52 protein-coding genes and 2 riboswitches (2 of these 54 cut by a window edge) are annotated in these 57671 nt (G+C 37.3%); of the genes, 39 read left to right on the plus strand and 13 right to left on the minus strand.

Translation table 11 applies throughout. The annotated features are described in order from the left end of the window. A protein-coding gene (locus ACFSUL_RS05040) for an MFS transporter (RefSeq protein ID WP_377933282.1) crosses the window boundary here: on the minus strand, positions 1 to 648 show its 5' portion. The gene continues 540 nt to the left of window position 1, outside the view; only the first 648 of its 1188 coding nucleotides appear in the window; it begins with the start codon at positions 646 to 648; the stop codon falls past the left edge of the window. A 255-nt stretch (positions 649 to 903) separates the two neighbouring features. On the opposite strand from ACFSUL_RS05040, the gene cax reads away from it, so the two are divergent. Together cax and ACFSUL_RS05050 are read left to right on the plus strand one after the other, a co-directional pair. Beyond that, positions 904 to 1956, plus strand: coding sequence for a calcium/proton exchanger (cax, locus tag ACFSUL_RS05045; RefSeq protein ID WP_377933284.1), 1053 nt, complete (start codon positions 904 to 906; stop codon positions 1954 to 1956). Between the two features lie 154 nt (positions 1957 to 2110). Then, positions 2111 to 2923, plus strand: coding sequence for a YfkD famly protein (locus ACFSUL_RS05050; protein WP_377933286.1), 813 nt, complete (start codon positions 2111 to 2113; stop codon positions 2921 to 2923). 42 nt (positions 2924 to 2965) lie between these two features. On the opposite strand, the gene yfkAB is transcribed toward ACFSUL_RS05050, so the two are convergent. After that, on the minus strand, positions 2966 to 4096 hold the full coding sequence (gene yfkAB / locus ACFSUL_RS05055) for a radical SAM/CxCxxxxC motif protein YfkAB (RefSeq protein WP_377933288.1): 1131 nt from the start codon (positions 4094 to 4096) through the stop codon (positions 2966 to 2968). Between the two features lie 109 nt (positions 4097 to 4205). Here yfkAB and ACFSUL_RS05060 point away from each other — a divergent pair, with 109 nt between their 5' ends. From ACFSUL_RS05060 to rlmD (ACFSUL_RS05080), 5 genes are all read left to right on the plus strand, one after another. Further along, complete coding sequence (locus tag ACFSUL_RS05060; RefSeq protein WP_071413430.1) at positions 4206 to 4385, plus strand: SE1561 family protein; 180 nt, start codon at positions 4206 to 4208, stop codon at positions 4383 to 4385. 277 nt (positions 4386 to 4662) lie between these two features. Next, positions 4663 to 6213, plus strand: a complete 1551-nt coding sequence (locus tag ACFSUL_RS05065; protein WP_377933290.1) for a fumarate hydratase — start codon at positions 4663 to 4665, stop codon at positions 6211 to 6213. A 309-nt stretch (positions 6214 to 6522) separates the two neighbouring features. Next, on the plus strand, positions 6523 to 7296 hold the full coding sequence (gene pdaA / locus ACFSUL_RS05070; RefSeq protein WP_377933292.1) for a delta-lactam-biosynthetic de-N-acetylase: 774 nt from the start codon (positions 6523 to 6525) through the stop codon (positions 7294 to 7296). A gap of 137 nt (positions 7297 to 7433) precedes the next feature. Then, the gene (locus tag ACFSUL_RS05075) at positions 7434 to 8300 is read left to right on the plus strand and encodes a DNA-3-methyladenine glycosylase family protein (protein ID WP_377933294.1); all 867 of its coding nucleotides are present in this window, start codon (positions 7434 to 7436) and stop codon (positions 8298 to 8300) included. Positions 8301 to 8316: 16 nt separating this feature from the next. After that, a complete protein-coding gene (rlmD, locus tag ACFSUL_RS05080; RefSeq protein ID WP_377933296.1) occupies positions 8317 to 9708 on the plus strand; it encodes a 23S rRNA (uracil(1939)-C(5))-methyltransferase RlmD in 1392 nt (463 codons plus the stop codon). A gap of 86 nt (positions 9709 to 9794) precedes the next feature. Here rlmD (ACFSUL_RS05080) and ACFSUL_RS05085 read toward each other — a convergent pair whose 3' ends face one another. Next, positions 9795 to 10361: a TetR/AcrR family transcriptional regulator gene (locus ACFSUL_RS05085; protein ID WP_377933396.1), complete on the minus strand. Its 567-nt coding sequence runs from the start codon at positions 10359 to 10361 to the stop codon at positions 9795 to 9797. A 160-nt stretch (positions 10362 to 10521) separates the two neighbouring features. Here ACFSUL_RS05085 and ACFSUL_RS05090 point away from each other — a divergent pair, with 160 nt between their 5' ends. From ACFSUL_RS05090 to ACFSUL_RS05105, 4 genes are all read left to right on the plus strand, one after another. Beyond that, positions 10522 to 12579, plus strand: a complete 2058-nt coding sequence (locus ACFSUL_RS05090; protein ID WP_377933297.1) for an efflux RND transporter permease subunit — start codon at positions 10522 to 10524, stop codon at positions 12577 to 12579. 41 nt (positions 12580 to 12620) lie between these two features. After that, entirely contained in the window at positions 12621 to 14372 is a 1752-nt protein-coding gene (locus ACFSUL_RS05095; RefSeq protein WP_377933299.1) for a YhgE/Pip domain-containing protein, read from the plus strand. A 324-nt stretch (positions 14373 to 14696) separates the two neighbouring features. Continuing rightward, a complete protein-coding gene (locus tag ACFSUL_RS05100; protein ID WP_377933301.1) occupies positions 14697 to 15095 on the plus strand; it encodes a cytidine deaminase in 399 nt (132 codons plus the stop codon). A 505-nt stretch (positions 15096 to 15600) separates the two neighbouring features. Further along, positions 15601 to 15702, plus strand: a riboswitch (SAM riboswitch). A 168-nt stretch (positions 15703 to 15870) separates the two neighbouring features. Then, on the plus strand, positions 15871 to 16974 hold the full coding sequence (locus ACFSUL_RS05105; RefSeq protein ID WP_377933303.1) for a 5-methyltetrahydropteroyltriglutamate--homocysteine S-methyltransferase: 1104 nt from the start codon (positions 15871 to 15873) through the stop codon (positions 16972 to 16974). 130 nt (positions 16975 to 17104) lie between these two features. Here ACFSUL_RS05105 and ACFSUL_RS05110 read toward each other — a convergent pair whose 3' ends face one another. Beyond that, positions 17105 to 20188: an efflux RND transporter permease subunit gene (locus tag ACFSUL_RS05110; protein ID WP_071413440.1), complete on the minus strand. Its 3084-nt coding sequence runs from the start codon at positions 20186 to 20188 to the stop codon at positions 17105 to 17107. A 94-nt stretch (positions 20189 to 20282) separates the two neighbouring features. On the opposite strand from ACFSUL_RS05110, the gene ACFSUL_RS05115 reads away from it, so the two are divergent. The 8 genes from ACFSUL_RS05115 (at position 20283) to rlmD (ACFSUL_RS05150) (ending at position 28832) form a co-directional block, all read left to right on the plus strand. Then, positions 20283 to 21116 (plus strand): TetR/AcrR family transcriptional regulator, encoded by an 834-nt coding sequence (locus tag ACFSUL_RS05115; RefSeq protein WP_377933306.1) that lies wholly within the window; start codon positions 20283 to 20285, stop codon positions 21114 to 21116. 174 nt (positions 21117 to 21290) lie between these two features. Continuing rightward, entirely contained in the window at positions 21291 to 21983 is a 693-nt protein-coding gene (locus tag ACFSUL_RS05120; protein ID WP_377933308.1) for a response regulator transcription factor, read from the plus strand. An 81-nt stretch (positions 21984 to 22064) separates the two neighbouring features. After that, a complete protein-coding gene (locus ACFSUL_RS05125; protein ID WP_377933310.1) occupies positions 22065 to 22988 on the plus strand; it encodes an ATP-binding cassette domain-containing protein in 924 nt (307 codons plus the stop codon). Continuing rightward, positions 22981 to 23748, plus strand: coding sequence for an ABC transporter permease (locus ACFSUL_RS05130; RefSeq protein WP_377933312.1), 768 nt, complete (start codon positions 22981 to 22983; stop codon positions 23746 to 23748). Before ACFSUL_RS05125 ends, ACFSUL_RS05130 begins: the two co-directional genes overlap by 8 nt. A 24-nt stretch (positions 23749 to 23772) precedes the next feature. After that, entirely contained in the window at positions 23773 to 24684 is a 912-nt protein-coding gene (locus ACFSUL_RS05135; protein WP_377933314.1) for a sensor histidine kinase, read from the plus strand. A gap of 21 nt (positions 24685 to 24705) precedes the next feature. Then, positions 24706 to 26148, plus strand: a complete 1443-nt coding sequence (locus ACFSUL_RS05140; protein WP_377933316.1) for a serine hydrolase domain-containing protein — start codon at positions 24706 to 24708, stop codon at positions 26146 to 26148. A 353-nt stretch (positions 26149 to 26501) separates the two neighbouring features. Further along, positions 26502 to 27299 carry a hypothetical protein gene (locus ACFSUL_RS05145; RefSeq protein WP_377933318.1) on the plus strand — a complete coding sequence of 266 codons (798 nt, stop codon included), beginning with the start codon at positions 26502 to 26504 and terminating at the stop codon, positions 27297 to 27299. Between the two features lie 171 nt (positions 27300 to 27470). Continuing rightward, positions 27471 to 28832, plus strand: coding sequence for a 23S rRNA (uracil(1939)-C(5))-methyltransferase RlmD (gene rlmD / locus ACFSUL_RS05150; protein WP_377933398.1), 1362 nt, complete (start codon positions 27471 to 27473; stop codon positions 28830 to 28832). A gap of 235 nt (positions 28833 to 29067) precedes the next feature. Here rlmD (ACFSUL_RS05150) and ACFSUL_RS05155 read toward each other — a convergent pair whose 3' ends face one another. Beyond that, positions 29068 to 30498, minus strand: coding sequence for a hypothetical protein (locus ACFSUL_RS05155; protein WP_377933320.1), 1431 nt, complete (start codon positions 30496 to 30498; stop codon positions 29068 to 29070). A gap of 381 nt (positions 30499 to 30879) precedes the next feature. Here ACFSUL_RS05155 and ACFSUL_RS05160 point away from each other — a divergent pair, with 381 nt between their 5' ends. The 6 genes from ACFSUL_RS05160 (at position 30880) to ACFSUL_RS05185 (ending at position 39942) form a co-directional block, all read left to right on the plus strand. Then, positions 30880 to 32355, plus strand: coding sequence for a protein adenylyltransferase SelO (locus ACFSUL_RS05160; protein ID WP_377933322.1), 1476 nt, complete (start codon positions 30880 to 30882; stop codon positions 32353 to 32355). Positions 32356 to 32796: 441 nt separating this feature from the next. After that, positions 32797 to 32900: riboswitch (purine riboswitch) on the plus strand. 247 nt (positions 32901 to 33147) lie between these two features. After that, positions 33148 to 34029, plus strand: a complete 882-nt coding sequence (locus ACFSUL_RS05165; RefSeq protein ID WP_377933324.1) for a 5'-methylthioadenosine/S-adenosylhomocysteine nucleosidase — start codon at positions 33148 to 33150, stop codon at positions 34027 to 34029. A gap of 418 nt (positions 34030 to 34447) precedes the next feature. Next, positions 34448 to 35719, plus strand: coding sequence for an ammonium transporter (locus ACFSUL_RS05170; protein WP_377933326.1), 1272 nt, complete (start codon positions 34448 to 34450; stop codon positions 35717 to 35719). Position 35720: 1 nt separating this feature from the next. Then, entirely contained in the window at positions 35721 to 36731 is a 1011-nt protein-coding gene (locus ACFSUL_RS05175; RefSeq protein WP_377933328.1) for a DUF294 nucleotidyltransferase-like domain-containing protein, read from the plus strand. Then, positions 36728 to 37462 carry an exonuclease domain-containing protein gene (locus tag ACFSUL_RS05180; RefSeq protein WP_377933330.1) on the plus strand — a complete coding sequence of 245 codons (735 nt, stop codon included), beginning with the start codon at positions 36728 to 36730 and terminating at the stop codon, positions 37460 to 37462. Before ACFSUL_RS05175 ends, ACFSUL_RS05180 begins: the two co-directional genes overlap by 4 nt. Before the next feature lie 89 nt (positions 37463 to 37551). Beyond that, positions 37552 to 39942: a polyprenyl synthetase family protein gene (locus ACFSUL_RS05185; RefSeq protein WP_377933332.1), complete on the plus strand. Its 2391-nt coding sequence runs from the start codon at positions 37552 to 37554 to the stop codon at positions 39940 to 39942. 420 nt (positions 39943 to 40362) lie between these two features. Here ACFSUL_RS05185 and ACFSUL_RS05190 read toward each other — a convergent pair whose 3' ends face one another. Then, a complete protein-coding gene (locus ACFSUL_RS05190) occupies positions 40363 to 40899 on the minus strand; it encodes a ribonuclease H-like YkuK family protein (protein ID WP_071413455.1) in 537 nt (178 codons plus the stop codon). Positions 40900 to 41457: 558 nt separating this feature from the next. Between ACFSUL_RS05190 and ACFSUL_RS05195 the strand changes: the two genes are divergently transcribed. Both ACFSUL_RS05195 and ACFSUL_RS05200 read left to right on the plus strand, forming a co-directional pair. Further along, the gene (locus ACFSUL_RS05195) at positions 41458 to 42528 is read left to right on the plus strand and encodes a branched-chain amino acid aminotransferase (protein WP_377933335.1); all 1071 of its coding nucleotides are present in this window, start codon (positions 41458 to 41460) and stop codon (positions 42526 to 42528) included. A 244-nt stretch (positions 42529 to 42772) separates the two neighbouring features. Further along, a complete protein-coding gene (locus tag ACFSUL_RS05200; RefSeq protein ID WP_377933337.1) occupies positions 42773 to 43630 on the plus strand; it encodes an MBL fold metallo-hydrolase in 858 nt (285 codons plus the stop codon). A 58-nt stretch (positions 43631 to 43688) separates the two neighbouring features. Here the strand turns inward: ACFSUL_RS05200 and ACFSUL_RS05205 are convergent, their stop codons facing one another. Then, entirely contained in the window at positions 43689 to 44912 is a 1224-nt protein-coding gene (locus ACFSUL_RS05205; RefSeq protein ID WP_377933339.1) for a CynX/NimT family MFS transporter, read from the minus strand. Between the two features lie 419 nt (positions 44913 to 45331). Between ACFSUL_RS05205 and ACFSUL_RS05210 the strand changes: the two genes are divergently transcribed. The 3 genes from ACFSUL_RS05210 (at position 45332) to ACFSUL_RS05220 (ending at position 47547) form a co-directional block, all read left to right on the plus strand. After that, entirely contained in the window at positions 45332 to 45784 is a 453-nt protein-coding gene (locus ACFSUL_RS05210) for a DUF2269 family protein (protein WP_377933341.1), read from the plus strand. Between the two features lie 225 nt (positions 45785 to 46009). Continuing rightward, complete coding sequence (locus tag ACFSUL_RS05215) at positions 46010 to 46783, plus strand: 2-keto-4-pentenoate hydratase (protein ID WP_377933343.1); 774 nt, start codon at positions 46010 to 46012, stop codon at positions 46781 to 46783. 257 nt (positions 46784 to 47040) lie between these two features. Then, a complete protein-coding gene (locus tag ACFSUL_RS05220) occupies positions 47041 to 47547 on the plus strand; it encodes a DoxX family membrane protein (protein WP_377933345.1) in 507 nt (168 codons plus the stop codon). 194 nt (positions 47548 to 47741) lie between these two features. On the opposite strand, the gene ACFSUL_RS05225 is transcribed toward ACFSUL_RS05220, so the two are convergent. Next, positions 47742 to 47936 (minus strand): YfhD family protein, encoded by a 195-nt coding sequence (locus tag ACFSUL_RS05225; RefSeq protein WP_071413462.1) that lies wholly within the window; start codon positions 47934 to 47936, stop codon positions 47742 to 47744. 102 nt (positions 47937 to 48038) lie between these two features. Next, on the minus strand, positions 48039 to 48161 hold the full coding sequence (locus tag ACFSUL_RS05230; protein WP_084778644.1) for a YfhE family protein: 123 nt from the start codon (positions 48159 to 48161) through the stop codon (positions 48039 to 48041). A 168-nt stretch (positions 48162 to 48329) separates the two neighbouring features. On the opposite strand from ACFSUL_RS05230, the gene recX reads away from it, so the two are divergent. Continuing rightward, the gene (recX, locus tag ACFSUL_RS05235; RefSeq protein WP_377933348.1) at positions 48330 to 49133 is read left to right on the plus strand and encodes a recombination regulator RecX; all 804 of its coding nucleotides are present in this window, start codon (positions 48330 to 48332) and stop codon (positions 49131 to 49133) included. 24 nt (positions 49134 to 49157) lie between these two features. On the opposite strand, the gene ACFSUL_RS05240 is transcribed toward recX, so the two are convergent. Next, positions 49158 to 49835, minus strand: a complete 678-nt coding sequence (locus tag ACFSUL_RS05240; RefSeq protein WP_377933350.1) for an SDR family NAD(P)-dependent oxidoreductase — start codon at positions 49833 to 49835, stop codon at positions 49158 to 49160. A 77-nt stretch (positions 49836 to 49912) separates the two neighbouring features. On the opposite strand from ACFSUL_RS05240, the gene ACFSUL_RS05245 reads away from it, so the two are divergent. Further along, the gene (locus ACFSUL_RS05245) at positions 49913 to 50239 is read left to right on the plus strand and encodes a YfhH family protein (RefSeq protein WP_377933352.1); all 327 of its coding nucleotides are present in this window, start codon (positions 49913 to 49915) and stop codon (positions 50237 to 50239) included. A 232-nt stretch (positions 50240 to 50471) separates the two neighbouring features. On the opposite strand, the gene ACFSUL_RS05250 is transcribed toward ACFSUL_RS05245, so the two are convergent. Further along, positions 50472 to 50636, minus strand: a complete 165-nt coding sequence (locus ACFSUL_RS05250) for a small, acid-soluble spore protein K (protein ID WP_377933354.1) — start codon at positions 50634 to 50636, stop codon at positions 50472 to 50474. Between the two features lie 149 nt (positions 50637 to 50785). Here ACFSUL_RS05250 and ACFSUL_RS05255 point away from each other — a divergent pair, with 149 nt between their 5' ends. Further along, positions 50786 to 51055 carry a YfhJ family protein gene (locus ACFSUL_RS05255; RefSeq protein ID WP_377933356.1) on the plus strand — a complete coding sequence of 90 codons (270 nt, stop codon included), beginning with the start codon at positions 50786 to 50788 and terminating at the stop codon, positions 51053 to 51055. A 97-nt stretch (positions 51056 to 51152) separates the two neighbouring features. On the opposite strand, the gene ACFSUL_RS05260 is transcribed toward ACFSUL_RS05255, so the two are convergent. Then, positions 51153 to 52133 (minus strand): metal-dependent hydrolase, encoded by a 981-nt coding sequence (locus ACFSUL_RS05260; RefSeq protein ID WP_377933358.1) that lies wholly within the window; start codon positions 52131 to 52133, stop codon positions 51153 to 51155. Positions 52134 to 52489: 356 nt separating this feature from the next. Between ACFSUL_RS05260 and mutY the strand changes: the two genes are divergently transcribed. Next, on the plus strand, positions 52490 to 53593 hold the full coding sequence (mutY, locus tag ACFSUL_RS05265) for an A/G-specific adenine glycosylase (protein WP_377933360.1): 1104 nt from the start codon (positions 52490 to 52492) through the stop codon (positions 53591 to 53593). Between the two features lie 48 nt (positions 53594 to 53641). Here the strand turns inward: mutY and ACFSUL_RS05270 are convergent, their stop codons facing one another. Beyond that, complete coding sequence (locus ACFSUL_RS05270) at positions 53642 to 53866, minus strand: hypothetical protein (RefSeq protein WP_377933362.1); 225 nt, start codon at positions 53864 to 53866, stop codon at positions 53642 to 53644. Positions 53867 to 53974: 108 nt separating this feature from the next. Between ACFSUL_RS05270 and fabL the strand changes: the two genes are divergently transcribed. The 5 genes from fabL to ACFSUL_RS05295 all read left to right on the plus strand — a co-directional run. Next, positions 53975 to 54718 carry an enoyl-[acyl-carrier-protein] reductase FabL gene (gene fabL, locus ACFSUL_RS05275; RefSeq protein ID WP_377933364.1) on the plus strand — a complete coding sequence of 248 codons (744 nt, stop codon included), beginning with the start codon at positions 53975 to 53977 and terminating at the stop codon, positions 54716 to 54718. A 71-nt stretch (positions 54719 to 54789) separates the two neighbouring features. Continuing rightward, positions 54790 to 54996, plus strand: coding sequence for a gamma-type small acid-soluble spore protein (locus ACFSUL_RS05280; protein WP_071413473.1), 207 nt, complete (start codon positions 54790 to 54792; stop codon positions 54994 to 54996). A 357-nt stretch (positions 54997 to 55353) separates the two neighbouring features. Next, positions 55354 to 55605 carry a YgaB family protein gene (locus ACFSUL_RS05285; RefSeq protein ID WP_377933366.1) on the plus strand — a complete coding sequence of 84 codons (252 nt, stop codon included), beginning with the start codon at positions 55354 to 55356 and terminating at the stop codon, positions 55603 to 55605. A 251-nt stretch (positions 55606 to 55856) separates the two neighbouring features. Continuing rightward, entirely contained in the window at positions 55857 to 56387 is a 531-nt protein-coding gene (gene ntdP, locus ACFSUL_RS05290) for a nucleoside tri-diphosphate phosphatase (RefSeq protein ID WP_071413476.1), read from the plus strand. A 419-nt stretch (positions 56388 to 56806) separates the two neighbouring features. After that, on the plus strand, positions 56807 to 57671 hold the beginning of the coding sequence (locus ACFSUL_RS05295) for an ABC transporter ATP-binding protein (protein ID WP_377933368.1). It continues 884 nt past the right edge of the window; the window shows 865 of its 1749 coding nt (coding positions 1–865); the start codon lies at positions 56807 to 56809; the stop codon falls past the right edge of the window.

The raw sequence follows: 57671 nt of genomic DNA on the forward strand, positions 1-57671 counted from the left end.
AAGCGGTGGAAGGAAAGCGACCCATCCATATTTAGTAGCCTTTGAAAAACGTTTCATTGTTTCTTTAAAAGAGTTCATTTCAATATCTTGTTCTGGAAAATCATTACGTAGCACAAACAGAAATAACCACGTAACTAAACAAAGTAATGTGGAAATGATGAACGGCAATGATTCATTTACTTTTACAAGCGGTGTCATTAGTGGACCAACGGCAAATCCAATCCCAAAAAATAATCCGTAAAGAGAAATATTTCTTCCACGTTTACTTTCCGCAGAGAAGGAGGTAATCCATGTTTGGGTTCCAAAGTGCAGGGCATTATCGCCAATTCCAATTACAATTCGAAGGAAAAACCAAAACCAAATGGATTTCCAAAGTGGAAATAATGCAAGGGAAACAATTACTAACAATCCTCCTATTATAATGACTGGCTTATATCCATATTTTCTTAATGGATGTTCCATAAAAGGGGATATTAATAATATTCCTATATATAGGCCTGTAGCGTTTAGTCCATTCATAGTGGAAGATACTCCATCACTCTCAAAGATGACTGCTATTAAGGGAAGGAGCATTCCTTGACTAAAACCAGATATAGCAACAACGCTCACTAATATCCAAAACCTGTATTTTTGATCCTCGTTTTTCATATAACAACCCCAGTTTCTATCGTAAATTACCAAATTTTTTCTACTATTTGATGTTATCGTCATTTAGGGTTATTGGCAAGATGAAAAAGTGATGGAGTAAAACTCGAATTTAATTTTGTTGCTAATGAAACGAAAGAGGAATTGCGGGCTCTGTGCTGTAAAAAACAGTATTTGATTAGAGCGGCTCTTAAAAAAACTTGTAGTTCCTGTGACTTGGTAAGAAGTCTAAAAATATAGAGAAGAGGGAGAAAAGTAATGGGTAAAATATTTTCAATCCTTGTATTTGTGGGTGTTCCATTATCTATTATCGGGACATTACTAAACTGGTCTAGTGTCATTATGTTTGTTGTTTATTGTGTTACTATCATTGCTCTTGCAAGTTTTATGGGGCGTTCAACAGAGAGTTTAGCTATTGTGGCAGGGCCGAGAATCGGAGGATTACTTAATGCTACATTCGGAAATGCTGTAGAATTAATTATTTCGATCTTTGCTTTGCAAGAAGGCCTCATTGAAGTTGTACTTGCGTCATTAACAGGGTCGGTGTTAGGGAATTTACTGTTAGTAGCTGGACTTTCCTTTTTTATTGGCGGTGTGAAATTTAAAAGACAGAAATTTAATGTATTTGATGCTCGTCATAATTCAGGGTTATTAATGTTTGCTGTTATTGTTGCTTTTGTTATTCCAGAAGTATTTGCAACAACAATGGATGAATCAACAACAATATCGTTAAGTGTTGGGGTTTCGATTATTTTAATTGCACTTTACTTAGCGGCATTATTCTTTAAGCTTGTCACACATCGTGGCGTGTACCAACATAATGGCGAAATGGAGCAGGAGCATGAAGAACCGGAATGGAGTAAAGGCAAGGCAATACTCATTTTGGCATTAGCAACAGCAGCCGTTGCTTACGTTTCTGAGAACTTAGTTCACACGTTTGAAGAGGTTGGAGAGACATTTGGGTGGAGCGAGTTATTCATTGGGGTAATTATCGTAGCAATTGTCGGTAATGCAGCAGAGCATGCATCAGCTGTAATCATGGCTTATAAAAATAAAATGGATGTTGCTGTAGAAATTGCAGTCGGTTCGACACTTCAAGTAGCAATGTTTGTTGCACCAATTCTTGTTATCATTTCCTTATTTCTAGGTACGCATATGCCATTAGTATTTACCGTACCTGAGCTTGTCGCTATGGTTTCATCGGTATTATTAATGGTTGTGATTTCAAATGACGGGGAGAGCAACTGGTTTGAAGGCCTGACGCTATTAGCGGCTTACTTTATTATGGCGATTGGTTTTTATCTCTTATAAAAAATTTATCCGTGTATTCTTTGGCAAGGAAAATTGGATACTTCTTTCTTTGAAGAAAGTGTTGATAGATTTATTTTTTATGGATAACTGTAAGCAGTTAGGAAAAAACTAATTAAAAACTAAAAGCATTCTATGGAAAGAAAGGAGCTACCTCATGAAGAAGTATCGGGTTATTTTTATACTGTTATTGTCCTTACTAGTCCTATCTTCTACTATTCAAGCGGAAAATAAAAAGCCATCTCCGTCTGATAAACAAAAAGCAAACATTCCAAATTCTGTGTTAGATATAACAAAAGAAAATACGTATCCTAATCCAACCCAAGACTTACCGTACTTACAGCCTAGTGAGTTAACACAGGAATTGATTGATACATCAAAGGTGGAAATTGAAAATCCAAACCTTATTCGCATGCTGAATGAATCTACTATGAATAAGAGTCCCTTTTCAATTGGAATGCGGGCAACCATTTATTTAGGAGAATGGCCCTTAAACTATTCATCAACGGAAACGGCACCTAATTGGGAGTATCAAAAAATTAATACAAACTACTATGACAACCGTAGTGGTAAGTCAAATTACAAGCTTCACTACGTTCAAGAAGCACAGAAAAAAGTAAATGGAGGATTGACGGCAAAGGTTCCTCACTCGGAAGATGTACAGAAAATGATGCTTCTGAAAGCAATGGAGAAAACCAAGTTACCACTTTCCTTTAAAACAATTATCGGTGCGGGAACGAAAAAAGATCAGGTTTATAATATTGAGCCAAAAAGATTAGGCTATTTATATGCCTATGCACCTGCAGTAAATGAAAAAGGGAAAATTACGTATGGCGAGGTGTACCTTGTAATGAAAGGCTCTAAAAGAACGATTGTTGTTAAAAATGTAACATCACAAGGAATTGGAGCATGGATCCCCGTTCAAGACCATGTTTCATTCGGCTTCGTTGCAAGCGATTCACCAAGGTAAAGAAAAAGGACCACTCTTAATAGAGAGTTGGTCCTTTTTTAGCTAGGGTCTACTTATATTGGCAGTTTTTTTACTAAAATCTGTGTTTTGATAGTACATCGACTTTACTAAAACATTAGGTCCTAAACATTTTGCCATCGGACAATGGCAGTTTAATTCTTTTGCCAACGGTTGTTGAAGCCATTTTTGAAAGGTATCTGGCAAGGAATCTGTTTGAATATTGCCTAGTGGTGGGGTGTCACCAAAATCTGTAACGATTACATCGCCGGTAAAAATATTTACATTTAATCTAGAACGTCCATCGGGATCATTTCGAACTGTTACATTTTTAGCACTATACAATCTCTCCAATAGCTGTAAATCACTTTTATTACTACTACATGGATAAATAGGAAGTGTTCCAAAAAGCATCCATACATCTTCATTTCGAATATCTAGTAATTGGTGAATAGCCGCCTTTGTTTCTTCTAATGACAGTGTTTCTAAGCTTGAAGCAAAATCGCTTGGGTACATAGGATGGACCTCATGGCGTCCACATTTCATTTCCTCTACAATTTGACGGTGGATTTTTTCTATGTATGGAAGTGTCCGTTTATTTAACATAGTCTCAGCTGAAACGAGAACCCCATTTTCAGAGAGTGCTCGACTATTTTCAATCATTCGGTCAAATAATTTTTTTCGCTGCTCCCTTGTTGGCTTTCGTTCCATATTGGCAAAACCAACATCAATAAATTCATCTATCGTGCCCCAGTTATGAGAGATATGCAATACATCCAAGTACGGTGCAATCATCATATAACGATCCAGATTAAGCGTTAAGTTTGAATTAATCTGTGTACGTACGCCTCTAGAATGTGCATACTTTAGTAGAGGGAGAACATAATTTTCAACCGATTTTTTTGATAGCATCGGCTCTCCTCCGGTTATACTAAGAGAGCGAAGCGTTGGGATTTCATCAAGCCTTTTTAACATTAATTCAATTGGTAAAGCTTGAGGGTCCTTTGGCGAAAGGGTATAGCCAACAGCACAATGTTCGCATCTCATATTACAAAGTGTAGTTGTTGTAAACTCAATATTGGATAAAGTTAGGTTTCCATGTTCCTCGACATCGAGGTATGCTTCCCAAGGATCATGGTCAATACTTAGTGTATTGTTGTATGTTTTGGTTGTCATCGAAAAACTCCTTTTCATTACTGCCCTACTCATTATCGAAAAAAGAAATGCGTCTTGTCAATTCAAATATTATTCGTTACGATTAGATAATATGAAGGGAGAGAATATGTTGGGTAAAGCTATCTATGATAAAGATTCACAAATGACGTATTTAAAACAAAGACTTTCCATGTTTATGGAAGTTCTAGATTCTATAGATCCCGAGCATGCAGAATTAGATGATATTGACCGTCTGATCTCCATGATCGACGACCTTGAAACAAAATGTGAGCAATTTAAAAAATCGTAAAGAGTCCAATTGTGGGCTCTTTTTTTATGGTGTTTTTGTGCTTTTATTATTCAACAGGTGATTTTATTCTGATAATCACCTGTTGAAATAACATCTATTTTTAACAGGTGAATCCTCTCTGGAAGTTTTCACTTGAAAAAAGATTTGAAAAATTGAAATCCCTTTCAAAATAAAACCTATAGGAGTATAATAAAATTGGAATTAATAACAGTGCTTTAGCGCAAAAAAAGCACATTGTCAGGGGAAAAATAGCTAGGAAGGGAAAGGGGAAACTTTTATGAATTTAGAGACATTACAAGAAAGTATGTACAAGCTAATTGTGGAAACATCTACTAACTTGCCAAAGGACGTCAGAAGGGCAATACGTTCAGCAAAAGAAACTGAAAATGCTGGTACAAGAGCGGCAATGAGTCTTGCCACTATTTCCAATAATGTTAAAATGGCAGACGATAATGTATCACCAATATGCCAGGACACAGGTTTACCTACATTCAAAATTAAAACGCCAATTGGTGTGAATCAATTACAAATAAAAGAGGCTATCTATAAAGCGATGGTACAAGCTACAAAGGACGGTAAGCTACGCCCTAATTCTGTAGACTCACTTACCGGTGAAAATAGTGGAGATAATCTAGGCTTAGGGACTCCTGTTATTAAATTTGAACAATGGGAAAAAGACTATATCGATGCTCGCTTAATTCTAAAAGGTGGTGGCTGTGAAAATAAAAACATTCAATACAGCCTACCTTGCGAGCTAGATGGTTTAGGTCGAGCAGGAAGAGATTTAGATGGTATTCGTAAATGTATTATGCATTCTGTTTATCAAGCACAAGGACAAGGCTGTAGTGCTGGGTTTATCGGGGTTGGAATCGGCGGAGACCGTTCATCTGGATATGACCTAGCAAAAGAACAGTTATTCCGTTCTGCAGATGACGTAAATCCACATGAAAACTTAAGAGAATTAGAAGAATATGTAATGGAAAATGCCAATAAATTAGGTATCGGTACAATGGGGTTTGGCGGGGAAACAACGTTACTTGGGTGTAAAGTTGGAGTAATGAATCGTATTCCAGCAAGCTTCTTCGTTTCTGTTGCCTATAATTGCTGGGCATTCAGACGCCTTGGTGTACAAGTAAACCCTGAAAGTGGCGATATCACAGAGTGGTTGTATCAAGACGGAGAAAAAATAGATCTTACAGAAGCAGAAACGGCTCAAAAAGAAACAGCCGCAGCTTCTGAAGAAAATAGCATTATCGAACTTCAAGCACCGATTTCGGAAGAGCAAATTCGTGAACTAAAAGTTGGAGACGTTGTACGTATTAATGGTCGCATGTTTACTGGACGTGACGCGATTCATAAACATTTAAGCGACAACGATGCACCGGTTGACTTAAATGGACAAGTCATTTACCACTGTGGTCCTGTTATGTTAAAAGACGATGAAGGCAATTGGCATGTAAAAGCCGCAGGTCCTACAACGTCTATTCGAGAAGAACCGTATCAAGGCGATATTATGAAAAAATTTGGTATTCGCGCTGTTATCGGTAAAGGAGGCATGGGACCAAAAACACTTGCAGCATTAAGTGAGCACGGTGGAGTGTATTTAAATGCTATCGGAGGAGCTGCTCAATACTATGCAGACTGCATCAAATCAGTTGATGGCGTCGACTTAATGCAATTTGGAATTCCAGAAGCAATGTGGCATCTAAACGTAGAAGGCTTCACAGCAGTAGTAACAATGGATTCCCATGGCAAAAGCCTTCACGAAGATGTAGATAAATCTTCATTAGAAAAACTAGCACAATTTAAGGAACCGGTATTTAAATAACATTATTTAGAAAGGAACTGCTCTCTTTTGGGGCAGTTCCTTTTTTTCTAGTCACTATTAAATAGAGAAAGCACGCTTATAAAGAACGGTAAATTGATAAGATCACAAATGTGTTGGATATCGTCACATTTGTAATGGAGAAGTTTACAAATACATTAGATATTGACACATTTGTGATAGATACAGACATAATTATGAGGGATAAGTGTATGAAGCAAGACAAAAATGATTCTGGAAGCTTTTAGCACACATGAAACCATCCTGTTCTTTAGAAAATAAGAGTAAACAACTAGTGAAGGATGGGTCATCATGAATAGGTATATAAAATACTTTGTAGCAGCAATCGTTTTATTATTCTCATTTACGGTCGAAGCTAATGCTGTTTCTAATTCAAAAATTGGCTGGGGATTTAAAAAGGCGGAAAATGGTGAACCGGCACAGGCAGGAAAAGCGTATGATGAACTTTTACAAAAATACGGTGCGTTTTATAAAGCGGATCCTAATAAAAAAGAGATCTATCTAACATTTGATAATGGGTATGAAAATGGATACACAGAAAAAATTCTCGATGTTCTAAAAAAGGAAAAAGTTCCAGCGACCTTTTTTGTCACAGGCCATTATTTAAATAGCGAGCCTGACCTTGTGAAAAGAATGGTAAAAGAAGGTCATATCATTGGAAATCACTCATGGCACCATCCCGATTTCACACAAGTATCCGACCAACGGGTAAAAGAAGAACTTCAAAAAGTAAAAGACAAAACAGCAGAACTTACTGGGCAAGAAAAAATGGGATACTTACGTCCACCGCGAGGCGTATTTAGTGAAAGAACATTAAAACTCGCAAAAGAAGAAGGATACACACATGTATTTTGGTCTGTTGCATTTGTAGATTGGAAAACAGATCAACAAAAAGGCTGGAAGTACTCTTACGACAATATTATGAAACAAATACACCCAGGAGCGGTCATCCTCCTTCATACCGTCTCAAAAGATAATGCAGATGCCCTAGAAAAAGCGATCCAGGACCTCAAAAAACAAGGCTACACCTTCAAAAGCCTGGACAACTTAAAGAAAAAATCATAACTCACTAACAAAGCACCGTCCGATAATGGACGGTGCTTTAACACTTTAGTAGAGTGAGGGACGGACCTCTAAACTGGATTGCCAATCAAGAAATGATATAATACACTTATCATTTTGACGAAGGGAAAGCGGCTTTCATGGATAAGACAATTAGTATTACCCCACCATACAATTTCGACCGCGTATTGGAAAGGTTAGCGCTTGATCCATTAAACGCTGTTAACAAGGAGGAGCGTTTAATAAAACTTCCTTATTATCAACCTAATGGACAAGGGGAAGTTATTACAGTCCAAGCGATTGGTACAATAGATGATCCACAATTTCATATTACGTTTGAAACTGACGAGGATAGTAATTCAAAAGAAAAAAGAATTCGTGAGGTTTTTCATTGGGACAAGCCTCTCGGTGACATACACGACCATTTTCTAACTACAGCGCTACATTCAATTTTTACAGAGCACATAGGAACGCCATTAGTGTTGGAATTTGATCCCTTTGCATCATTAGTAAAAAGTATCATTCATCAGCAACTTAACCTATCTTTTGCTCATACATTAACAGAAAGATTTGTCCAAAAGTACGGCTGGAAATATAATGGTGTATGGTTTTATCCAAGACCAGAAACAGTCGCCAGGATTAGAGTAGAAGACTTGAGAGATTTGCAATTCAGCCAAAGGAAAGCAGAATATGTCATTGGAGTCGGGGAAAAGATTCAATCGGGGGAGTTAAATCTAACTCAATTAGAAAAAGAATCGGATGAAGCAGTTATTAAGATATTAACAAAAATAAGAGGTATTGGACCTTGGACTGCAGAGAACTACTTATTATCTGCTTTAGGCAGACCGAACCTTTTTCCAAAAGCAGATATCGGTATTCAAAATGCTGTCAAAAAGTTATACGAAATGGAAAAAAAGCCGACGATAGAAGAACTAGAAGAATTAAGCATACCATGGCATCCATATCTAAGTTACGCGTCATTATATTTATGGAGAAGTATCGAATAAAATAGGAAGTGAATATATGAAAAAACAACTGAAGAACAACAATGACACTCAATTAAAAGTGAAGCAGCAATTTCCGCTTACAATAAAAAGAATCGGAATTAACGGAGAAGGTGTAGGCTATTTTAAACGGAAGGTTGTTTTCGTTCCAGGAGCATTGCCTGGCGAGGAAGTTGTAGTGGAAGCAACAAAGGTGCATCCGAAGTTTACCGAAGGCAGAGTGAAAAAAATACGGAAGAAGTCTCCGCTCCGAGCGACTCCACCTTGTTTAGTATATGAAACTTGCGGCGGTTGTCAGCTGCAACATATAACATACGAAGGGCAGCTCGAAGCAAAAAGAGATATTCTTATCCAAGCTCTAGAACGCCATACAAAGCTGGATTTGGAAACGCTCGATATTCGAAAAACAATTGGAATGGATAACCCATGGCATTATCGAAATAAAAGTCAATTTCAAGTTGGTGAAAGAAAAGGTAGAGTGATTGCGGGTCTCTATAGCCTTGATTCCCATAAACTACAGGACATTGACGAATGTATCGTTCAACACTCCGCAACAAATAAAGTAACAACCGAAATTAAACGAATTATTAATGACTTAAATATCCCTGTTTTTGATAAAAAACATAAAAAAGGGCTACTTAAAACGATTGTAACAAGAGTAGGATTTGAAACTGGTCAAGTGCAAGTAGTATTAGTGACAACACAGAAAACTATCCCACGCAAAGAACTATTAATTGCGGAAATTGAAAAACGATTACCAGAAGTAGTGTCCATTGCTCAAAATGTGAACCCGAAAAAAACATCCGTTATCTTCGGGGATGATACCTATCATTTATCAGGAAAAGAATCAATTGAAGAAAGACTCGATGAATTCACCTATGAACTATCAGCCAGAGCTTTCTTCCAACTTAACCCTATCCAAACAACGAAGCTCTATAATGAAGCAAAAAAAGCAGCCGGCTTAACTGGAACGGAAAAGGTTGTCGATGCTTACTGTGGTGTCGGAACAATTGGTTTATGGCTTGCGGATCAAGCTAAAGAGATAAGGGGTATGGACGTTGTAAAAGAAGGAATAGACGACGCTAAAAACAATGCCAAGAAATTCAACGTTGACCATGCTCACTACTACGTAGGCAGTGCAGAGAAACTGCTTCCAGAGTGGAAAAAAGAAGGTTGGAAACCAGACGTAGTACTAGTCGATCCACCTCGAACAGGTTGTGATCGGAAATTCCTTGACACCATTAAACAAGTAAAACCGAAAAAATTTGTGTATGTTTCATGTAACCCTTCAACGTTGGCGAAGGATATAGATTATTTAAAAGCGGAATATAAAGTCGAGTATCTTCAGCCGGTGGATATGTTTCCGCAGACGGCACATGTCGAGTGTGTCACCCAGTTAGTTCTAAAATAAAAAACACACCACCAGAACATCCAGCTAGCAAAAGAGCCCCTCTGGCAACTCAGTTGCCAGGGGCTTTCCTTATCTCAGGAGCTTGTTTAACGTATATTCGACAAGCCTTTATTGATAAAATTATGAAGAATATCCGCCATCTCCTTAGGTGTTTTGTTTTGCCCATTTTCCAGCCAATTCTTAATGACATAAATGCTGCCGCTGACTAAAAAAAGGTTGATGTATTCATATGTTTCCTTATCTAGCGTTTTGTCTGTAATCCAGTTTTTGAAGATGAATTGCTGCGTAATCTTCATGCCCTTTTTCTGAAAGTGGATATCGCTGTTCTCGCTTAAGAGGATATGGCATACATCACTGTTTTTTGCTATATACTCAAACAGTTTTTCTGTCATCTGCAGAGCTTCTTTTTCTTTTGAAAAATTGTATTGACTGAGGGTAGCAACTAAATCCTCGATGAACTCTTCTTCGATTAAATTGAGCAGTTCGTATTGGTTTGAATAGTGGGCATAATAGGTAGACCGGTTGATGTCTGCCAGTTCACAGATTTCTTTAATAGTAATGTTGGAAATTTGTTTCTTCTGTAGTAATTTCATTAAACTTTCCTTTAAAACCATCCGCGTGTACTTTTTGCGTCGATCCATTTTCGAATTCACCATTAACGATCCTTTCTTAAAAAAATTACAAGTTCCCCAACATAAAGTGACTTTCTGTTGGGGACTAAACATTATATAGACAACTGTTTGTTGAATATCCAACACTGTGTTTAATATAATAATAAAGTGAAAATCGGAAAGAAACAAGAAAGGATGAAAAATGATAAATATAGCATCACGTATCATAAAGCATAAAAAAGCTGTTTTGATTGCGTTTGTGCTGGCGACGGTCATTTCAATAGTGGCGCAATTCTTTGTATCGGTCAATTATAATATGGTCGATTATTTACCAGAGGATGCTCAATCAGCACAGGCGATGGACATTATGGAAGAGGAGTTTACGGGTGCTGTCGCAGATACGCGGGTCATGGTAACGGATGTCACCATACAGGAAGCACTCGAATATAAAGAAAAGCTTTCCGCCATTGACGGAGTTTCCGATGTAATGTGGCTAGATGATATGGTAGATTTGAAAACTCCGTTGGAAGTGGCAGAAGAAGAGACGGTGGAAAACTACTATAAGGATGGAAATGCGCTGTTTTCTATCAGTGTCCGTACCGGGGATGAAGTTAGAATAACCGATGCTATTTATGAATTAATCGGGGAAGATGGTGCGATTGCGGGAGAGGCCATCAATACGGCAAGCTCGCAAAAAATGGCCGGACAGGAGTCTTTATATGCGGGCCTATTATTGGTGCCAATCATTATTTTGATTCTGGTCCTTTCTACAACTTCGTGGATAGAACCGCTGTTTTTCCTGACGGCAATTGGCGTTTCGGTTCTAATTAACTTAGGGACAAACCTCTTTATTGGAGAGATTTCGTTCGTTACCCAGTCAGTTGCTCCAATTTTGCAGCTGGCCGTTTCACTGGATTATGCGGTATTCCTTCTTCATAGTTTTTCTGATTACCGAAAAACAACCAATAATCCTGAAGAAGCGATGGAGCTTGCGATGAAGAAGTCATTCCCGGCAATCACGGCTAGTGCAGCCACGACCTTCTTCGGCTTTATTGCCTTAACCTTTATGAAGTTTGAAATTGGTTCCGACTTGGGACTGAATTTGGTTAAGGGAATCGTCTTGAGTTTTATCAGTGTCATGGTATTTTTACCTGCTTTGACCCTTTATTTTTATAAATGGATGGATAAAACCAAGCATAAAAACTTTGTACCGAGCTTCAGCGGTATTGGGAATAAAGTTTTAAAATTGAAAATTCCAAGTTTGCTTCTAGTTTTTGCGATTCTCGTTCCTGCCTTCTTAGCGCAAAGTAATACCTCGTTTGTGTATGGGACGGGTGAACAGCCGGAAAACACACGTGTGGGAAGTGACGTTAAAATAATCAATGAGGCATTTGGAGAAACGACGCCCATTGTTCTTTTAGTCCCTAGAGGAGATGCGGCAAAAGAGGCGGAGCTTGTTGATGATCTTGAAGCAATGGACTATGTGACAGGTGTTATGGCTTATGTGAACCAAGTTGGAGCCGAGATTCCACCTGAATATTTGGATAAATCGATTACGGATGAATTCTACTCAGAAAACTACAGCCGGATTATCATTAATACAAGTCAAGGAACAGAAGGGGAAGTCCCCTTTGCAATTGTAGAAAATGTAGAAAAAGCAGCGGAGGAATATTACGGAGATGAGGCACTCGCCTTAGGGGAAAGTGTAACGCTATATGATATTAAAAATACCGTCAATAAGGACAATGTCGTTGTAAATGTGTTGACGGTTGTCACAATTGCAATTGTCCTACTGATTAGCTTTAAATCGATTTCCGTTCCAATCGTTCTGCTTATCACAATTCAAGCAGCTGTCTGGATTAACTTATCGATTCCTTATTTTACAAATACCTCACTGGTGTTTGTAGGGTATTTGATTATCAGTACGGTACAGCTTGCCGCGACAGTGGATTACGCCATTTTATTTACGGAGGCTTATAATCATTATCGCAAGGAAATGTCTGCCAAAAAGGCAATGGTGAAAACATTGGATGAAAAAACTTTCTCCATCTCGATTTCGGCAGGGATTTTATCTAGTGTGGGCTTTATTTTATGGATCACATCTTCCAACCCGATTGTGGCATCGATTGGCCTATTGCTAGGAAGAGGAGCGTTACTTGCCTTTGTAATGGTTCTGCTCGTTTTACCGGCGATGCTGTTGGTATTCGATAAATTGATTAAAAAAACAACCTATAAAGCAAATTATTATGAGGAGAAATGATGATGAGAAAAAAACAATTACGATACGCTGCTCTCGCTACGATGATCTTCTTGCCCTCATTTCTTAGTTATCCTGCTCAGGCAGAAATGGAAGGCAAAGTCACCTCAAAAGATGAAGTGGTGTATGCAACATTAAATGCCAATGGAGACCTGAATCATATCTATGTCGTGAATACCCTAGAGGTAGCACAGGCTGGAAAGATCTTGGATTACGGAAAGTACAGCAGTGTCAAAAATCTGACTGATTTAACGGAGATTGATCAAGAGGGACAGAAAGTGCAAATGGAGGCTCCGGAAGGAAAATACTTTTATCAAGGAAATATGAAAGAGGATACCGAACTGCCTTGGGATGTGAATGTTTCTTATCTGCTAGATGGACAGGATGTGAAACCGTCGGAACTTGCAGGGGAAAATGGTCATCTTGAAATCAACATCGATACAGCTCAGAATAAAGAGACTGATTCGGTATTCTATGAAAATTACTTATTACAAGTTTCCTTGACGCTTCCGAATACGTATCAGAACATTGAAGCTTCAGGCGGAATGGTTGCGAATGCAGGAAAAAATAAGCAAATTACGTTTACCGTCATGCCTGGACAAGAGGAAAAGCTTAGTGTGAAAGCAGATGTCGAGGATTTTGAATTTCAAGGAGTGGAAATCGCAGCGGTTCCATCTACACTGCCAATCGATACATCGGGCACGGAAAATATGACGGAAGACATGTCCGCTTTATCTGATGGCATCAGGGAATTAAATAACGGTGTCGCTGACCTTAAAAAAGGTGTTTCCGAATGGAGTAGTGGTGCTGTCAGCTTACGCGATGGTTCTGCAGAGTACAATAATGGAATGAGCGAGGTGGCTGGCTCCTCTTCTAAACTTATTGGTGCATCGGGATCTATTCGCGAAGCACTCGGTAAGATTAATCAATCCCTGTCTGGCCAAACAGCTGAAGTAGATTTAACGAGCTTGTCTGAACTGCCGGCAGGTCTTACTCAATTAGCAGATGGCCTTACGGAAACAGCCAATGGTTTATCCACCTTACAAAAAAATTATTCACAAGCATATAAGGCGTTAGATAGTGCGATTGTGGAAATTCCAGCTCAGCAAATCTCCGCTGAAGAGATTGCCGCATTGTATGAGAGTGGGGCCGATGCTAAGGTCGTGGACAAACTGGTGGCATCCCATAAAGCTGCTCAAAAAGTAAAAGAGACCTATGCTCGGGTAAAAGAAGCCTTTGCTGTAGTAGAACCGACTTTGAATGAGATCAGTGGATCGGTAAGAGAGATGAGCGGACAACTGACGTCTACTGCAACTAATCTGTCTACCTCTCTTAAAGAGACAAACCTGAGCGGACTGAGTGAATTACAAAAAGGTCTAGCAGCGCTGTCTTCTAATTACACCGAGTTCCATTCCGGATTAGTTAGCTATACAGATGGGGTGAGTCAATTATCTTCATCCTATAACAAGCTTCATTCAGGTATTGTGGAGCTGACTGGCGGAACAAGCGAATTAGAAGAGGGTGTTAGCGAACTCCACAACGGGACCAACAAATTATACGAGGAAACAAAAAACTTACCAAGCCAAATGCAAGAGGAAATCAATAAAATGATCCAGGAATACGACAAATCGGATTTTGAACCTGTATCCTTTGTTTCCTCTAAAAACGAAAAAGTCTCTTCTGTTCAATTTGTCATCAAGACAGAGAGCATTGAAAAAGAAGAACAAGAAACGAAGAAAGCGGAACCTGAGAAAGAGAAAGGGTTCTGGGAATTGTTAGTGGATCTATTTAAATAGTGGGAAAAGGGGCATGCAATAGTTGGAAAATCAACTTATTGCATGCCTTTTTTATAAGGGCGCCCCCACCTTTGTCAGCCCCATTGAACAAAATAATAGATTTTATCGCAAATGTGCAGCCCCTAAAAAGCTGCGTTTTTAGCCCGAGTAGAAGGTGGAGTTGCATCTACAAGAATTCCTGCGCCACTAATTACACCAAAATTTCAGCTGGGTCTAATATTGACAAACTTTTCAAAAAAATGTATTATAAAAATCCTGCCAATCAAACGGTTGGCGTAAAGGGGACTGTGAAAAGTTCATTCTTCTATGTAAGGGATGGATAATATGAATAAAGAGCAACTAGTGGAAAGTGCACGTAAGATGAAGGAAAGAGCTTATGTACCTTATTCTAAATTTCCGGTAGGAGTAGCACTACTATTAAAAGATGGTACGGTTATTAATGGAGTAAACGTGGAAAATGTTTCTTTAGGCGCAACAAATTGCGCTGAGCGAACGGCTGTATTTACTGCAGTAACAAATGGTTACCAAAAAGGTGATTTTCAAGCTATAGCTGTTGCTGGTGATACGGCAGATTTCCTCCCACCTTGTAGTATTTGCAGACAAGTTCTAGCAGAATTCTGTTTACCTGATATGCCAGTTTATTTAACAAATGAGAACAAAGATATATTAGAGTTAACATTAAAAGATTTATTACCTTACGCTTTTACAGATTTAGATATGTAAAATACAATACTTAACAAATTAACTAAAGAAGGGCAGGTTTTGAGTATCTTTTCTCAAAGTTTGCCCTTATATTATTTGTTTAAAATAGTTGCTAAATTAACTATTTAATTTAACAAGCCGTAGTAATGAAGATCTTTAATAATCGGATATTTTAGTATAAGAATGAGTGGCGGAAGAGAAGGAAGCATATTAGACTGAATTGTATAGTGGAATTTTCAGGTGTATACTTATGTGACAACATTGAAAAGAGCTTGAAGTGGAAATCTTCTCTATCTAACAGTGCTCTTAATGGAATAAAAGCAGGATTCATATTAATTTTCTTAGTTTTTTATTGGCTCTTTTCTCTCCATGTTTTTCCTCATAATATAATTCCGTAGGATTTGCTATAAGCTATTAATCTTCGGGAAGTTACAGGAAAAACAAAATGGAGAAACTTTTTATTAGTGTTGACAAACTACTTTTTTAGGTTTATAGTAAACTCAATAATTTAATATTTCTAAATTTTTTCTTATCTAGAGAGGTGGAGGGACTGGCCCTTTGAAGCCTCGGCAGCAGACTTTTAAGAGTACTGTGCCAATTCCAGTAGCATAATGCTAGAAGATAAGAGGAGTAGGTAATCTCATTTGTCTATTAACCCCTCTTCTTATTTTGGAAGAGGGGTTTTTTATTTCTAGCATAGAATCAGGTACATTTGCAGCATTGTGTACGGATTGGATAAGAGGATTTGGCAGTATGTTTTCATTCCACTAATAAAAATTAAGGGAGAGGGATTAAAATGACAAAAACATTAGTTAAAGCACCATTTAGAGCAGATCATGTAGGGAGTTTGTTACGACCAGAGAGAATACATAAAGCGAGAAAAGAATTTCAAGAAGGAACAATCACTGCACAAGAACTACGTGACATTGAAACAGCAGAAATTAAAAATATCGTTGATAAGCAAATCGAAGTCGGACTGCAAGCTGTCACAGATGGAGAGTTTCGCCGTAGATTTTGGCATACAGATTTTCTAGAACATTTAAATGGTGTAGAAGGGTATGTTCCAGACCATGGTTTTAAATTTAAAGGAGAAGAAACGGAAAGATACGATGTGCGTGTTATCGGAAAAATTTCTTTTAACCAGGATCACCCACATGTAAAAGACTTTATCGAATTTAAAGAAATTGTTGGGGACCGTGCGATTGCAAAACAAACGATTCCAAGTCCAAATCAATTGTTTAACGCCGGTATTCGTAATCAAGACATTTATCCGGATATTAAAGAATATGCAAATGATATTATTAAAGCATACCGCGATGCCATCCAAGCTTTTTATGATGCAGGTTGCCGTTACTTACAACTAGATGATGTATACATTGCTGGTCTTAATGCACCGGAAATCCCATTTAATGATAGTGGTTATTCCCGTGAACAATTAATTGACTTGGCATTACAAGTTGTTAATGGTGTACTAGAAGATAAACCAGAAGATCTAATTGTAACGACTCATCTTTGCCGTGGTAACTACCGGTCTAATTGGGCATTTGAAGGAAGTTACGCTAAGATTGCCCCGACATTATTTGCAAAAGAAAAAGTAAATGGATTTTTCCTAGAATATGATGATGACCGATCTGGAGATTTCAAACCATTGGAATACATTCCAACTGGAGGTCCTCAAGTAGTGCTAGGTGTATTCACATCGAAGCATGGTGAATTAGAAGATAAGGAAAACATTAAAGCGCGTGTGGAAGAAGCAACAAAATATGTACCATTAGAGCAATTATGTATTAGTCCACAATGCGGTTTTGCTTCTACTCATCATGGAAATATTTTAACTGAGGAAGAGCAATGGACGAAGTTGAAGTATATTGTAGATATTTCTAAAGAGATTTGGGGATAAGAGGTGAAGAGAACGCCTTTAGATGGGGGACTCTTTTGAACCACCTTCCAGTTTTTGAAGGATACAGTGTAGTGTGAGTAAATCCAAACAAAGGCCCTACAGGATGAAATCATCCTGTAGGGCCTTTTTATTAGTTTTCTTTTATATCTTTACGGTTTTTCTTAAATAACTTCGATAATAATTCGTAAACAATTGGAACAACAATTAATGTTAATAATGTTGCACTTGTTAAACCACCAATTACCGTAATAGCGAGACCTTTTGATATTAAACCGCCTCCGCCAGAGCCAATTGCTAATGGTATTAATGCACCAATCGTTGCAATTGCGGTCATGAGGATTGGACGCAAGCGCGTTGATCCAGCTTCGAGAATTGCTTCACGCATATTCATGCCATCACGTTCCATGTGTATAATACGGTCTACTAGTACAATGGCATTTGTTACAACAATACCAATTAACATTAATAGCCCCATCATAACGGAAACAGAAATTGTTTCACCTGCGATTAATAACCCTACAAAGGAACCAATTACCGCAAACGGTAAGGAGAATAGGATAGCAAATGGTGCAAGACCTTCCCCGAATGTTACAACAAGGATGAAGTATACAATTAGGATGGCTGCAAGCATTGCTACACCAAGTTGTGTGAATGTTTCTGTCATGTCTGCAGCAACACCACCGACCCCAGTCGTTACGCCTTTAGGTAAATCTAGTTCTTCAATCGCTTCGTCGACTTCCGATGTTGCTTTTGAAATATCATCACCAATGACTGTTCCTGAGACAGTAGCATAGTATTCACCTTTACTACGTGCAAGTGTATTTAATGTCGTACCTTCTTTAACTGTTACGAGCTCAGAAAGTGGCATCGCTGTACCAGTTGCTGTCTGTACTTTGGTTGCCAATAGTTCATCAATTGACTTTGGTTTTTCTGTTTGCTCTTGTTGCACGATGACATCTAACGTGTCACCGTCTTTTTCGACAGTTGTCAAGGTTTCCTGTGTTTGGTCAGGACTCAACATCATAACAATTTGACCCGTAGTTAAACCATACTGCAGTAATTCCTCTTGTTCGACATGGAAAGTATACTCAACATATGCATCCTCTGCACTTGAAGAGACATCTTCTAAGTCATCATTTTCTTTCATAACTTTTTCTGCCATTTTTACAGATTTATTTAGATTATCTAAATCTTCACTGTAGAAGGAGTAACTCACTTCATTAGTATTCATGGACATGGAAGTGAAGTTTTGGCTTTTCCATTCACCAGATTGGTCAATGTTAAACACATATTCTTCAATTTCTTCACGTGCTTCCGGGAAGTCTTCCATTTCTGGGTCAAAGATAAGGTACATTAATGCACCATCTCCTCCGCCACCCATCATCGCTGCCGTCGGATCGCCGCTTTCTGTAACAGATAATTGAACAATGTCAATATCTTCATGCTTTAATAATTTTTCTTCTACAACTTCAATATTGGCTAATGTATCTTCCTTTTTCTCACCTGTTTCAGGCGTGTATGTTAGATACATAACTTTTTCTTCTTCACTACCCATGAAGCTGAAGCCGATTAATGGTGTTAAGGCTAAGCTACCTACTAATAATACGATAGCAACTAGTGAAGTAACAATTTTATGGTTCAATGTCCAAGCAAGAATGCCTTTGTACCAATTAGATAGTTTACCAGCCTCTTTATGATGGCTTTCTGTTTTTTCGCTATATAACTTCTTCTTGAACAAGAAATGAGATAGCGCTGGAACAATCGTTATGGCAACAAGCAACGAAGCTCCAAGTGCAAACGTCATCGTTAATGCGAATGGCATGAACAGTTCGCCAACCATACCACCAACGAAAATTAATGGTGCAAACACCGCTACCGTTACTAGCGTAGACGATAAGATTGGTTTGAACATTTCAATTGTCGATTCACGTACAAGTGCTCGACCAGTTAATTTCTCACCTTTTAAATGCAAACGTCGGTAAATATTTTCCACTACGACTATCGAGTCATCGATAACACGACCAATGGCAACCGTAACGGCACCAAGCGTCATAATATTTAGCGTGATTTCCATCCAATTTAGCAGCAATAAAGCCATAAAAATTGATACTGGAATGGAAATAATCGATATAATAGTAGATTTGAAATCTCGTAGGAATAAAAGAATGATTAAAACAGCAATTAAACCTCCAAATACTGCTTTTTCAATCATTGTGGAAACTGATTCTTCAATCGGTTCACCTTGGTCAAGGGAAATATCGACTACAAGACCTTCGATATTTTTCTCCTCTTCTTTAACTAAATCTTTCACTGCGTTAACAACATCAACTGTATTTGCTTGTTGTTCTTTAACAATTTGTATCGCAATGGCATTCTCACCATTTGTACGTGAGACGGATTGTACTTTACCAACTTCTTCAATTGTTGCGATCTCCCCAAGCTTCACAAATGGATTTGGGTGTGCTTCACTTGGTGTTACAGGAATAAGCATTTCCTTTAATTCATCTGCAGTCATGAACTTACCATCGACTGCTACTGCTTGTTCCCCTTCCTCAAACTCATAAAGACCTAGTGAAACAGCTACATCACTAGCTTGAACCATTTGCTTAACTTTATCTTCTGTCAAGCCAAGTTCTTTCATTTTTGCATGGTTGTAAGTAAGTTCTACTTCTTCGATGTGCTGACCTGTCATCGTTGCAGATGCAACGCCATCAATCTTTTCGATATTTGGAAGTATAATATCTTCTACTGTCGAAGTTAGTTCAACGATATCCTCTTCCTCACTACTTACGCTTAATGCAACTACTGGCATCATGTTCATGCTAATTGCAGTAATACTTGGCTCTTCTGCGCTTTCTGGTAAGGTCACTGATTCTAGTGCCGCTTCCAATTCACGCTCCGCCTCATCCATATCTACTCCGTATTCATATTCGACTTGAAGATTAGCCATGCTAGAATACGAATTGGAGTACACAGACTTAACATCTTCTAATCCCTCTACCGCTTTTTCTAACGGTATGGACACTTCCTCCATTACCTGTTCAGGAGTTGCTCCCGGGTATACATCCATTACCATTAAAAATGGAATCGAAACATCTGGAATAGTCTCGGTTTTCATTTGTGTACCGGAGTAAATACCTGAAACAGTAATAATAATGGTAAGCAACCATACTGCAAGTTTATTTTTTAATACGAAATTTACTAAACCCTTCAAATTGACACCTACCCTTAATTGACTTTAAATACTCAAGTAATTATAATAATGACTATTCGGTCAAATGTCAACAATAAGTGTAGGAGAAGATAATATGCCAAAAAAACAATTAATTATAGAAAAATCGATAGAGCTCTTTGCAAAACAAGGGTTTGAGGCCACATCTGTTCAGCAAATAACAGACTATTGTGGAATTTCAAAAGGAGCTTTTTACTTATCCTTTACATCAAAAGATGAATTAATTTTAGAGTTGATTGACCACTTTATGAAGGAGATTACCTCTGAGATTGACTATACGGTTAACAATGTGAAAAATGATGAAGAGGTTCTTTATAAATTTTACTATACAACGTTATATTCGTTTTATAAGCATTCAGACTTTGCGAAAATATTTATGAAAGAGCAGACACAATCCTTTAATAAGGAACTCTTAGTAAAAATCCGCTACTACGACAGTTTAATAGAAAAAACGATTATAACGATGCTTGAACGTTTATATGGAGAAGACGTCAGAGATACAAAATACGATTTAATGTATTCGATTAAAGGGTTTATGAGTACTTTTTCTGAGCTATTTTTATTCCACGATGCACCACTAGATCTCAACTTAATGTCTCAATCACTTATGGAAAAAACGGATTTACTTGCAAGGCATTCTACCGTTCCTTTTATTACCGAAGAGTTTATGCAAATGTTTAAGCAACCGCAGAATGAAGGGATAACGAAGGAACATATCTTAGAAATAATGGAACAAAAAGTAGAAGAGGTAGAAGAGTCGATTGAAAAAGAATCATTAATACTTCTCAAACAACAGTTACTGGAATCGACGTATAGCCCCGCTATTGTAAAAGGGCTACTTGAAAATATCCGAAATCATCCATATTGTAAATGGATTTATTATTTACTTCAAAATTATTATAAGTTTTAAGGAGAAAGAAGGAAGGACCAACAATCCTTCCTCCTTTCTTTTTTATTAAATGACATATAGAAGCAATTGTGAAACTAACACTAAACTTGTTACTACATAAAAGACATTTTGAAATGTGATGCTTCTTTCTTTGTTCTTTTACTATAATAGACCATTTGGAAAGGGAGAATATAAGTGGAACAGCAAATAAACATTTTAGTCGTGGAAGATGATAATGATATTAATCAATTGCTATGTAAAATTATTAGAAAAAGCAATTACGACGCACAACCTGCCTATTCAGGGACAGAAGCATTAATTTATTTAGAAAAACAGAAGTGGGACTTAGTTTTACTCGATTTAATGCTTCCAGGTATGACGGGAGAAGAAATCCTAGAAGAAATTACTGCAAAAGGTTCTATGCCAGTCATTATTATTTCTGCCAAAAGCGAACAGCAGACAAAAATTAATAGTTTACGATCTGGCGCAGATGATTTTATTTCAAAGCCGTTTGATGTTGAAGAAGTATCTGCTCGTATTGATTCTCTACTAAGAAGATACAAACATACTAGTGAATCGCCTATGAGAAATCAGTTAACGCATAAAGATATTATGGTTGATTTGGAAGCGAAAACAGTTTATGCGAATGGTAAAAAGCTTACACTAACAGTCCGCGAATATGCAATATTAGTCCTTCTTATGAAATCCCCCAAAAAGGTTTTCTCAAAATCTAATTTATTCGAAAGTGTATGGAATGAACCTTTTCTCGGCCATGACAATACAGTGAATGTTCACATGAGTAACTTAAGGAATAAACTCTCGAAAGCAAATCCAAATGAAGACTATATAGAAACGATTTGGGGAATGGGGTATCGGATTAAATCTTAATGTTTTCTTAAGGTTTGACTTAAGTTTTTCTAATGATTTATGCCCCATACTAAATAAAGAGCGAGTAAGGAGGCTAATCAGTTGAGTGAATATATTTTAAGAACCAACAAACTATCAAAGAAATATAGAAATGATTTCGCCCTTGAAAACATCAATGTCACGATCAAAAAGGGAGAAATTTACGGCTTTATTGGTCAAAATGGGGCTGGGAAATCAACGATGTTGCGTATAGTAACAGGGCTTACCTTCCCAACAACCGGATCAATAGAACTATTTGAAAATGATAACCCCAAGGAGCTAATAGATGTACAAAAAAGAATGGGGGCAATTATCGAACAGCCTGCACTTTTTTCGAATATGACGGCATATGAAAATTTGGAAGTCCATCGGTTACAAAAAGGTATTCCAGGTAGTGTCTGTATTAATAAAACACTAGAGCTTGTAGGACTTACAGATACAGGAAAGAAAAAAGCGAAGAACTTTTCACTTGGAATGAAACAAAGACTTGGACTTGGGATTGCATTATTGAGTGATCCAGAATTTTTGATTCTTGATGAGCCCACAAATGGATTGGATCCAATGGGGATTGTTGAGCTTAGGGAATTAATAAAAAAACTAAATCGAGAAAAAGGGTTAACCGTCTTAATATCAAGCCATATATTAAGTGAACTCCATCAACTTGCAACTAGTTTTGGCATTATTCACAAGGGGAAGCTTTTAGAAGAACTGACGGCAAAAGAGCTGGATGAAAAATGCAGACAACATTTACGAATAAAAGTTGATCAGCCAACTAAGGGAGCAACCATACTCGAAAACCAGCTATCTACTACCGAGTTTGAAGTTATGCAAGATGGCACAATCAAACTTTACCATTATCTCGATGATGTACGTACCGTTTCACGTGTATTAACAAACAATGGTCTCGTGATTGAACATCTCTCACAAAATGGGGATAGTCTCGAAAGCTATTTTTCAAAGCTTGTAGGGGGTGTTGAGCATGACTAATCTTATCCGGGCAGAATTATTTAAATTACAACGCAATAATACATTTTGGGTATTAATAGGAACTATAACAGGATTAAGTGTATTGTTACATTGCCTAATTATCATGGACTGGTGGCTATTATCAGGAACTGAGTTTGATAAGGCTGGGTTAAGTGAATTGAACGCTTTATCTTCATTTACAATACCATTATTCTTTAGCTTGATCGTCAGTGCGTTGGCTGGTTTTTATATCTCAACCGAGTTTTCACAAAGCGGTGTAATCAAAAATCAAATGTTGAGCGGTAATAAAAGAACGCATATTTTTATAGCGAAGTTTCTTATCTTTTCACTAGGATCCTTCATTGTTACGGTTGTAATTCCATTATTAACAGCTATTATACTGGTTATCCTATTTGGATATGGGGATATATTAACATTTTCAAATCTTATGTATCTAGGAAGAGCATTTAGTTTATTTACACTGCAATTTTTGTGTTTTACAGCAATTGTGTTATTGATTGCTATTGCAACAGAAGATAGTGGGAAAACCATTATTTTTACTCTTTTACTCTCCATTGTGATGTTTGTAATTGAAAAATTAATTACCGCACCATTCATTAAAATATTATATGAGAACACTTTCTTTTATCAATTTAGTGAAGTATTAAAGTATACAATGACAAGCGGTGAAATTATAAAGTCCATTCTAATTGGGGTAGTATCATTAATGGTCATCCTTTTATGTGGAGTTTTTATGATCAATCGAAAAGAAATTAAGTAACTTTCAGATAAGCGGGTGAGAGTAATGATGTATGTAACAATAATTATATCTTTAGTGACAATATTTTTGCTCACTCGCTTATTTGCGCTAAAAAAAGAAGTGAAAAAAATAAGTAAGCAGTTGCAAACTTATAATCATCGAAAAACGAACAAAAAAATTGATATGGCACTTTTGGATAAAGATATCGAAAATCTGGGATTGGAAATTAATAAACTTATTGATTTGTACGTGACAGAGAATAGGAAGAGAGTACGTTTTGAAAATGAACAAAAACAGGCAGTTGCTAATATGTCCCATGATTTGAGAACACCATTAACTTCTATTTTGGGGTACATTCAGATGGCGGAATCGGATGATGTTACAGTGGATGAAAAAAAAGAATTATTAGCTATTGCAAATAAACGTGCAAAAAGACTAGAGACATTGTTAAAAGATTTCTTTGAACTTAGCATTATTGAATCTACGGATAATCCGCTGAAATCTGAACGAATCAATATTAAGAATGTAACAATAGATGCATTAATGAATTTTTATGATCGTTTTAATGAGAAAAATATAGAACCAATTATTCAAATGCCGGAAAACGATGTATTCATTGTCTCTGATGAATCAGCAATAGCGAGAGTCGTTGAAAATTTGGTCTCCAATGCTATTACCCACTCAGATGGAAATATCATTATTAGCCTTGAGGAAAAAGATTCAACGGCTAGACTAATTATTAAAAACGATGCGCACTCATTAACAAAAAAAGATGTCGACCACATTTTCGACCGATTTTATATGGCAGATCGATCCCGTTCTGGCAAAAGCACTGGTCTAGGGTTGTCGATTGTAAAAAGCTTTATGGAAAAAATGAATGGGACAATTACGGGACAGTTATATGATGGGCAACTGTCTATTATATGTGAATGGAAAACAATGAACAATAAATATTGAATTTAGGATGGAGTACAGTATATGCGTAAGAAACTAGGTATTATTTTTCTAATGGTAGTCATTTTATTGAACTTATGGAACACTTCTTTATCAGCTCAAGCTGCTGAGTCATTTGATACAGCGGATGTGGATGAATTTGTTACGAATTATCTTGAACGAAATGGACTGCCTGGTGCATCCATTGTGATTGTGAAAGATGGAAAATTAGTATACGAAAAAGGGTATGGGCACGATTCTGACGGAGAACCGATAACGGGAAAGTCATTAATGAGAATCGGCTCTGTATCCAAATCATTTACGGCGTTTGCCGTTTTACAACTAGTGGATGAAGGAAAAATCCAACTGGATGATCCAGTAGTGAAACACCTTCCAGAAGTGAAACTTGACGATTCTAGATGGAATCAAGTTACAATACGTCAATTGTTGAGCCATACATCAGGGATTCCTAATCCAACCATTGTAGCTTCAGCAAATAACATAAAAGCAGGTGTGGATCGTTTACATGACTGGAAACTTCAATCGAATCCTGGAGAGAAGTACGCTTATAGCAATCCGAATTACTGGATCCTAGCTTTTTTAGTCGAACAAGTGAGTGGTATCGAGTTTACTGATTATCTTAAACAAAAAGTATTTTCTCCACTAGGGATGACTGACTCGCTCACGGCTGTAAACTCTGGAGATCCTGTACAAGGGTTACCTAAAGGGTATGTAACAGCATATGGAACGGCAATGCCTTGGACAGAGCTTGAACAAATGTTCATGGGGGCTGGAGGAGTCGTAACAACAGCTTCAGATATGGGGAAATGGCTTTCTATGCACACGAACGAAGGGAAAAATGAATCAGGACAACAATTATTATCAAAAGAATTATTGGAAGAGTCTTATTCACCACAACTTGGAAATGAAAAATATGGGCTTGGTTGGTCATTAAGTTCTCCAAACGTGAAACCTGCTCGCATTTCACATAGCGGTGCATTAACTACTTACCAAACGCAACAAGATATCGTGCCAAGTAGTGGTTATGCCGTTGCTGTGTTACTTAATAGTTTTACTCCTACATTAGAACATGCTTATGAGATTAGTTCGGGAATTATCCAATTGACGGAGGGGCATGCACCCGAAACGAAAGCCCCTACACCGAAAATAATTGATCTATCCCTTGGCGCTATTACATTGATATACTTAGTTTTAGGAATTAGAGGTATTATTCGTAGTAAAAACTGGTCGGGTAACCGCAAACAACATCCCGCTTGGAGATTCTATCTGCGGTTACTTCCGCAATTGGTGCCAGTCGTTGGTATCGGATGGTTATTCTTTATTGTTCCGACACTACAGGATAATAGCTCTACAATAATAGATGCTTTTGGTATTTGGCCAGCCGCGATGCTTTTATTGGCGATTGTTTTCATCATTGGATTGGTTCTTATAATAATGAGAGTCTTTTACCGAATAAGGATTAAATAGAATGGGATAACAACATTTACTGAATTACAAGTTAGTGTGTAAATCATCAGTATTATATCTGTTGCAAATTTAGTATTGAAATAGTTTGGCTACGGCCATTTGAGCTATTACAAGGAAAGTATGAAATGAATCAGTAAAATAATTTTTTTAGAAGGCCTATTTCCTTACCTTAAAGGAAGTAGGCCTTTTCTAATTAAAGGCTCAAATTCCCTGCTTCTAACTGTCTTTCGATAGCAAGTAGCCTCTTGGAAGAAGGGAGATAGCGCAAATTAAAATTTTTTTGTTTTAGGGTGTCCTTTTTTCTTTTTCTTTTCTATTTAGAGAGTGAAAAGAAATAGTAGGGGGTAATCAAGATGAACGGATGGGTAAAAATGGAGAAGGAATTAGTTAAAAGTGAAATTTGGCATGATTTTATTGGACTTCGTTTGTATCTTTGGTTAGTACTAAATGCTACCCATCAAAATAATGTAAAAGTTCGAGAACTTACGCTGAAGAAAGGGCAATATATTCGATCTCTTTCTCATTTAACAGATGATCTTAGTTATGTCGTCGGTCGGGGCCTGAAAAAAGTTCCAGCCACTACTATTAAAAGAGCAATTACATTTCTAGAGTCTTTAGGATATATCGAAACGAAAAAAACGAAATACGGTTTTTTGTTTACAGTTCTCCCTATACGTAATGAAATGGATGCTTTTGACGAAAGAATAGGCGAAACGGTAGTGGAGCAAAAGTGGTCTGAAAATGGCCCAAAAGTGGTCACAGAAAAAGAAAGAAAGATAGAAAGAAAAGAAGATGATGATGAGAAGACAGCCGAGCAGCAGAATGTAGCCAAACAGCAAGAAATCGCTGCAACGTTTATTGAATTTCGAAACAAAGGAACGTATTTAACCGAAGCAGACTGTGAAAGTGTAAAGCGAATAAGCAAGTTGCCATACTCGAGTCAGGATCTACTATTCATGATGAAGCGAATTTTTAAAAATTATCATCAAAAAAATCCGAAAGAAACGATACATAGTCCGAAGTACATTGAAAAGGTACTACAACATATTGGTGTTACAGCAGAGAAAACGGAGGAAAATAACTTACTAGCACTTGAAGAAGCTCTAGCAAACTTGGAAAACAAGCTCATTGCAAAGGAGGTGCCCTTATGATATTTACCTCTATGGAAAACTTACAGGGAAGGGCGGGCACTAGTTGGTATAAGATACCGGTCTCTCCGTATCAATTACAAGTTGCAATCTTGCCCTGATTTTACTAAAGTATAAGTTTAGGGAGAATGCATTAAGGAGGACCCAAAATTGACGAATACCAACGAAGAAGTAATGGTTACTAATATAAAACAATTAGATAAAAAAGGTTCCGGACAGGCAGCGGTTTGGCGTGAAAATGAACACGGCAATCCTAAAAAGTTAAAGCTTACCATCCCGCAGACTCTCCCCGGGGAGAAAGTACGTGTGACGGTTGATCAGCCTGACAGAAGAAGAAGAAAGGCGATGCCCGACGAAATACTAGAGGCTCATCCTGAAAGAACAGACGCTCCATGTCCTCATTTTGAACGTTGTGGAGGATGCGTATGGCAGCATTGGGGGTACGAGGGTCAGTTAAAGCAAAAGACAAATCATGTGAAGCATGCTTTAGAAACGGAAGGTTTTGATCCTACTCTCGTTCGAGACACAATTGGGATGGATGAGCCTTGGCAGTATCGAAATAAAATGGAATTTACGTTTGCCCCAGATGGTTCTCTTGGATTACATGAGCAAGGAAATTTCCGTAAAATCATTCCACTTGAAACATGCCTAATCGCTAGCGAAGAAATGGTAGAAGCAACGATGGAAGTGGCAAGTTGGGTGAAGGATCATGAATTACAAGGATACAACAAGGACCTTCATGAAGGGCTGCTTCGTCACTTAATGGTTCGACAATCGTTTGCAACAGGAGAACTCATGCTAGCGTTGTTTGCGACGGAGGCACCTGATGTTCATCAAAAGGCAGTTGATGATTTGATGGCTCGCATAGGAGAGAAGTTCCCTCATGTAAAAAGTTTGCTATGGCTTGAAAATACAGCTTGGGCGGACCGGACGCAAGCAGAGAAAATTCATCTCCTAGCTGGACGTGATTTTATCTATGATGAAATGGATGGGTACCGTTTCCGTCTTTGGTTTGATACCTTTTTCCAAACCAATCCGACGCAGGCCCAGAAATTGGTAGACCTAGCAATTGAAATGGGACAACCGAAGAAAACGGAAAAAATGATTGATCTTTTCTGTGGTGTCGGTACGTTTTCTCTTCCGTTTGCTAATAGAGTAGGAGCGCTTGCTGGAATTGAAATTGTCGAGAGTTCAATTGAATCGGCAAAGCGTAATGCAGACGATAATGGAATTTCCAATACAACCTTCCTAGCGAAAGATGCAAGAAAAGGAATTGACCAAGTATTGGAGAGTTTTGGACATCCAGAATTGCTGATGCTTGATCCACCTCGTTCAGGTGCAGGCGGGAAAGTAATGAGAAGAATTGGACGTTCCAAACCAGAACGAATTGTGTATGTATCCTGTAATCCAGATACATTCGCTACTGATATTAAGGAACTTGAACCATTTGGATATACGTTAGAAGCTGTTCAGCCGGTTGATTTATTCCCTCATACTGTTCATGTCGAGTGCGTGGCAAGCTTAGTATTAAAATAATTCGGCTATGACGAATAAGACGACTGTGAAATAAATTATTTTTGATATAGGCCCACTTCCTTAAAGGAAGTGGGCCTATTCTAATAAAAAGGGTAAAAGATGGAATGACATAGAACTCTTTGACACTAATATTTTTTTCGATGAACCCTAACAAACTTTGAGGAGTGACTAGTCATTTTTCAACAACAGCCCCACACTAATGTAAAGAATTACGTAGTGAGAGACTGTTATTTCTTTAGAAAATCCACAATCCTATAGTGGTAGATAAAATTAGTCCAATCATAACTGGAAAGAAGCTTTTTCGAACAAGCTCCATTACCGAAATCTTTGCGAAGCCTGCCACGGCTACTAGGGATGACCAGGCAATTAATGTTCCACCGCCTACCCATATAGAGCCCATTTGTCCAATGGCAGATAACGTTTCTGCATCGACACCAACATTATTACCTAATGCGCCTGATAAGGATCCAACTAATGGTAAACCTGAAAACCCTGAACCATCTAATCCAGTAATCATTCCAATCAGCAGGATTCCAAAGCCGGCGATAAAGGGACTTTCTGGTATAAATTGTTGACCAGAAACGACTAAATCAAATAGGAAAGATGGAGATTCCTCTGCATTCATGCCTAATATTTTTGCTGATAATTCTCCACTCCCAATAAAGAAAAATCCAGCGATTGGAATGACGGGCCCCATCGCTTTAAAAGCGAATAAAAATCCCTTTACCAGATTGTCACTAATGTTATTTAGAGACGAACGGACATTTTTAAACATGGAAGCGGCAATAAGGAGAACAGCTGATGCCCCGCCGATTAAAGCTGCTCCTGTTCCACCCTCGACGGAAGGAATGAAATCGGAAAATTTAGCAAGAAACATATAGCTGATGATAATTAAAAATGTTACAGGAACAAGTATGGAAAATAATAAGCTATATTTGCTTTTTGTTTGCTGATTTTTTTCTGAGTCCTCTATATGTTGATGGGGATTTTGATCAATTTTTTCCCAAGCGATAAGGTGCTTATTTGAAGGGCGCAAAATATGTTTTCTTAAAAATAAATAGGCGATAACAATTGCGGTGATTCCTGTAATAATAGATAAAACAAAAGCTCGATCGGCTACGATATCAACATCAGCGCCAGCTGATGTCGCTGTTAAAGTAGGTGCAATTTGGATGACATAGTCAGAGGAAAGCGCCATTCCTTGACCGGCTAGTGAAATTGCAATTGCCGCACCAATTGGCGGAAGTCCAGCTCGAATAGCAACGGGAATAAGCAAGGCTCCAACGAGTGGTACAGCGGGCGTTGGCCAAAAGAACAAGGAGATGGTATACGTAACAAAAATAATGATCCAGTACGAGATATGGCCATTTTTCATCACCCGCTGAAACGGTGTAATCATTTGTTCATCTGAACCTAGTGATCTTAATGAGTGTAATAAGGCGGTCATGATTGCGATGATAAGGAAGATATTAAATAACTCCCCGGCAGCAACTAAACTGGCGTTGAAAATTGTTTGCAACCCAACGGTAAAGGAGCCAGTAAAAATCCAACCAACTAAAAATGTGACGATAATGGAGGGTGCAACAACATTCTGCCGGAACAGCATCGTTAAAATAATGATACATGTTCCAATTAAATACATCCAATGGGCAGCTGTTAATTCCATCTATCGAAAACCCCCTTCTATGCGAAATGACAAGAAAAAATACTTGTGAAATAGATTATGCTGTGCTGTGGGCTCTGGTGAAAGAGTGGGGGAGTATTCATATTTAGCTTTCTCGTTAAAAAGATGTTAGTTTTAGATTATTGTTAAATATATTTAAATTTAAAGAAAAATGATGTTTGGATTAATAATAGTTATTTGGGTAACATTACATACTTAGTATATATCTAAAAAATACCTAACAGGCGTCATCTTCGTGTGGAAACGGTATAATAAATTGGTGGAAGTAGACATTAAAAGAAACTAACTTATGTTTACATAGAAAACACCCTAAGTAAAAGAAAAAGCTAGAATACAAAAGACAAAAGAAGAAAAGGAGATATAATGACACAAAGAAAAGAAGGAAACGAAATAGGATGGAACTTAGACAATAGTTATGCTCGCCTACCAAAAACATTCTTTTCAAGTATTACGCCTAACCCTGTACGCTCACCGGAATTGATTATTCTCAACGAGTCGTTAGCATCGTCTCTTGGATTGAACGTCCAGTCGCTAAAGAGTGAAAATGAAATAGATGTGTTTGCTGGTAATGGTGTTCCTGAGGGTGCCTTCCCCCTTGCTCAAGCCTATGCAGGTCATCAATTTGGGCACTTTAATATGTTAGGAGACGGTAGGGCTATGCTGATTGGAGAGCAAATCACGCCTAAAGGGGAGAGGGTTGATATTCAGCTCAAGGGTTCAGGTAGAACTCCCTATTCCCGCGGTGGTGATGGGAGAGCGGCACTTGGACCGATGTTGCGTGAATATATTATTAGTGAAGCAATGCACGCACTAGGTATTCCTACTACTCGCAGCTTAGCAGTTGTGACAACTGGTGAGTCGATTATTCGTGAAACAGACTTGCCTGGAGCGATTATGACCCGTGTAGCTGCTAGTCACCTGCGTGTTGGTACTTTTGAATACGCTTCAAAATTGGGTTCTGACAAGGATCTTCAGGCTTTAGCGGATTATGCATTAGAACGTCATTATCCAGAAACTAACAATAGTCCAAACCGTTATCTTTCTCTACTTCAGGAAGTCATCAAGCGCCAGGCTGCTCTCGTTGCCAAGTGGCAATTAGTTGGTTTTATTCATGGGGTGATGAATACAGATAACGTGACTGTTAGTGGAGAAACAATAGATTATGGTCCGTGTGCATTCATGGATACCTATGATCCAGCAACGGTTTTTAGTTCCATTGACATTCAAGGGCGTTATGCCTATGGCAATCAGCCGCCTATTACCGGGTGGAATCTTGCACGATTTGCTGAATCCCTACTGCCGCTGTTACATGATGATCAGGAAGAGTCTCTCAAACTGGCTCAAGATGCGGTTTCTGATTTTCCTAAATTGTACCATTCTAATTGGCTAACTGGAATGAGAGCAAAGTTAGGAATCTTTAATGAAGAAGAACAAGATCAATCTCTTATAGAAGAACTTCTAAGTATAATGAAGGAGAATCAGGCGGATTATACGAATACTTTCCTTGCTTTAACTTTTGATAAGGAAGAGGACGCAGGTTTGTTCAGCACTTCCGAATTTGCTCAATGGAAGGATCGCTGGAAGGCGAGGTTGAGCAGGCAGCAGGAAACACAAGAATCCTCTCATCAGTTAATGCGGAAAAGTAATCCAGCAATAATTCCTCGGAACCACCGGGTAGAAGAGGCACTAGAAGCCGCAGTAGAACAAGACGACTATAGCGTGATGGAGAAGTTACTCGAAGTTCTATCAACGCCTTACGAGCATTCTTCGAAACAAGTTGAATACTCCACACCGCCTCCGCCATCAAAACGTCCTTACCAAACTTTTTGTGGTACATGATGTCGGAGTATTAGGGAATATCTTCCTGCTTTTTGAAATCAAGTTGGTAGCCTGATGGGGTTACTTTTATACAAAGTAATGCTAATGCTTTATTTTAGTCAGTATTATTTGAGTTGATGCGAGAGAACGATGAAATAAATCCATAACATAAAACTTTTTGATTGGCCTACTTCGCTAAAGGAAGTAGGCTTATTTTTAATACGGAAAAACAATAAGGGAAAGGGTTCTTTGACATGCAGTACCAAACGTAAAAAAATGGAAAGACACTGCGGAGACTGAAGCTAATTCCCTATCAATATGAATGATTTTCCAAAAACAAACGAATAAAAACCTAATATTCTTTCAGATATCTCCCTAAACACGAACATTTAAACATCTTTTTATATAAATGTTCTTATTTTTATTGATTATCCGGTATATGTTTGTTATATTATCAACGTAATAATTTTATATATTATCACTCGTATAATCTCGGTAATATGGTCTGAGTGTCTCTACCTGGTTCCCAATGAAAGAACCGGACTACGAGTTAAAGTATTTAGCTATTGTTTTTTTAAACTACTGCTATTTCTATAATTAAGCCTTAGTTTTATTTTGTTGCTTAATTATCTATACTTTAACTCTCGTAGGTCTAGAAAGTAGAGGTCGTTCTACATTTTCTAGGCCTTTTCTTTTGACCAAACTTACGGGTATGTCAAACAGCAAGGAGGAATACAGCTAGAAGCAACCCTGCACAGAAGTTTTACATGGAGAAGACAGCTTTCAAATTATGGTAAAAGGGAGAGAGAATATATGATAAATAAAGTATGTAAAAGATACGTTTTACTAGCAATTATTCCTTTATTATTATTGTCCGTGTTGGTAGGATGTAGTTCAGCTTCACAAACGGAGGCATCTCAAGAAACTGATCAAAGACCTATTCTGATTGAAGGTCCAATGCCGATTGAAGCGGAAAACTTTGCACAAAAGTTAAAGAATGTTAAGGAAGAAAAATCAGGAACTTTTGTATTTTACAAAGGAACGGTAGATAATTATCCTGTAATAGTTGTTAAAACAGGTAAGGGAATGGAAAACACAGCAGCAGCTACTGCTATTGCAATTGAAAAATATAATCCTATAGCGATTATCAATCAAGGAACATCAGGTGGACATGACCCAGATCTAAATGTATTTGATATTGTTCTAGGAAAGAGAACGACCAACATTGGTTCAATGAAAACAGCAGACAAGGCTAAAAACGAAGGAATGGATCCAACTGTATGGAAACCGATGGACTTAATGGCTTCGGAAGGAAGTGCAGGAGAAGACCCTGATGCTGAAAAAATCCGTTATTATGAGGGAGATAAGGATTTACTCGCAGCTGCTAATGCAGTGAAAGATAAATACACTAAGGGGAAGATTGTTGAGGGGACTATCGGTTCTGCAGACGTTTGGAATAACGAAATTGATCGAATTAATTGGTTCCACAAAAAGTATGGCACCTCTGTAGAGGAAATGGAAACTGCCTCAGCAGCACAAATTGCAAAAGCTTATGATACACCATTCTTGGGTATTAGAATACTCTCTAATAATAAAGTGAATGGTGGAAAATATAACCCAAATACAGCAGCTGCAAATCAAGAATATGTTTATGAAGTGGTAAAAGAATATATATCTACGATGCCAAGCGAGTAATCGGGAAGTCAATGTAGATACATGGTACTTAATTAAAAAAGGAAAGCAGGAAACCCAGTGAAGGTTTCCTGCTTTCTTTTTTTGAGTAAGGCAATTCCATATTCTTCTCCATTAATATATTCAAATAGATTAAAAGAAAAATTTTGATGTTAAATTATTTACAATAATTATGTTAACTTTTATATCATATTATAAATTTTTTTTATTATCTGATTAAAGCCATATAAATAAGGGTTTGTGCATGCGTGTAAGGTAATAATTATCTTGGGTGTGGGTATTATATCCTTTTTTGCGGATGAAAAATTTTATCGGAATAAAAATACTTTGTCAGAAAGTCTAACAAATTTAGTGAAGTTAGAATTTTTAGAATTTATAATCAGAACTACATTAAAATTTGTTCTGAAGGAGAGGATGTTGGTTGGGTACGACTGTTTTGATGGATAATTTATGGGTCATTATTGGTACGATTTTAGTTTTCTTTATGCTAGGTGGGTTTATACTACTTGAGGCAGGATCAACAAGAATGAAGAATGCGGGTCATATTGCTGGCAAGACAATCTTTACTGCTGGAATTGGATCTTTAGTTTTCTGGGCTATTGGATATGGTTTTATTTATGGGGAAGGCAACGGATTTATAGGATTGTCAAATTTCTTTTATGGTGACGCATCAACGGCTGATGAAGGGTTAGTCCCCGCTGTAGATTTTATGTTCCAAATGATGTTTGCCTTAGTTTCTCTAACAATTGCATTTGGTGGATTTGCTGAACGGGCTAAATTATCCGCTTATGTTATTTTTGCCATTTTATTCTCTGCATTAATTTACCCTGTAGTTGCTCACTGGATTTGGGGTGGGGGCTGGTTAGGTGAACATGGCAAACAGGATTTTGCTGGTTCCACTGTTGTTCATTTAACTGGTGCAATGGCTGCTTTAGCTGCTACAATGATTTTAAAACCACGTATTGGTAAATTTAATAAAGACGGCTCAACGAATGATATTGCTGGTCATAACCAAGTATTTACTGCATTAGGTGTTCTTATTTTATGGGTAGGTTGGTTTGGATTTAATGGTGGTAGTACATTCGGAGTTGCAGATGCATTCTTTGGTTTTGTTGCATTAAATACACAATTAGCTGCTGGTGCTGGCGCTGTTGCTGCAATGTTTATCGCTTGGGTAGTAACAGGTAAAGCAGATGTTCCAACAACCTTAAATGGTGCATTAGCGGGTCTTGTTGCCATTACGGCATCTTGTGGATTCGTTGAACCTTGGGCAGCGGTAGTTATCGGTATCGTTGGGGGACTTATGGTTTTCTATAGTGTGAAGTTGTTTGATAAAGCGAAAATAGATGATCCAATTTTTGCATTATCTGTTCACGGAACAGTTGGTATTTGGGGTACACTTTCAAATGGACTATTTGCAGTACCTGAACTCTCAACGGATATTGGTTGGGGGCAAGCTGGTTTATTTTACGGTGGTGGCTTTACACAATTAGGTGTTCAAACCCTAGGTGTAGTAGCATCAGGGGTATACGCATTCGTCGTTTCATACATTATCCTAAAAGTAATGAATGCAGCAATGGGTGGTATCCGTGTTACGGAGGAAGAAGAAATCATTGGACTTGACTTGAGTGAACATGGAAGTTATGGTTACCCAGAAAATTTGCCTCAGAATAAAGAAAAAGCAGGTGCATAAAATGGTTGTTACGAACCATTCAGAAAACGGTGATTCTGAAGAACATGTAAATCGTTATCTTGAAATGAGAGAGTGGCGAGAGAAACATATTCATAACGCTTGCGATAATCCGACAGTTCTTAATCAATTCCATGATAGATTAATGAAGGAAACTGTTCAGAAAGCAATTGAGAAAATAGAGAGTGAGCTTGGGCCAGCCCCAGCTCACTTTGCTTTCTTTATAATGGGAAGTGCTGGGAGGTCTGAACAAGCTATTTGGAGTGATCAAGACCATGGAATTATTTTTGCTGGTGGAGAGGAATCTAAACCCTATTTTTTAAAACTAGGAATAGAAATTTCTAATGGGTTAAGTGTCGTTGGTTATGAACGTTGTGATGGGAAAGTAATGGCGTCAAATCCGAAATGGTGCAACTCCATGAATGCCTGGGAGCAGCAAATTGGCGATTGGCTAAAAGAAGCAAGCTGGGAATCGCTTCGTTATTTCTCCACTTTCTTTGACTCTCGTGTTCTACTAGGAGATGATTGCTTTTTATCCAAATTAAAAGAACTTGCGTTTCAACATTTGAGGGAAGAACCCTATTTGTATATCCGTTTATTAGAAAATATAAGTCATATAAAGAAAGGGATCGGTATTCTTGGACAGCTTCTGCCAAATTCCTCAGGGAAAGAAACAGGTTACATTAATATGAAGGAGGTCATCCTCTTTTCCTATGTAAATTCCCTACGATTACTCTCACTAAAAGAGGAGATTTTAGCTCCATCCACTTTAACGCGTTTCCAACAGTTATCAAATGATTATAAAGATATAAAGAAATATCAGTTAGATTTTGAGAAGCTATTAAAGTTTCGTCTTTATTATAAAAAGTATTCTAAGAGTTATGCCGATGTCCACTTTTTAAAGATTACTTCTTTATCAAAATCTGAAAAGCAAGAACTAAAGCAAATCATGAAAAATGGTTATAAGCTTTTTGCTGAAACAAAAAATATCATTATCAGAGGGTGTTCATCATGATATTTAATCAGATGGTTCACTTTGTGAAACAATTATCTGGAAGGCTAAGTCCGAGTATGTACGCATCTGTTGCTAATCAAAACGATGCTGCTAGTATTGCGTTTCTTAGGCAGCTACGAAGAGATATAAAAGCCAACGATGTTCTTCAGATACCATTTTCAGAATTAAAGGTAATTGTGTTTGATTTAGAAACAACCGGTTTTTATCCACAAAAGGGAGATAAAATCTTATCCATTGGTGCTGTAAAGGTGATAGGTGACCAAGTCATGGAGAATGAAACGTTTTATTCCGTAGTAAATTGTATCGAACCCCTTTCAGAAGAGGTGAAAGAATTAACCGGTATTTGTGATGCGGAACTTGCTGAAGCACCTTTGTTAGAACACGTACTTAGGGAGTTCTATCAATTTATTGGAAGTCTGCCTCTAGTTGCCCATCATGCCAATCATGAAAAAAGCTTTATGCAGCATGCAACCTGGTCAAGTTTAAAGATGAATTTTCATCACCGTATTATGGATACGTCTTTTTTAACCAAGATTATCGAACCTGAAAAAAATTTGGTAACCTTGGATGATTGTTGTAACCATTTCGGAATTTCCATAAAAAAAAGACATCATGCATTACATGATGCAATTGCAACGGCAAAGCTTTGGGCAGAGAGTGTTCATTCCGTTCAACAACTAGGTTTTTCTAATTTATCGGATGTCTATACTTATTTAGCGAAAATACGGTAAAATTATATTAGATTAACTAGGATGTCAGAGTTAGTAATATTGGTTTGAATTATATTGCAAAATATATAGGAAAACATGAAGTAGAGGTAATGTATAGTATGAATGAAGAGTTAGTAAAAAATGCCGATACATGCTATCGGCTGGCTGAGCAGAAGGCTGCTCATTATTTTAAATCACTTTATGTGCAAGTTGTGGAAAAGAGTTATGTCCCGACCCTAACAAAAGATATAAAATCGTGGGAACACAAGCATATTCATCATTCACTATTATCTTTTTTTTCGCGTGGAAAGGAAAAAGCTAATCCCCGTGAGTATCATAATTATATCCGGTGGTTGGATTATACAGGAAAACTAGATAATTACTTGGATCGAAGCATCTCCTATATTTTCATGCGAGATTTAGGAAAAGACTTAAACTCAACTGACACACAGACTAGGGTCAGAAGTATAGTTGATAGTTTGAAAAATCATCTAGTTCATTCCACAGCAGCAGATCGAGGGAACGAAACAGAGATGATGAGCATGGCCGGGTTGTATCGGATAGCCCAGAAGGAAGGCGTTGAGTCTGCCATGATCTGGGTGATGAACAAACTAAAGACTGTATCTTCCAATATTCCAGAGGGGATGGATGCTGAGCAGGCCCAGCGAAAACTTATTAAAATCATTGCTGGGGTAGTGATGCAAGAGGTGGAAGAAATGGGTGATGGCATATCTTCTAAAGAACGTACCAAGAAACTTGATAAAGCTATCAGATTAGGCTATTGCTATGGTTTAACCTATCCTTTTATTGACGATCTTCTGGATGCCAAAATTTTATCCGCTGCAGAGGAAAAACAATATGCCGATTTGATACGTACTACCCTTATCACAGGGTCTGTACCAGAATTGGGTGAGTGGACTGGAAAAACAAAAGAGTTAATCCGATATATTCATTCGGAGCTTCGGGATGCCTTTGAGTATATTAAGGCTCATCAGCGACCAGAGACAATGAAGTCTTTTTTTGAACAATGCTATGTGTTTTTTCATTCTCAGGAAGTGGATCGTGTAAAGGACCTATCAAATGCACATTACAGCAATGAAGACCTTTATATACCGATCATTTTAAAATCTTCTTCTTCACGATTGATTGTCCGTTCCGTCATTAGCGCTCCTCGGGATGAGGGCTTTGACAACAGGACCTTCTTTTATGGTATTTATAACCAGCTGGCTGATGATTTTGCTGATATGTTTGATGATATGAAGGATGGTGCTGTAACGCCTTATACCTATTATATGAAATATCATGATAAACGTCCGGATCTTATAAATCCCTTTGAATTATATTGGACGGTCATCTCCAATTTAATACATAACGTGTATAATTCAGATACCAAGACCTGTGAGGTGATATTGGGTCGAGCAATAAACGGTCTAAAACGATTTAAAGAACGCATGGGAACTAAAAAATACAACGAAGTTATGAAGCTATTTGCTTCCGGAAATCCAAAATTCAATAAAGTTATCCAAAATATAGTTCGAAAAGCGGATGATGTGGATTTCTTTGATAAATTGCTTCGTGACCGTATAATTACTAATTTGAAAAATGAACGGAAGGAGCAGGAAGAATTTTTAAATACTATCGAAACGGTACGCAATCAGATTAATAACGCCTTACATATCCCTAAAACGGATAATATTTCTTTGGGGAAAGAGCGAATCATTGATGCTGCAAATTACAGTCTCGAAGGCGATGGAAAGCGGTTGAGACCAATAATGACTTGGGTCATGGGTGTTAACGGGTATGGGTTAGAAAGTTCAGCTATCGTGCCACTTTTGAAATCATTGGAATATATGCATACTGCTTCCCTAATTTTTGATGATCTGCCATCTCAAGATAATGCCTCTATTCGTAGGGGGCGTCCAACGCTACATACGATATATAGTGTTTCCGTAGCAGAATTAACCGGTCTCTTTTTGACCCAGAGGGCTACCTGGGAACAAGCGTCTCTTGACCAGTTTGATTCGAAAACGGTGCTTAACTTGATTCAATATTCGTCCAAAATGACAGAGGATATATGTAAGGGACAGGCGATGGATTTGGACTCCAAAGGGAAACAATTGACACTCGAACAATTGAATATGATGAGCTTTTATAAAACTGGGCTAGCATTCGAAGCTTCTCTTATAATGCCTGCAATTCTTGCTCATGCAAAGGAAGTTGAAATGAAAGCATTGAAAAAATTCGCCTATCATGCCGGTATTGCTTTTCAGATTAAGGATGATTTGCTTGATGTTGAAGGGGATCAGGCCTTGCTCGGGAAAACCATTGGAAAAGATGCCAAAAACAATAATTCGACTTTTATATCAATCCTAGGTTCTGTTGGTGCCAAAAAAGCGATGTGGGAACATTATTGCCTTGCAATGGAAACGTTGCAGGAGGTGCCACGTAATACTACTTTTCTCAAGCATTTATTGAATTATATTGTGAATCGGGACCATTAAGAGTTTGTTATTCCTACTATGTGTGTAGAATATTGTGACCTATTAAAAGGCAGTAAAAATCATTAGAGACTTATCTAATAGCACCATGGGGTGTCGCCGATGTTACGGGAAAAGTGAGGGTTAAATTGAAAATAGCTCAGTCTAGGGACTGGGCTATTGATATAGTTTTTTTAGAGACTAGACAGTAAGTAATCAAGAATGTACCATCTTTTTTATTCCGCTGAAAAAATTCCCTAAACTTTGGAGAGTGAATGAATAGAGAGACCAATCGAAAGTACAGTAGGTGATAAAGGTTGTATCTATTTTCCTTCAAGTAACATTGTCTACGTTTTGTTCAAGGGAATTTTAATTACTTGTCCAACTCACATAGATATTATCTTCTTTATCCCATCTAATTTTTTCAACTTCCATCACAACCGGTTATTTTGTATACCGATTTGCGTAGCTCGAGGCTACGAAAGCATCCGGCTTAATTTTTGGTTCTACACCCATAGCTTCCATTCTTGCTACCATTTCTTTAACAAACTTACGTGTTTTGTTCTTTTCTCCAGCCCCGATATCAATATGGCCTTCCATTGTAAATGTGGCTCCTTGATAAAGGTAAGGAAGGACGATATCGACTAATTTATTTTTTCTTTCCTCCGTAAATAAAGAAACAATTTCCTCCGATAAAGATAATTCATAGGAAATTCGCTCATGCAAATGCAACATTTTCCTTGGAACAACTACTTTTCTTATACATGCCCACACACCATTTCCTTCATTTAGTATGACAATCCCTGTTATAAAGGTAGTCTGTGAGTGATGAACTTGAGAATCTGTTCCTACCATTAATCGATAGTTACCACATGGTTGTGATTGCATGAACGTCATAATATGCTCAAACACCTGGTCAAATGACATTCTATTTTCCTGTAGGTTTTGAAACGAATAGTGAGTAGCTGAATAGTTTTTCATACTGTCATACCACAACTTTCTTAGCCAAATGATGAATGTAGAGATGTGAATTCACCCTATATCTTATGATAAGACCCCTTTTATTGTGTGGGAAACTACATGTAGAACCATTTCTTTTCATAGCAACCGAAACTTGGAAAGTGAACTTTTTAATAAACTGAAAATAATTACTAGAATTTCACGTGGTGTATATAAATCAGGTCGAGTGTAGAAATAATGGAAGGTACATTTTTTGCTAAAGCGTTAAGTCTTAAAATTATGTATATTCAATAGAGCCCTATAGTTATTCCTAAAATGAGAGGATATGTCTGGCTATAGTAAATATTATGAGAAAGGATAGATTGATTGAACGGAGAGTGTTTTTTTATCGGCTCATGTAAGCAGATGGAAAGTACACGAGAATAATATTCTCCGCAAACATTTTAGTCAACACTAACAAAAAAATTGTGGTAAAATAGTTAAATAGTTAAGGAATTCAAAATTATATGATTTTTATTTATGTAGTACAAACAAATTGCATGACAGACACATATTAAGCTAAAGATTGGAGCAACGACGATGAAAGATTTAGACATTGAAATCACACTTAGTTCAAAGAAAAAAACAATCCCTCCTTTTGACCAATTAGAGTTCGGAAGGACCTTTACCGACCATATGTTTATTTGGGATTATACAGAAGGGAAGGGCTGGCATGACCCTCGAATTGTACCTTATCAGTCCATTGCCTTAGATCCTGCAGCGACAGTTTTTCATTATGGGCAAACCGTTTTTGAGGGGTTAAAAGCGTATCATACAAAAGATGAACAAATTTTGTTATTTAGGCCTGATCAAAATATGAAAAGGTTAAATCGATCAAATGACAGATTGTGTATACCGAAAATTGATGAGGAATTAGCGTTAAGTGCTTTGAAACAATTGATTGCTGTTGATAGGGATTGGGTTCCGACAGTAGAAGGCACTTCACTTTATATTCGACCGTTTATTATTGCGACAGAACCACATCTTGGTGTGGAACCTGCTAGAAACTATCGATTTATGATTATTTTGTCGCCTGTTGGTGCCTACTATAAAGAAGGAATTAACCCTGTTAGAATTGCTGTAGAAAGTGACTATGTCCGTGCTGTGGCAGGTGGAACGGGTAATGCGAAAACGGCTGGAAATTATGCTGCTAGTTTAAAGGCATCAGAAAGTGCTAGTGAAAATGGTTATTCCCAAGTGTTATGGTTAGATGGAAAAGAAAGGCAATACATTGAAGAGGTTGGAAGCATGAATATCTTCTTTAAAATTAACGGGGAAGTCATTACACCTGTATTAAATGGAAGTATTCTTGAAGGAATAACTAGAAAATCAATTATTGAACTACTAAAATATTGGAATATACCTGTCGTGGAACGAAAAATTTCCATTCACGAAGTTCAACAGGCTTATAATGACGGTTTATTAGAGGAAGCATTTGGAACAGGGACAGCAGCAGTTATATCACCAATTGGGGAACTCTTCTGGCAAAACGAAAAGCTAGCGATTAATAACGGAGAAATAGGGCAGTTATCAAAAAAACTATATGATTCATTGACTGGAATTCAAAAGGGAACTGAACCAGATCCATTTGGCTGGACTCTTAAATTGTAATCATGAAATTCTATTCAGGGCGTTTCCACAAATAAGTGGGAACGCTTTTTCAATTGGGTTAAATTATTTCACTAAAATATTAGTGGGGAAAATTAACATGGATATTTTCAGAAGTAGACAAGAGGCAGGAAATGTATAAAAAGATGAGAGTTCCTAACAAAATCCTTACTAAATAATATACCAAAACAGGGAAACAATATTCTTGTACTAGTATAAAAGGTGTTTATAAAGGGAGGATTATGCGATGGGTAAGGAAATGAACTATGGAAGTGATTATAAATATATTCCCGCAACTTCTATAGGAAGTGGTGTAGGCATGGAGGTACTACCAGACTTATATTGTCATACGGTTCAAATCGTCAATATTCTGTTAGTTGGAAATCCAGAAACGAAGGACTTTGTCTTGGTTGATGCCGGAATGCCTGATTCGGCAAACGAGATTATTTCCGCTACGGAAGAACGGTTCGGTCCAAATAGTCGTCCTAAAGCAATAATCTTAACGCATGGTCATTTCGATCATGTTGGTGCTATTATTGAGCTCGTTAACCATTGGGAAGTTCCTGTATATGCACATGAATTGGAAATGCCATTTTTAACAGGACAAATGAGTTATCCAGAACCAGACTCGACGGTCGAGGGTGGAATGGTCGCAAAAATGTCGCCGTTATTTCCAAATGAAGCTATTGATTTAAGTGATCATGTTGAAAAGCTACCTTCTGACGGGACTGTTCCTCATATGCAAGGTTTTCGTTGGATTCATACGCCTGGGCATTCGCCTGGACATGTTTCGTTATTTAGAGAGAAAGACCGAGCATTAATAGCAGGGGATGCATTTGTTACTGTCAAACAAGAGTCACTTTATAAAGTTTTCACACAGGAACAGGAAATAAGCGGACCTCCAAGGTATTTAACGACAGATTGGAAAGCTTCTAAGCAATCCGTTGAAAAATTGGAAGCGTTGAAACCATCTGTGGCAGTAACGGGACATGGACTGCCTATGAGAGGGGAACTATTGTCTAAGAGCCTAGATAGGTTAGTCAGAGAATTCGATCGTATTGCGATTCCAGACTATGGTAAGTATGTGGATGAAAAATTGCATTAGGAGGTAGCTTTTTGGTATAGGTAAAATCCCGCTTGATGAAAATGCGGGATTTTAATTATTAGTAATCGTAATTTTGGTGTTGTTCTTTCACAATATACTGATTCCGACCAGCGCCCAAACCAGCCAGTATCATCACGATTGCTACTATAGATAAGACAATTAAGGGGAGTGTCCAGGAATGGGTTTGATCGAATAAAAATCCGATTAAAATTGGTCCAATTGCTGCTAGTAAATAGCCGATGGATTGTGCCATTCCAGATAAATCAGCTGCTTGCTTTGCATTAATTGTTCGTAAGCCAATAAAAGTAAGTGCTAAACTAATACTTGCACCTTGGGCAACTCCTATACATATAATCGACACTACTAATAGAGCATGGCTAGCACCAAGCAGGATCCCCATTATTCCCGCAAAGTAAAAGAACCCAATGGTTAGCACAATGCCCTTCTGATTTTTAAAACGGCCAGCCAACACTGGGGCGAAAAAGGTTGTCGGTAGGCCGACCAATTGCATTAAGGAAAGCATCCAACCTGCTAAGGACAAATCCATTCCGTTACTTTCCAATATTTCTGGCAACCATGCCACCGTACAATAGAATAAAAACGATTGTAACCCCATAAAAATGGTGACCTGCCATGCAAGTGGTGATTGCCAGAGGTCTTTACTAGAAGATTGGCTGTTCTGAGTAGCTGTTTGTTGATTATTCCGCCGTGACTGTGGTAACCAGATAACTGCTGCAATCACCGCTATCACTGCCCAAACAGCTAGTGCTTTTTGCCAACCTAACGCCAATCCTTGTGCAAGTGGAATACTAATCCCTGACCCGAGCGCAGCAAAGGTATTCATTGATGTTGTATAGGTACTTGTCATAATCCCAACCTTTTCAGGGAATTTCAGCTTTACAATACTTGGTAAGAGAACATTTCCAATAGCAACACCAACACCTACTAGTATGGTGCCGAGGAAAAGTGTAGAGATAAATCCAGTAGAACGAATCACAATTCCAATGAATAATACAATTAACCCGAAGAAAACAGTCCGTTCATTGCCAAACACCTGTCCAATTCTTGGGGCAAGAATTGAAAGAATAGCGAATGATAGTAAAGGGAGAGTTGTAATAAAACCAGCTACCCCGTTCGATATTCCTAGATCATTACGAATCAACCCAATAATTGGTCCAATCGCCGTGATTGCTGGACGTAAATTAAAAGCAACAAAAATAATTCCTAAAACCAGAAGCACCTGTCTAATTGTTTTCTTTTCTAATGCTACTTGTTTGCCCATACATAGCCTCAATTTCTAATAAAGAATTTAATTTAGTGAAACAAACCAATTATATAATGAAAAGAAACTTTTTAAAACTTGAGACTGGAAGCAGAGACCTAAATTATTCGGTATCACGAGTGAATAGTACTAAAAGCACAGGCTAAGAAATACTCATAAGGTATCAGTTTTCCTTTTTAGTTATGATTAATAGGAAACAGGCCTCTCTAATTAGAGTTAGACGCATCCTCTTATTTAGTTCTTTTAATCTAATAAAATAATAATTTTTTACATAATAAGTGATAAACTCCTATAAATTTTTATATAATAATAGTCAATTATTCACAGTCTCTATATACTATGATAACTTACGAGCGAGTAGGAGGGATTTCTGCTAGCAAAAGGGAGTAAGGGGTATTAAAAAACAAGGGGGGATGAGGATGACTGTATATGGAGCATTAGTTCTGATCCACGTAATCGCAGCAGTAGTGGGATTAGGACCAACATTTATTTTTCCAATAATAGGAAAATTCGCAAAAACAAAAGAACAGTTAAAATGGTCAAATGAGTTAATGGAAAAAATTGAAAAGCCTGTAAAGATTGGCAGTATAGCTTTACTGGTAACAGGTTTAATTATGGGGGTTATTAATCCAAACCTATTTAAAGAGGGGTGGTATATCACTTCTATTATTCTTTATATAGTAGCTCAAGTATTAGTAATAGGAGTAGCTGCTAAACAGACAAAAGAATCCGTACAAATACTTGAGAATGCAACAGGAAATGCAATACCAACAGAAGTAGTAGAAATTAATAAAAAAGCAGATAAAGCTCTCGCCACAGCAAGTGCAATTGCTATTATAATGATTTTTTTGATGTCCGTAAAACCATTTTAGGGAGTATGCTACCCGTTTCTAACATCTAATTTCAGGTAAAAAAGATCCCCCAACTCTGTAGGAGCTAGGGGGATCTTTTTTACACTTCCAATTTACAAACTAATTAGTTAGATATTCTGTCATTTTGTAGCCAATTGCAGGGAATGAACATATAGTTGTCGAATTATTTGCTAAAGGAAAGAATTATCGTTTCACTTTATTTATACATAGAAAGGATGCATCAGTATGACAACGAAAACGCAGGATATAGTGACAACGTTACTAGATACATACAAGAAGAAGAGTCCGCTATCTTGTATAGAAACAGCTGGTTTTTCGACAGAAGCTGCTTTTTATGAAGTCCAAGATGAATTTATTCAAAGAAAAATTGAGGGTACTCACGAAGATATCAAAGGTTATAAGATTAGCTTAACGAATAAAGGCTTGCAGGAAATTTTCCATACAGACTCTCCTATATATGGAACATTAACGGATAATACAGTAGTAAATGGTGTTATACATAAAAAAGAACTATTTTCCCCGTTATTGGAAACGGAACTAATGTTCATGGTTACAGAGGATATTTCACCATTTGCAGATGTGTCGGAAATTATTGAAAAGACATTGATTGCTCCTGGTCTTGAAATCCCAGATAGTCGGATAAAAGATTGGTTCCCGAAGCTATCCATTGGAGAGTTAATTATGGATAATGCGGTTACTGGTAAAGTAGTAGTAGGTGAGCCTATTAAAATAGATTCAAAGAGTACGTTAGAAGATATTTCTGTCACGCTTTATCATAATGATAAACAAGTTGTTAGTGGACAATCTAATTTTGTTTTAGATAATCCTATCAATGCTGTTGAATGGCTTAATAATAAGTTATCTACACAAGGAAGCGTTCTGAGAAAGGGAATGATTATATCCTCGGGTACATTTATTAGCCCTATTCCATTAGAATTGGGTACTTATCGTGCAGTTTTTGCTCATTTTGGTGAAGTAAAGTTGGATGTGGAGGAGTAAGCAATATAATGCGCATCTGCTGCCTCTGATGGTAGATGCGTATTTTTTTGAGAAAGAGGAGATAAAAGGATGTGACAAAAATATGACAGCTGCAAAAACCTATTGCGCTATATTGAAAAAAGTAGTACATTAAGAGTGTAAAGAATATGTGAAATAATTCACAAACATAAAAGATGATCATTATTAATAAAGGAATTTATTTTTTTACCTAAACTTGTGAAATATTTCACAATTAAAACAAAAGGAGTGGAGCCATTATGAAATGGTGGGAAAATCCAAAAGTTAGTGTAGTCTGGACAGTAGTAAGAGTTTGGTTAGGTTTACAGTGGATAGAAGGTGGCTGGCATAAAATTAACGATGGTTTTGATGCAAGCGGATTTCTACAAGGTGCATTAGCAAAAGCAGGTGGAGATCATCCTGCCGTTCAAGGCTGGTATGCAGGTTTCCTTGAAGGTTTCGCTGTACCGAATATCGAATTGTTTAATGTTCTTGTCCCTTGGGGAGAATTTTTGGTGGGTGTTGGACTTATTACAGGGTTAGCAACAATCCCAGCTTTAATCGCCGGAGCATTTATGAACTTGAACTTCTTAATGGCAGGAACAGTCAGCACAAATCCAATTCTTTTTACAGCAGCAATCATCCTGTTATTCGCAGGCAAGGGAGCTTATAACTATGGAGGAGACCGTTGGCTTATCCCTTATATGAAAGGTCACTTCTTTAAAAATAAACATAAACACGAACCTAAAAAAGCTGTAGTATACTAATGAAAAATCGGCCTGGGAGGAAATCCCGGCCGATTTTTGTTTATCCCGCATTAACGGGTAGTAAGACCCCCACCTCAAGGCTTAAGGAAACCGGAGAAGCGTAGGTGGGGGGGCAAACTACCCGTAAACGCCCGATTGGTTCAACTAACAATCAGTGTGGATGAAAGAAAACCCCCACTGATTGAAGTTTCACTTTATTTACCTTGATTACTTTGTACACTTTGTCTTTGGTTAGCAGCGTTTGCACGTGCTTGCGCTTCCATATCAGCTTGGTCTGCGAGTTCGCGTGAGAATTCTTCATCTACTCCGTCAGACTTTAACTGTTTAGGTGTTTGAGGTAAGTTTTTTGTGTTTTTATCTCGATTTTTATGTCCGTGGTTTCTACCCATTGTTTAAAACCCCTTCCGTCATTAAAAGGTAAGAAGCCTTTAGTAAGGGCTTCCTATCTTATCATGTGATGAAAAGTGTTTTTTTAGTTAGGTAGTTTTTTACTATTTGTTATTTTTTTGCGTGTATCCACCAGCACGATCTGCTGCTTTAAATTCTCTTGCATATGTCACTTCCTGCATACTAGATAATACAGATTTTGTTTTGTCTTTCTTATTTTTTGGCATAGTATGTACATCCCTTCTCTGAAAAATTTTAGAAAGTTTATTTTAGTTTTTCCTTCTATAGAAAGGAACATACATAATTTCTGCTTAATCTTTTTATTTGTTATATAATTTACTTATTAATAAAATCAGTAACAAATGGAGAGTTTGATGAAAACGAGGTGAAAAAACATGGGGGAAATAACCAAAATAACCAAACAGGTAAAAAATGATGAAAGATACAATATTTTTATGGACGGTAAATACGCCTTTAGCGTGGATGAGTCAGTGCTTGCACAATTTCAACTTCGTAAAGGATTGGAATTAGATGAATTAATGATGTCAGAGCTTCAATATAAGGATGAAGCAAAAAAGGCATTTAATAAAGCACTGCATTTTCTTTCTTATCGAATGCGGACGGAAAAAGAAATACGCAATCATTTAAAGGAAGCAGAGTTAGACGACAGTCTAATCCAAGAAGTTATTCATAAATTAAGCGAATACAAATATATCAATGATAAGGAATTTGCAGAAGCTTTTGTTCAAACTCAATTGAACACTTCTGACAAAGGACCACAATGGATTAAAGGGGAACTAGCTAAAAAGGGTGTCGATGAGTTACTAGTAGAAAATGCGTTAACCTCTTTTACAACGGAGCTTCAAGTTGATAAGGGTGTGGCTATCGCTCAGAAGCTTCTTCACAAATACCGCAAAGATTCTTTAGTGCAAGCAAAACAAAAGATAAACCAGAATCTTCTTAGGAAAGGGTATACCTCTTCGATAAATAAAATAGTGTGGGAAGCCATTGAAACGGATAGGAGTACAGACGAACAATGGGAAGCGCTCACCCATCAAGGAATGAAAGTGCATAAACGCCTGCAATCCAAATTTTCAGGGATACAGTATGAACAAAAAATGAAGCAAACACTTTATCGAAAAGGATTCTCTCTTGAAAAAATTGATGCATTTCTTGAGAAATTAAAAAATGAAGAGTAGGGGAGGAAGTCAATCCCCCATTCTTCATTTTTTTGACTCAATAACAATTTCATTTTCTGTTTCATATTGATTGATGATAATTTCCGCAATTTCACTAGGTGATCGGAGTTTTTCTGGATTTCCTACGTGGTCTGATTTGTCCCAGAAAGGTGTATTCATTCCGCCCATAAAGGCGTTTATAAATCTTGGTGGAGTTCCTTCAAACTCTTTCTGTAAACTCTCCCCCCAGCCTCTAAAAGCAAACTTAGATGCAACATATAATGATTCATGTTTTTTCCCTCTAAGTCCCGCAGTAGAAATAATGTTAAGTACAGCACTCTTCTTATGTTTTCGTAAACTTGGCAGCAGTTCTTTCGTTAATCGAATTGGACCGAAGACATTTGTAGAAAACATTTCTTCCATCTCTTGATCCGTCGACTCCGTAAAAGATCCAAAATAACCAACCCCAGCATTGTTAACAAGAAGTTCTATTTTAAAACGATCACTGACTTCTTTAGCAACCTTCTGTATTGTTTCATAGGAAAGTAAATCGAGTGAATGAAATGTTGCTTCCCCACCATTTGACTTAATTTCTAGAGCTGTATTCTTAAGATTTTGTTCTGTTCTTCCTAGCAAATGAACGTGATAACCTTTTTTACTTAATAAAACGGCAAGTTCTTTTCCTAATCCAGAACCACCGCCAGTAATAACTGCTGTATTCAATGTAACTCCATCCCTTCAAAATAATTTCTTTGCATATTGTACCATTTTCACTATACTTAAAATAATGAGGTGATACGATGGAACAAGAAAAAAGATATAGTGAATTGTCTGAATATGAATTGAAACAAGAAATTGCCGAATTAAAAGAAAAAGCTAGAAAAGCAGAGCAACTTGGTATTGTGAATGAATTCGCAGTATTAGAGCGAAAAACAATTATGGCAAGGGCTTATTTAATGAATCCTGATGACTTTAAGGCTGGAGAAATATATGGAATTGAAAGCGATCCAGGAGTATATTTTAAAATTGATTATATGAATGGTATTTTTGCTTGGGGATATCGATTAGGTGGAGATGGCAAGGAAGAAGCGTTGCCTATTTCGCTGCTAACTCTGGCGAAAAAATAAGAAAAAAGAGCTGACTTGGCCAAGGTCAGCTCCAAATATGAAACAAAAGATTTACGTTACGAACGCTTATCAGTCTGGCGTTCGAGAATGACTAGATCTTGAGTTATGTCCATTTATTTGAAATGTGAATGCTTTGACTTAAAGAATGCCAGAATAAATGGACTTTTATATCTGTTAGTAGAAAGTTACGTTTCCCCACCATTACAATCCCTTAAAAGCAAAGTCGTGTTCATTAAAGAGAATCTGACTCGCGTTGTCCGGAGGCCTGCATACGTTCTGCAGGATGTGTATTGATGGTGCCGTCTGCTCGTTTAGAAGCATATTCTGCTTTTGCTCTTGGTTCACCTTCAAGTTTGTTATTATTTTGATTTGGGAAGCCTCTTTCTTTATTACGCATAATCTGCCTCCTAAAGGGTATTTTCTAACTAACATGATCGTGAAAAGGCAAAGGGAATACTAAGCTTTTTCACGTACTAATAGTATGGTACAATCAGTTATTCGTTATCAACAGACAACAAATTTAAAATATGGGAATGAGGGGATTTCATGGATAAAACCTTTGAAGTACTGACGGACCTACTTTTACAAAAAAATGAAAATCTTTCTTATAAAAGAGCTAGAACATGGGTTGAACTGCTATGGGAAGATTTTGAAGCAACTTATGCAAAAGCGGGGTACGAATATAAAGGAAAGCAAATGACAGAAAAAATTGTACGGCAATGGATTGAAAACTATGGAGAAAGAATACATGAATTTGCAGCAAGGAATGAGAAATATAAACATTTGCTTAATACCGACGGAGATCTTTATCATTAAAAAGGAATGACCTAATTAGTTGGTCATTCCTTTTTAATGTATTCGAGTTAAATGCGTTTAGCTCGAGCGAGTTACTCAAGCTGCACCTACTTTTAGTTTAATCAGGTATTATCTCCAATTTCTTCCGGAGAGCTTCTTCACTAAAAATCCAACCTGTGTACGAGCTAACAATGTTATGTTCGGAGTCGAGTTGTACTATTGCTACAAATGGATAGTGTCCGTTGCTTCGGTATCGTAAATCAATGAATTTTACTTCATAATGTTCTTCATATTCCTTGATTTCCCATCGATAAACAGGGGAGAAGGAAAGAAAAGCCGCTAAGTTTTTGTCTTTTTTTGCTTCCTCTATCATGGGAAGACTTGGTACCTTTATACGTTTATATTTATCAAAAATCGCGATGGAGTTTTTGTAGGCACGTGCAACATAAAAATGTTCTTTTGTTATGACTGCGAGCCGCCATTGGAAAAATCGTATCGTTGGAGAAATGATAATTTTCTCGGCATCTGGTATTTTTCGTCTAACAGCAGACTTCACCGCTCTTTGCGTTAAAACGCGGAGAAGATAATAGCAGACGAGAATGGCATAAATAACTAAAAACGTATACCCAGGATCAAAACCAATTCCCCATAGAATAAGCCCAATAACATGTAAACCAAAGATGATAGGGTCAAATGTATTAATAATTCCCAATGCGACCCATTTTGATGAGATTGGTCTAATAGCTTGTGTACCGTATGCATTAAAAATATCGACAAATACATGGAGGAAAACAGCTAGGAATGTCCATATCCATAAGTGAAATAGATTTGCTTCCGGGTAAAAAGGATAAAGGCACGCCAAAATTACTAATGGCCATAACAATACAGCCGGTATTGAATGAGTCGCTCCCCGATGATTACGGATATAAACTGCATTGTTTTTAAGCTTAAGAATTGTATCGATATCAGGAATTTGAGAGCCGATAATTGCTGCAATTAAAACACTTTGTGATGTGGCTGTAGTTTCCGCAACAACCGGGTCGAGTGTCGCTAACCCACCTAAAGCAAAACCCATCACAACATGGGTACCTGTGTCCAAGTTACATTTCCTCCTTTCTAGCTTATATTAGTGTCATTTTTTTGAACACGCGATGGATAAAAAAACGAGCTACTTATTGAAAAAAATCAGCTTTATCCTATATTTTTATAAAATAAAATATTCTTAAAAGCTGGATAGTATACGATGGTTCACTATACAATCATACTGCGTTCTAGAGGTTTTTTAATGCTGAAAAAAACAATTGTGTATTTCTTCTTCTCATCTATTATTTGGAAAGTTGGAAAATTTATTTAGAGTTTAGTAAAAGAAATTTATGTGCATTGGTAAAAAAACAAAGTTATAGTAGATATATTCCCTATTTTACAGAAGTTCTAACATTTTGGAGGTACAAAAGTTTGAAAGAAGTATTAAAAAATATAGATGAAGTTAATATAAATGATTTTCAGCGTGATTTACTCGCTTGGTTCTCTGCAGAGCAGAGGGATTTGCCGTGGAGAAAGGACAGGGACCCCTATAAAGTGTGGGTTTCTGAAATTATGTTGCAACAAACAAAGGTAGATACTGTTATTCCTTATTTTAATCGTTTTATAGAAAAGTTTCCAACGATAGAAGCTCTGGCTACGGCTGATGAGGAGGATGTATTAAAAGCATGGGAAGGGCTAGGTTATTATTCACGTGCCCGTAACCTTCAGTCAGCTGTTCAAGAAGTAAAGGCTAAGTATGACGGGAAAGTTCCAGACTCTCCAAAAGAAATTTCTAGCTTAAAGGGTGTTGGGCCCTATACGTCAGGAGCAATATTAAGTATTGCTTATGGAATTCCAGAACCTGCAGTTGATGGAAACGTTATGAGAGTGTTATCAAGAATTCTCTCTATATGGATAGATATTGCTAAACCTTCATCAAGAAAAGTGTTTGAAGAAGCGGTTAGAAAATTAATTAGTCATGAAAATCCATCCTTTTTTAACCAAGCTTTAATGGAATTAGGGGCAATAATATGTACACCAACATCTCCTTCCTGTCTGCTATGCCCTGTTAGAGAGCATTGTCACGGCTTCCATGAAGGTGTTCAAGCAGAACTACCTGTGAAAACCAAAAAGAAATCTACTCGAATTGTTAAGATGAGTGCTGTTGTTTTGTTTACAGAAGACAATAAGGTCGTTATTCATAAGCGTCCAGAAGAAGGGTTATTAGCAAACTTATGGGAGTTTCCTAATACAGAAGTTGTTGATCTTCAAAGTCCTAGAAAACAACTTGAACAGTATATTGAAAAAGAGTATCGTATGAAAGTAGCTATTAACCCAGGAGTAATTACTACTATCCGCCATGTTTTTTCTCATTTAACTTGGGAAATTGAAGTATACACAGGAAAACTTCTTCATACGAAAAAAAAGCTTCCGCGTTTGGAAATAGTTACAGATGAAGAATTGAGTAAGTATGCTTTTCCGGTTTCACATCAAAAAATTTGGAAAACGGTAGTAGCAGAAAAAACAGAAAGTTAAAGGTAGGAAAAGGGGATAGCTATAAATAGCTGTCCCCCTACATTAAAATCAATCATAAATAGTTTTTGTACCGTGTGTGTAATCGGCCTCAGCTCGTGTTAAACCACCGCGGTTCTCAATTTCTTCCACAATTTCTCTATGGATCGTTTGTCCTTCTGCATTTAGATAAGGGACCATTTGCTGAAGAGAGTGATGGAAAAAAGCGAGTTCACTTTTTTCCCATTGGTTTTTAGGGATCATTGATAGTTCCGTCATGTCTCGACCAACATACATAATATATTTACCTCCAAAAAATGTTTAAACTCTAATGTTAGTTTAACTTTTCCTTGTTGTATTATGCTTCAAATATTATGATGAACAGTGATAGAAAGGATGAAAAACATGAATCAAAAAGTAGCATTAGTAACTGGCAGTAGCCGTGGAGTAGGTAAAGCAATAGCAATTGAATTAGCAAAAAAAGGATACGATATCGTTGTTAACTATGCTCGTAGTAAAAAAGCTGCTTTAGAAACAGCAGAAGAAATTGAAAAACTCGGAAGAAAAGCTCTAGTTGTTCGAGCAAATGTCGGTGATGTAGAAAAAATAAAAACAATGTTTGAAAAAATAAACGAAGAATTCGGAAGGCTAGATGTTTTTATAAGCAATGCAGCCTCTGGTGTATTAAGACCAGTGATGGAATTAGAAGAGACGCATTGGGACTGGACAATGAATATTAATAGTAAAGCATTGCTTTTCTGTGCCCAAGAAGCAGCGAAACTAATGGAGGACGGTGGAAAAATCGTTAGCATTAGTTCATTAGGCTCGATTCGTTATTTAGATAATTATACCACTGTAGGAGTGTCAAAAGCAGCGGTAGAAGCATTGACACGCTATTTAGCAGTTGAATTGGCACCAAGAAATATTGTCGTGAATGCTGTATCAGGCGGTGCCGTCGATACGGAAGCGTTGAAGCATTTTCCAAATCGCGAAGAATTGTTAGAGGATGCGAGAAGAAACACACCTGCAGGAAGAATGGTAGAGATTGACGATTTAGTTAAATCAGTAATGTTTTTAGTGTCTGACGATTCCTCGATGATTAGAGGACAAACGATTATTGTTGATGGAGGACGCTCGCTTTTAGTTTAAAAAATTTCTTTAATTTTTTTGGATAATTACTTTTACGCCTGGACACATTAATAGGCGTGGAGGTGATTACAATGGCTAAACAACCAAACAAAACTTCGTCTGGTACTAACGTACAACATGTGAAACAACAAAATGCACAATCTGCTCAAGGTCAAGGTCAAGCTCAACAACAATTCGGTACTGAGTTTGCTTCCGAGACTAATGCACAAGAAGTAAGAAAACAAAACCAACAATCAGCAGCTCGTAAAGCTAAAAATTCAGGCGGTCAACAACAATAATTGACCTAAAAAAGCACCCACTTTTGGGTGCTTTTTTATTTTATGGCAGCAGGACGAACCGAATAATTATCTTGTTTCCAGGTTAATCAATAGATAGTTCCAAAGTTTAAGACGCTAGGGATGGAAAGTAATTGGAGATATAAAGACATACCTAGCTGAATTCCTACTATGAAAGTATTTCTAATTAGACAGCTAGGCTGCAAAATTATCAATTCGTAGGTACCTTGAGTATTTCAGCAAAGCCACTCTGGATTCAAGCGACAAAAGTGGTAAGGATTTGACAGAAGTAGTCAAAGGGAATGGAGGTAGTATTGTGGAATTTGTGGGAGAAGTGATAATAGGAGTTGATAATAAGTAATGATGGAGTTTAATCAGTTAGTGGCGGATCAGGTAAAAACAATGGATAAGTTATTGTTCCTAGAATCAGAAATTGAAAGATGTCAAAAGCTTGAAGCAGAATTAGCTGAGTTGCAACAGTTGACTGAAGTTCAATCAGTAACAATAGAAATAAACCAAATGAAAGAGGAGCTAAAGGCTATTCAAAGTGTTTTCCAAGAACAGACTGAACAGATAGTATTGACTTATCAACAAGAGAAATTATCGGTTTAATATAATCCTGAAAAAGCTTGTCGGGTCTGCCCAACCCGCCTTCGCTTTTATTGTCTAGCTCCAGCAGTTACCCCCTCGAGGTCATAAGACGAGCACCCTACAAAGGCAAAAGGTGCCTTTCCAAGATGCTCGTCTTATGCTTGTCAGGGCTAACCAAATCGCTTTCGCTTTTAAAATTTATATGGAAACGTTATAATAATAAAATAGACTTATTCGTACTAGTGCAATTTGCAAGGAAAGAAGGGGAGACGATGGCGGTTCCCAAAGAAGGGCAATCTTTACAAATACATAGCTATAAGCATGATGGGAAGATTCACCGTGTGTGGGATGAAACGACAGTTTTAAAAGGAACAAAGAATCTCGTTATTGGCGGAAATGACCGGACGATGGTGACAGAATCTGACGGCCGTACTTGGATTACAAGAGAACCAGCTATCTGTTACTTTCATGCAGAGCTCTGGTTTAATATTATTTGTATGATTCGGGAAGATGGAATTTACTATTACTGTAACCTTAGTTCGCCATTTGTTTACGACCAAGAGGCACTGAAATATATTGACTATGATCTCGATATTAAAGTATTTCCTGATATGACCTATAATTTGTTGGACGAGGATGAATATGAAGCACATCGCAAACTTTATGGCTATCCGGATGTTATCGACCATATTTTAAAAAGAAACGTCGATAAGCTTGTCCGCTGGATCAGACAGCGAAAAGGACCATTTGCTCCAGACTTTATCGATGTATGGTATGAAAGATATTTGATGCATCGTGGGTGACAGATTTAATTAGGCTCACCGTACGAGTAAAGATTATGACCTGTTGGTATATTTCAACAGGTTTTTTTATGCTTTTAAGTAATGGCTGCTTTCTAAACTGTTGTTGTTTTTTACAACAGTTGAAAATAAAGAGTGGGTTAGAGTGGAAAGCAACGGTTCGGTGTCTACAAATAACAAGCTTCGCGAAAGTAGTCTAAATAATTGGTAGTTCTCTTTATTGAAAAGTTCACAAGCTTAATTAATTTAGTATTTCAGTTAATTGCTTTAATATAGACAGAGTAGGAAAAAATACATATTAAATGGTTTAAACCGTCTGTATTTTTATGTGAAGAGTTGTCGGAGATTCGACAGTTGTTTTCTCGGACTTTTTAAACACCTTCTAATATAATTAATTTTCACCTAAGAAAGGAGTGTACTAGTTGGGCGTTATTAATAGATACATGCATTTTGTAAAGCCATATAAATGGAAAATCATCGGGACGCTTATTATTGGGATTGTAAAGTTCGCAATTCCACTTCTTATTCCTGTTCTAATTAAATACGTAATCGATGATATTGTTGGCAATGAGGCATTATCATCGGCTGAAAAGACGTCAGAGCTAATGATGGTAATGGGGATAATGATTGTTATTTTCCTTATAGTTCGCCCTCCTGTTGAATATTATAGACAGTATTTTGCACAGTGGACAGCTAGTAAAATATTATATGATTTACGGGATAAGTTGTTCAGTCATATTCAAAAGCTAAGCTTCAAATATTACTCCAATACAAGAGCAGGAGAAATAATTTCGAGAGTAATCAATGACGTGGAGCAAACGAAAAATTTTGTTGTTACCGGGTTAATGAATTTATGGATAGATGCTGCCACAATTATAATAGCCCTAACTATAATGTTTACGATGGACTTCTCGCTTACCATTGTTTCATTAGTTGCTTTTCCATTTTATGCATTTTCCGTGAAATACTTTTTTGGACGTTTAAGAGGGTTGACTCGTGAACGATCACAGGCATTAGCGGAAGTACAAAGTTACTTGCATGAGCGGGTGCAGGGGATGGCTGTTATTAAGAGTTTTGCTGTAGAAGACCATGAACAAAAGCAATTTGAAGGACAGAATACTAACTTTTTAAATAAAGCATTAAAGCATACAAGCTGGAATGCAAAAGCCTTTGCCGTTGTAAATACGATCACAGATATTTCTCCTTTAATTGTGATAGGCTATGCAGGTTATCAAGTTATTCAAGGAGATTTAACTATTGGTACAATGGCTGCCTTCATTGCCTATA

This window comes from Bacillus seohaeanensis, assembly GCF_042684945.1.
In the GTDB taxonomy this organism is placed as follows: domain Bacteria; phylum Bacillota; class Bacilli; order Bacillales; family Bacillaceae_B; genus Rossellomorea; species Rossellomorea seohaeanensis.

Excerpts from the sequence above, each read along its gene's own strand:
- cax (WP_377933284.1), top strand. The coding sequence starts at position 904 with ATGGGTAAAATATTTTCAATCCTTGTATTTGTGGGTGTTCCATTATCT.
- ACFSUL_RS05050 (WP_377933286.1), top strand. The coding sequence starts at position 2,111 with ATGAAGAAGTATCGGGTTATTTTTATACTGTTATTGTCCTTACTAGTC.
- yfkAB (WP_377933288.1), bottom strand. The coding sequence starts at position 4,096 with ATGACAACCAAAACATACAACAATACACTAAGTATTGACCATGATCCT.
- ACFSUL_RS05065 (WP_377933290.1), top strand. The coding sequence starts at position 4,663 with ATGAATTTAGAGACATTACAAGAAAGTATGTACAAGCTAATTGTGGAA.
- pdaA (WP_377933292.1), top strand. The coding sequence starts at position 6,523 with ATGAATAGGTATATAAAATACTTTGTAGCAGCAATCGTTTTATTATTC.
- ACFSUL_RS05075 (WP_377933294.1), top strand. The coding sequence starts at position 7,434 with ATGGATAAGACAATTAGTATTACCCCACCATACAATTTCGACCGCGTA.
- rlmD (WP_377933296.1), top strand. The coding sequence starts at position 8,317 with ATGAAAAAACAACTGAAGAACAACAATGACACTCAATTAAAAGTGAAG.
- ACFSUL_RS05090 (WP_377933297.1), top strand. The coding sequence starts at position 10,522 with ATGATAAATATAGCATCACGTATCATAAAGCATAAAAAAGCTGTTTTG.
- ACFSUL_RS05095 (WP_377933299.1), top strand. The coding sequence starts at position 12,621 with ATGATCTTCTTGCCCTCATTTCTTAGTTATCCTGCTCAGGCAGAAATG.
- ACFSUL_RS05100 (WP_377933301.1), top strand. The coding sequence starts at position 14,697 with ATGAATAAAGAGCAACTAGTGGAAAGTGCACGTAAGATGAAGGAAAGA.
- ACFSUL_RS05105 (WP_377933303.1), top strand. The coding sequence starts at position 15,871 with ATGACAAAAACATTAGTTAAAGCACCATTTAGAGCAGATCATGTAGGG.
- ACFSUL_RS05115 (WP_377933306.1), top strand. The coding sequence starts at position 20,283 with ATGCCAAAAAAACAATTAATTATAGAAAAATCGATAGAGCTCTTTGCA.
- ACFSUL_RS05130 (WP_377933312.1), top strand. The coding sequence starts at position 22,981 with ATGACTAATCTTATCCGGGCAGAATTATTTAAATTACAACGCAATAAT.
- ACFSUL_RS05135 (WP_377933314.1), top strand. The coding sequence starts at position 23,773 with ATGATGTATGTAACAATAATTATATCTTTAGTGACAATATTTTTGCTC.
- ACFSUL_RS05140 (WP_377933316.1), top strand. The coding sequence starts at position 24,706 with ATGCGTAAGAAACTAGGTATTATTTTTCTAATGGTAGTCATTTTATTG.
- ACFSUL_RS05145 (WP_377933318.1), top strand. The coding sequence starts at position 26,502 with ATGAACGGATGGGTAAAAATGGAGAAGGAATTAGTTAAAAGTGAAATT.
- rlmD (WP_377933398.1), top strand. The coding sequence starts at position 27,471 with ATGGTTACTAATATAAAACAATTAGATAAAAAAGGTTCCGGACAGGCA.
- ACFSUL_RS05155 (WP_377933320.1), bottom strand. The coding sequence starts at position 30,498 with ATGGAATTAACAGCTGCCCATTGGATGTATTTAATTGGAACATGTATC.
- ACFSUL_RS05160 (WP_377933322.1), top strand. The coding sequence starts at position 30,880 with ATGACACAAAGAAAAGAAGGAAACGAAATAGGATGGAACTTAGACAAT.
- ACFSUL_RS05165 (WP_377933324.1), top strand. The coding sequence starts at position 33,148 with ATGATAAATAAAGTATGTAAAAGATACGTTTTACTAGCAATTATTCCT.
- ACFSUL_RS05175 (WP_377933328.1), top strand. The coding sequence starts at position 35,721 with ATGGTTGTTACGAACCATTCAGAAAACGGTGATTCTGAAGAACATGTA.
- ACFSUL_RS05180 (WP_377933330.1), top strand. The coding sequence starts at position 36,728 with ATGATATTTAATCAGATGGTTCACTTTGTGAAACAATTATCTGGAAGG.
- ACFSUL_RS05185 (WP_377933332.1), top strand. The coding sequence starts at position 37,552 with ATGTATAGTATGAATGAAGAGTTAGTAAAAAATGCCGATACATGCTAT.
- ACFSUL_RS05190 (WP_071413455.1), bottom strand. The coding sequence starts at position 40,899 with ATGAAAAACTATTCAGCTACTCACTATTCGTTTCAAAACCTACAGGAA.
- ACFSUL_RS05195 (WP_377933335.1), top strand. The coding sequence starts at position 41,458 with ATGAAAGATTTAGACATTGAAATCACACTTAGTTCAAAGAAAAAAACA.
- ACFSUL_RS05200 (WP_377933337.1), top strand. The coding sequence starts at position 42,773 with ATGGGTAAGGAAATGAACTATGGAAGTGATTATAAATATATTCCCGCA.
- ACFSUL_RS05205 (WP_377933339.1), bottom strand. The coding sequence starts at position 44,912 with ATGGGCAAACAAGTAGCATTAGAAAAGAAAACAATTAGACAGGTGCTT.
- ACFSUL_RS05210 (WP_377933341.1), top strand. The coding sequence starts at position 45,332 with ATGACTGTATATGGAGCATTAGTTCTGATCCACGTAATCGCAGCAGTA.
- ACFSUL_RS05215 (WP_377933343.1), top strand. The coding sequence starts at position 46,010 with ATGACAACGAAAACGCAGGATATAGTGACAACGTTACTAGATACATAC.
- ACFSUL_RS05220 (WP_377933345.1), top strand. The coding sequence starts at position 47,041 with ATGAAATGGTGGGAAAATCCAAAAGTTAGTGTAGTCTGGACAGTAGTA.
- ACFSUL_RS05225 (WP_071413462.1), bottom strand. The coding sequence starts at position 47,936 with ATGGGTAGAAACCACGGACATAAAAATCGAGATAAAAACACAAAAAAC.
- ACFSUL_RS05230 (WP_084778644.1), bottom strand. The coding sequence starts at position 48,161 with ATGCCAAAAAATAAGAAAGACAAAACAAAATCTGTATTATCTAGTATG.
- recX (WP_377933348.1), top strand. The coding sequence starts at position 48,330 with ATGGGGGAAATAACCAAAATAACCAAACAGGTAAAAAATGATGAAAGA.
- ACFSUL_RS05245 (WP_377933352.1), top strand. The coding sequence starts at position 49,913 with ATGGAACAAGAAAAAAGATATAGTGAATTGTCTGAATATGAATTGAAA.
- ACFSUL_RS05250 (WP_377933354.1), bottom strand. The coding sequence starts at position 50,636 with ATGCGTAATAAAGAAAGAGGCTTCCCAAATCAAAATAATAACAAACTT.
- ACFSUL_RS05255 (WP_377933356.1), top strand. The coding sequence starts at position 50,786 with ATGGATAAAACCTTTGAAGTACTGACGGACCTACTTTTACAAAAAAAT.
- ACFSUL_RS05270 (WP_377933362.1), bottom strand. The coding sequence starts at position 53,866 with ATGTATGTTGGTCGAGACATGACGGAACTATCAATGATCCCTAAAAAC.
- fabL (WP_377933364.1), top strand. The coding sequence starts at position 53,975 with ATGAATCAAAAAGTAGCATTAGTAACTGGCAGTAGCCGTGGAGTAGGT.
- ACFSUL_RS05280 (WP_071413473.1), top strand. The coding sequence starts at position 54,790 with ATGGCTAAACAACCAAACAAAACTTCGTCTGGTACTAACGTACAACAT.
- ACFSUL_RS05285 (WP_377933366.1), top strand. The coding sequence starts at position 55,354 with ATGATGGAGTTTAATCAGTTAGTGGCGGATCAGGTAAAAACAATGGAT.
- ntdP (WP_071413476.1), top strand. The coding sequence starts at position 55,857 with ATGGCGGTTCCCAAAGAAGGGCAATCTTTACAAATACATAGCTATAAG.